The 55,359-nt window shown below is 71.5% G+C and carries 57 protein-coding genes and 2 pseudogenes (2 of these 59 cut by a window edge); 37 read left to right on the top strand and 22 right to left on the bottom strand.

Features of this window, described 5'->3' with window-relative positions:
- From PUR26_RS05120 to PUR26_RS05110, 3 genes are all read right to left on the bottom strand, one after another.
- Positions 1-440 carry the 5' portion of a Mut7-C RNAse domain-containing protein gene (locus PUR26_RS05120; RefSeq protein WP_329869601.1) on the bottom strand. 295 nt of this gene lie to the left of the window's left edge, so only the first 440 of its 735 coding nucleotides appear in the window; it begins with the start codon at positions 438-440; its stop codon lies off the left edge, out of view.
- Positions 441-645: 205 nt separating this feature from the next.
- Positions 646-1,392 (bottom strand): metallophosphoesterase, encoded by a 747-nt coding sequence (locus tag PUR26_RS05115; RefSeq protein ID WP_329869598.1) that lies wholly within the window; start codon positions 1,390-1,392, stop codon positions 646-648.
- 83 nt (positions 1,393-1,475) lie between these two features.
- Positions 1,476-2,018 carry a GNAT family N-acetyltransferase gene (locus PUR26_RS05110; RefSeq protein WP_329869596.1) on the bottom strand — a complete coding sequence of 181 codons (543 nt, stop codon included), beginning with the start codon at positions 2,016-2,018 and terminating at the stop codon, positions 1,476-1,478.
- A 132-nt stretch (positions 2,019-2,150) separates the two neighbouring features.
- On the opposite strand from PUR26_RS05110, the gene PUR26_RS05105 reads away from it, so the two are divergent.
- Complete coding sequence (locus PUR26_RS05105; RefSeq protein ID WP_329869594.1) at positions 2,151-3,089, top strand: ABC transporter substrate-binding protein; 939 nt, start codon at positions 2,151-2,153, stop codon at positions 3,087-3,089.
- A gap of 125 nt (positions 3,090-3,214) precedes the next feature.
- On the opposite strand, the gene PUR26_RS05100 is transcribed toward PUR26_RS05105, so the two are convergent.
- Positions 3,215-3,772, bottom strand: coding sequence for a hypothetical protein (locus tag PUR26_RS05100; protein ID WP_329869592.1), 558 nt, complete (start codon positions 3,770-3,772; stop codon positions 3,215-3,217).
- 316 nt (positions 3,773-4,088) lie between these two features.
- Here PUR26_RS05100 and hemL point away from each other — a divergent pair, with 316 nt between their 5' ends.
- From hemL to ccsB, 7 genes are all read left to right on the top strand, one after another.
- On the top strand, positions 4,089-5,396 hold the full coding sequence (hemL, locus tag PUR26_RS05095; protein ID WP_329869590.1) for a glutamate-1-semialdehyde 2,1-aminomutase: 1,308 nt from the start codon (positions 4,089-4,091) through the stop codon (positions 5,394-5,396).
- A gap of 95 nt (positions 5,397-5,491) precedes the next feature.
- Positions 5,492-6,217: a histidine phosphatase family protein gene (locus tag PUR26_RS05090; RefSeq protein ID WP_329869649.1), complete on the top strand. Its 726-nt coding sequence runs from the start codon at positions 5,492-5,494 to the stop codon at positions 6,215-6,217.
- 313 nt (positions 6,218-6,530) lie between these two features.
- Positions 6,531-7,772: a hypothetical protein gene (locus PUR26_RS05085; protein ID WP_329869588.1), complete on the top strand. Its 1,242-nt coding sequence runs from the start codon at positions 6,531-6,533 to the stop codon at positions 7,770-7,772.
- An 86-nt stretch (positions 7,773-7,858) separates the two neighbouring features.
- Positions 7,859-8,464 (top strand): TlpA family protein disulfide reductase, encoded by a 606-nt coding sequence (locus PUR26_RS05080; protein ID WP_329869586.1) that lies wholly within the window; start codon positions 7,859-7,861, stop codon positions 8,462-8,464.
- Positions 8,465-9,205, top strand: a complete 741-nt coding sequence (locus PUR26_RS05075) for a cytochrome c biogenesis CcdA family protein (protein WP_329869585.1) — start codon at positions 8,465-8,467, stop codon at positions 9,203-9,205.
- Positions 9,206-9,210: 5 nt separating this feature from the next.
- On the top strand, positions 9,211-10,965 hold the full coding sequence (resB, locus tag PUR26_RS05070) for a cytochrome c biogenesis protein ResB (RefSeq protein WP_329869583.1): 1,755 nt from the start codon (positions 9,211-9,213) through the stop codon (positions 10,963-10,965).
- Positions 10,962-12,053, top strand: a complete 1,092-nt coding sequence (ccsB, locus tag PUR26_RS05065) for a c-type cytochrome biogenesis protein CcsB (protein ID WP_329869582.1) — start codon at positions 10,962-10,964, stop codon at positions 12,051-12,053. The genes resB and ccsB overlap by 4 nt, the downstream gene beginning before the upstream one ends.
- Before the next feature lie 124 nt (positions 12,054-12,177).
- Here the strand turns inward: ccsB and PUR26_RS05060 are convergent, their stop codons facing one another.
- The 3 genes from PUR26_RS05060 to PUR26_RS05050 form a co-directional block, all read right to left on the bottom strand.
- Complete coding sequence (locus tag PUR26_RS05060) at positions 12,178-13,728, bottom strand: hypothetical protein (RefSeq protein ID WP_329869580.1); 1,551 nt, start codon at positions 13,726-13,728, stop codon at positions 12,178-12,180.
- A gap of 6 nt (positions 13,729-13,734) precedes the next feature.
- Positions 13,735-15,804, bottom strand: coding sequence for a hypothetical protein (locus PUR26_RS05055; RefSeq protein ID WP_329869578.1), 2,070 nt, complete (start codon positions 15,802-15,804; stop codon positions 13,735-13,737).
- Positions 15,805-15,948: 144 nt separating this feature from the next.
- Complete coding sequence (locus tag PUR26_RS05050; RefSeq protein ID WP_329869576.1) at positions 15,949-16,401, bottom strand: nucleoside deaminase; 453 nt, start codon at positions 16,399-16,401, stop codon at positions 15,949-15,951.
- A 119-nt stretch (positions 16,402-16,520) separates the two neighbouring features.
- On the opposite strand from PUR26_RS05050, the gene PUR26_RS05045 reads away from it, so the two are divergent.
- Complete coding sequence (locus PUR26_RS05045) at positions 16,521-17,444, top strand: DMT family transporter (protein WP_329869574.1); 924 nt, start codon at positions 16,521-16,523, stop codon at positions 17,442-17,444.
- On the opposite strand, the gene PUR26_RS05040 is transcribed toward PUR26_RS05045, so the two are convergent.
- Positions 17,353-18,294: a LysR family transcriptional regulator gene (locus tag PUR26_RS05040; RefSeq protein WP_329869647.1), complete on the bottom strand. Its 942-nt coding sequence runs from the start codon at positions 18,292-18,294 to the stop codon at positions 17,353-17,355. The two genes, PUR26_RS05045 and PUR26_RS05040, sit on opposite strands and share 92 nt — an antisense overlap.
- A 4-nt stretch (positions 18,295-18,298) precedes the next feature.
- Positions 18,299-18,766 (bottom strand): PLD nuclease N-terminal domain-containing protein, encoded by a 468-nt coding sequence (locus tag PUR26_RS05035; protein ID WP_443076972.1) that lies wholly within the window; start codon positions 18,764-18,766, stop codon positions 18,299-18,301.
- On the opposite strand from PUR26_RS05035, the gene PUR26_RS05030 reads away from it, so the two are divergent.
- From PUR26_RS05030 to PUR26_RS05010, 5 genes are read left to right on the top strand one after another with little or no spacing between them, the layout of a single operon-like run.
- The gene (locus PUR26_RS05030) at positions 18,765-20,216 is read left to right on the top strand and encodes a menaquinone biosynthesis decarboxylase (protein ID WP_329869572.1); all 1,452 of its coding nucleotides are present in this window, start codon (positions 18,765-18,767) and stop codon (positions 20,214-20,216) included. The genes PUR26_RS05035 and PUR26_RS05030 overlap by 2 nt on opposite strands.
- On the top strand, positions 20,213-20,704 hold the full coding sequence (locus PUR26_RS05025) for a hypothetical protein (protein ID WP_329869570.1): 492 nt from the start codon (positions 20,213-20,215) through the stop codon (positions 20,702-20,704). Before PUR26_RS05030 ends, PUR26_RS05025 begins: the two co-directional genes overlap by 4 nt.
- Complete coding sequence (gene mqnP / locus PUR26_RS05020) at positions 20,701-21,624, top strand: menaquinone biosynthesis prenyltransferase MqnP (RefSeq protein ID WP_443076971.1); 924 nt, start codon at positions 20,701-20,703, stop codon at positions 21,622-21,624. The genes PUR26_RS05025 and mqnP overlap by 4 nt, the downstream gene beginning before the upstream one ends.
- A 43-nt stretch (positions 21,625-21,667) precedes the next feature.
- Complete coding sequence (locus tag PUR26_RS05015; RefSeq protein ID WP_329869568.1) at positions 21,668-22,231, top strand: Uma2 family endonuclease; 564 nt, start codon at positions 21,668-21,670, stop codon at positions 22,229-22,231.
- A 38-nt stretch (positions 22,232-22,269) separates the two neighbouring features.
- Positions 22,270-22,950 carry a UbiX family flavin prenyltransferase gene (locus PUR26_RS05010; RefSeq protein ID WP_329869567.1) on the top strand — a complete coding sequence of 227 codons (681 nt, stop codon included), beginning with the start codon at positions 22,270-22,272 and terminating at the stop codon, positions 22,948-22,950.
- A gap of 31 nt (positions 22,951-22,981) precedes the next feature.
- Here PUR26_RS05010 and PUR26_RS05005 read toward each other — a convergent pair whose 3' ends face one another.
- The gene (locus tag PUR26_RS05005) at positions 22,982-23,125 is read right to left on the bottom strand and encodes a hypothetical protein (protein ID WP_329869566.1); all 144 of its coding nucleotides are present in this window, start codon (positions 23,123-23,125) and stop codon (positions 22,982-22,984) included.
- A 125-nt stretch (positions 23,126-23,250) separates the two neighbouring features.
- Here PUR26_RS05005 and PUR26_RS05000 point away from each other — a divergent pair, with 125 nt between their 5' ends.
- The 6 genes from PUR26_RS05000 to PUR26_RS04975 all read left to right on the top strand — a co-directional run bounded on the left by PUR26_RS05000 (position 23,251) and on the right by PUR26_RS04975 (position 28,718).
- Positions 23,251-23,706, top strand: a complete 456-nt coding sequence (locus PUR26_RS05000) for an Lrp/AsnC family transcriptional regulator (protein ID WP_329869565.1) — start codon at positions 23,251-23,253, stop codon at positions 23,704-23,706.
- A gap of 93 nt (positions 23,707-23,799) precedes the next feature.
- A complete protein-coding gene (gene mqnE, locus PUR26_RS04995; RefSeq protein WP_329869563.1) occupies positions 23,800-24,963 on the top strand; it encodes an aminofutalosine synthase MqnE in 1,164 nt (387 codons plus the stop codon).
- 209 nt (positions 24,964-25,172) lie between these two features.
- On the top strand, positions 25,173-25,703 hold the full coding sequence (locus PUR26_RS04990; RefSeq protein WP_329869562.1) for a GNAT family N-acetyltransferase: 531 nt from the start codon (positions 25,173-25,175) through the stop codon (positions 25,701-25,703).
- Positions 25,704-25,856: 153 nt separating this feature from the next.
- Positions 25,857-26,111 (top strand): DUF4229 domain-containing protein, encoded by a 255-nt coding sequence (locus tag PUR26_RS04985; RefSeq protein WP_443076977.1) that lies wholly within the window; start codon positions 25,857-25,859, stop codon positions 26,109-26,111.
- Positions 26,112-26,501: 390 nt separating this feature from the next.
- A complete protein-coding gene (locus tag PUR26_RS04980) occupies positions 26,502-27,839 on the top strand; it encodes a dicarboxylate/amino acid:cation symporter (protein ID WP_329869558.1) in 1,338 nt (445 codons plus the stop codon).
- A 261-nt stretch (positions 27,840-28,100) separates the two neighbouring features.
- Positions 28,101-28,718 (top strand): TetR/AcrR family transcriptional regulator, encoded by a 618-nt coding sequence (locus PUR26_RS04975; protein WP_329869641.1) that lies wholly within the window; start codon positions 28,101-28,103, stop codon positions 28,716-28,718.
- On the opposite strand, the gene PUR26_RS04970 is transcribed toward PUR26_RS04975, so the two are convergent.
- Positions 28,704-29,666, bottom strand: coding sequence for a MaoC/PaaZ C-terminal domain-containing protein (locus tag PUR26_RS04970; RefSeq protein WP_329869556.1), 963 nt, complete (start codon positions 29,664-29,666; stop codon positions 28,704-28,706). The two genes, PUR26_RS04975 and PUR26_RS04970, sit on opposite strands and share 15 nt — an antisense overlap.
- A 149-nt stretch (positions 29,667-29,815) precedes the next feature.
- On the opposite strand from PUR26_RS04970, the gene PUR26_RS04965 reads away from it, so the two are divergent.
- Entirely contained in the window at positions 29,816-31,693 is a 1,878-nt protein-coding gene (locus PUR26_RS04965) for an AMP-dependent synthetase/ligase (protein WP_329869554.1), read from the top strand.
- 207 nt (positions 31,694-31,900) lie between these two features.
- On the opposite strand, the pseudogene PUR26_RS04960 reads toward PUR26_RS04965, so the two are convergent.
- Positions 31,901-32,194: pseudogene (locus PUR26_RS04960) on the bottom strand (FAD-dependent oxidoreductase); the annotation flags it as partial.
- A 74-nt stretch (positions 32,195-32,268) separates the two neighbouring features.
- Between PUR26_RS04960 and PUR26_RS04955 the strand changes: the two are divergent.
- Entirely contained in the window at positions 32,269-33,108 is an 840-nt protein-coding gene (locus PUR26_RS04955; RefSeq protein ID WP_329869552.1) for a GNAT family N-acetyltransferase, read from the top strand.
- A gap of 21 nt (positions 33,109-33,129) precedes the next feature.
- On the opposite strand, the gene PUR26_RS04950 is transcribed toward PUR26_RS04955, so the two are convergent.
- Complete coding sequence (locus tag PUR26_RS04950) at positions 33,130-33,567, bottom strand: Uma2 family endonuclease (RefSeq protein ID WP_329869639.1); 438 nt, start codon at positions 33,565-33,567, stop codon at positions 33,130-33,132.
- 192 nt (positions 33,568-33,759) lie between these two features.
- Here PUR26_RS04950 and PUR26_RS04945 point away from each other — a divergent pair, with 192 nt between their 5' ends.
- Positions 33,760-34,311: an EF-hand domain-containing protein gene (locus PUR26_RS04945; RefSeq protein WP_329869550.1), complete on the top strand. Its 552-nt coding sequence runs from the start codon at positions 33,760-33,762 to the stop codon at positions 34,309-34,311.
- A gap of 114 nt (positions 34,312-34,425) precedes the next feature.
- Here the strand turns inward: PUR26_RS04945 and PUR26_RS04940 are convergent, their stop codons facing one another.
- Positions 34,426-34,668 (bottom strand): DUF397 domain-containing protein, encoded by a 243-nt coding sequence (locus PUR26_RS04940; protein ID WP_329869548.1) that lies wholly within the window; start codon positions 34,666-34,668, stop codon positions 34,426-34,428.
- On the bottom strand, positions 34,665-35,495 hold the full coding sequence (locus PUR26_RS04935; protein WP_329869547.1) for a helix-turn-helix domain-containing protein: 831 nt from the start codon (positions 35,493-35,495) through the stop codon (positions 34,665-34,667). Before PUR26_RS04935 ends, PUR26_RS04940 begins: the two co-directional genes overlap by 4 nt.
- 134 nt (positions 35,496-35,629) lie before the next feature.
- Here PUR26_RS04935 and PUR26_RS04930 point away from each other — a divergent pair, with 134 nt between their 5' ends.
- From PUR26_RS04930 to PUR26_RS04905, 6 genes are all read left to right on the top strand, one after another.
- Positions 35,630-36,034, top strand: a complete 405-nt coding sequence (locus PUR26_RS04930) for an ATP-binding protein (protein WP_329869545.1) — start codon at positions 35,630-35,632, stop codon at positions 36,032-36,034.
- Positions 36,035-36,354: 320 nt separating this feature from the next.
- Positions 36,355-37,176, top strand: a complete 822-nt coding sequence (locus tag PUR26_RS04925; protein WP_329869544.1) for a helix-turn-helix domain-containing protein — start codon at positions 36,355-36,357, stop codon at positions 37,174-37,176.
- Between the two features lie 66 nt (positions 37,177-37,242).
- On the top strand, positions 37,243-37,827 hold the full coding sequence (locus PUR26_RS04920; RefSeq protein ID WP_329869543.1) for a Uma2 family endonuclease: 585 nt from the start codon (positions 37,243-37,245) through the stop codon (positions 37,825-37,827).
- A gap of 902 nt (positions 37,828-38,729) precedes the next feature.
- Complete coding sequence (locus PUR26_RS04915; RefSeq protein WP_329869542.1) at positions 38,730-39,506, top strand: ABC transporter ATP-binding protein; 777 nt, start codon at positions 38,730-38,732, stop codon at positions 39,504-39,506.
- Complete coding sequence (locus PUR26_RS04910) at positions 39,500-40,801, top strand: ABC transporter permease (RefSeq protein ID WP_329869541.1); 1,302 nt, start codon at positions 39,500-39,502, stop codon at positions 40,799-40,801. The genes PUR26_RS04915 and PUR26_RS04910 overlap by 7 nt, the downstream gene beginning before the upstream one ends.
- The gene (locus tag PUR26_RS04905) at positions 40,788-41,405 is read left to right on the top strand and encodes a hypothetical protein (protein WP_329869540.1); all 618 of its coding nucleotides are present in this window, start codon (positions 40,788-40,790) and stop codon (positions 41,403-41,405) included. Before PUR26_RS04910 ends, PUR26_RS04905 begins: the two co-directional genes overlap by 14 nt.
- 28 nt (positions 41,406-41,433) lie before the next feature.
- Here PUR26_RS04905 and PUR26_RS04900 read toward each other — a convergent pair whose 3' ends face one another.
- From PUR26_RS04900 to PUR26_RS04885, 4 genes are all read right to left on the bottom strand, one after another.
- Positions 41,434-41,757, bottom strand: a complete 324-nt coding sequence (locus PUR26_RS04900) for a hypothetical protein (protein WP_329869539.1) — start codon at positions 41,755-41,757, stop codon at positions 41,434-41,436.
- Between the two features lie 4 nt (positions 41,758-41,761).
- Positions 41,762-42,208 (bottom strand): J-domain-containing protein, encoded by a 447-nt coding sequence (locus tag PUR26_RS04895; RefSeq protein WP_329869538.1) that lies wholly within the window; start codon positions 42,206-42,208, stop codon positions 41,762-41,764.
- Positions 42,209-42,224: 16 nt separating this feature from the next.
- Positions 42,225-43,370: a lipase family protein gene (locus PUR26_RS04890; protein ID WP_329869537.1), complete on the bottom strand. Its 1,146-nt coding sequence runs from the start codon at positions 43,368-43,370 to the stop codon at positions 42,225-42,227.
- 300 nt (positions 43,371-43,670) lie between these two features.
- Positions 43,671-43,874 carry a cold-shock protein gene (locus PUR26_RS04885; protein WP_003967102.1) on the bottom strand — a complete coding sequence of 68 codons (204 nt, stop codon included), beginning with the start codon at positions 43,872-43,874 and terminating at the stop codon, positions 43,671-43,673.
- Between the two features lie 374 nt (positions 43,875-44,248).
- Here PUR26_RS04885 and PUR26_RS04880 point away from each other — a divergent pair, with 374 nt between their 5' ends.
- Positions 44,249-45,043 (top strand): menaquinone biosynthetic enzyme MqnA/MqnD family protein, encoded by a 795-nt coding sequence (locus PUR26_RS04880; RefSeq protein ID WP_443076976.1) that lies wholly within the window; start codon positions 44,249-44,251, stop codon positions 45,041-45,043.
- Positions 45,044-45,110: 67 nt separating this feature from the next.
- On the opposite strand, the gene PUR26_RS04875 is transcribed toward PUR26_RS04880, so the two are convergent.
- Positions 45,111-46,175: an alpha/beta hydrolase gene (locus PUR26_RS04875; protein ID WP_329869535.1), complete on the bottom strand. Its 1,065-nt coding sequence runs from the start codon at positions 46,173-46,175 to the stop codon at positions 45,111-45,113.
- 179 nt (positions 46,176-46,354) lie between these two features.
- On the opposite strand from PUR26_RS04875, the gene PUR26_RS04870 reads away from it, so the two are divergent.
- The 6 genes and pseudogenes from PUR26_RS04870 (at position 46,355) to PUR26_RS04850 (ending at position 53,094) form a co-directional block, all read left to right on the top strand.
- Complete coding sequence (locus tag PUR26_RS04870; protein WP_329869534.1) at positions 46,355-48,082, top strand: serine/threonine-protein kinase; 1,728 nt, start codon at positions 46,355-46,357, stop codon at positions 48,080-48,082.
- 63 nt (positions 48,083-48,145) lie between these two features.
- Positions 48,146-49,345: a cyclic dehypoxanthinyl futalosine synthase gene (gene mqnC, locus PUR26_RS04865; protein ID WP_329869533.1), complete on the top strand. Its 1,200-nt coding sequence runs from the start codon at positions 48,146-48,148 to the stop codon at positions 49,343-49,345.
- Positions 49,346-49,352: 7 nt separating this feature from the next.
- Positions 49,353-49,952 (top strand): imidazolonepropionase-like domain-containing protein, encoded by a 600-nt coding sequence (locus PUR26_RS04860; RefSeq protein WP_329869532.1) that lies wholly within the window; start codon positions 49,353-49,355, stop codon positions 49,950-49,952.
- A gap of 106 nt (positions 49,953-50,058) precedes the next feature.
- Positions 50,059-50,754 carry a demethylmenaquinone methyltransferase gene (locus PUR26_RS04855; RefSeq protein WP_329869531.1) on the top strand — a complete coding sequence of 232 codons (696 nt, stop codon included), beginning with the start codon at positions 50,059-50,061 and terminating at the stop codon, positions 50,752-50,754.
- Between the two features lie 75 nt (positions 50,755-50,829).
- Positions 50,830-50,907: pseudogene (locus tag PUR26_RS34595) on the top strand (zinc-ribbon domain-containing protein); the annotation flags it as partial.
- Between the two features lie 48 nt (positions 50,908-50,955).
- The gene (locus PUR26_RS04850) at positions 50,956-53,094 is read left to right on the top strand and encodes a hypothetical protein (protein ID WP_329869530.1); all 2,139 of its coding nucleotides are present in this window, start codon (positions 50,956-50,958) and stop codon (positions 53,092-53,094) included.
- Here PUR26_RS04850 and PUR26_RS04845 read toward each other — a convergent pair.
- Entirely contained in the window at positions 53,078-53,611 is a 534-nt protein-coding gene (locus PUR26_RS04845; protein WP_329869529.1) for a GNAT family N-acetyltransferase, read from the bottom strand. The genes PUR26_RS04850 and PUR26_RS04845 overlap by 17 nt on opposite strands.
- Before the next feature lie 98 nt (positions 53,612-53,709).
- Between PUR26_RS04845 and PUR26_RS04840 the strand changes: the two genes are divergently transcribed.
- Complete coding sequence (locus PUR26_RS04840; protein ID WP_329869528.1) at positions 53,710-55,005, top strand: geranylgeranyl reductase family protein; 1,296 nt, start codon at positions 53,710-53,712, stop codon at positions 55,003-55,005.
- Here the strand turns inward: PUR26_RS04840 and PUR26_RS04835 are convergent.
- On the bottom strand, positions 54,971-55,359 hold the 3' end of the coding sequence (locus PUR26_RS04835) for a helix-turn-helix domain-containing protein (RefSeq protein WP_329869527.1). It continues 613 nt past the right edge of the window; the window shows 389 of its 1,002 coding nt (coding positions 614-1,002); its start codon lies off the right edge, out of view — the gene reads right to left on this strand; its stop codon occupies positions 54,971-54,973. The genes PUR26_RS04840 and PUR26_RS04835 overlap by 35 nt on opposite strands.

Genomic DNA, 55,359 nt, shown 5'->3' with positions numbered 1-55,359 from the left:
AACTCCCGCCGCCGCAGCAGCCCCCGGTCGCGGGAGAGCATCACCCGCCGTTCCCTGGCCGACAGCGCGGCCAGCGCCGGGTCGCCGATGTCCTCGCTCTCGTACGCCGCGTCGACGCCCAGTAGTCGCAGTCGGCGGGCCAGCGTGCCCAGGTGCACATCGAGCAGGAACCGCAAGGGGGCGCCCGGGACCGGCTGCGGACGTTCGACGCCGAGCACCTCGACGTGTTCACCGGCGGCCGGGATGTGCGAGGTCGTGACCGGGCGGCCGTCCACCAGGAGCCGGCCCGCCTCCGTGAGCGGGACGCCGAGCGACTCGACGACGTGTCCGAGCGTCGAGGCCCCGTCGGTGACCAGGCTGGTGCGGCCGTCCCGGCGGGGCGCCGCGACGAAGAGGCCCAGGCCGGTGGCGAAACTGATGTGGATCTCCGGTCCGTTCACGCCGTCAGCATGCCACCGGGCCCATGGGGCCAGCCAGGCCATTTCCCCCGCCGCCTGCCTCCGGCGCACGACCCGAAGCCCAGGCGCGCGGTCCGAGGCCCCGTCACCCGATCCGGAGCCTCTGCGCCACGATCCGAAGCCTCTGCGCCACGATCCGAAGCCCCTGCGCCACGATCCGAAGCCTCTGCGCCACGATCCGGAATCCCTACGGCACGACCCTGAAGTGTGTGGTGACGCGGCCGCCCTCCTCGTCCACCACGTGGAACGCCACCCCGGGCGGCGCCACCCGGTCCGTCAGGCCCTCGCCGCTCTCCCAGGGCAGGCGGAGGGTCGACACCACCCCGGGCGCCACCAGCAGCGGGCGGCCCGCGAAGGTGGTGGCCGCCGGGGTGTGGGCGTGGCCGGTGAGGACCGCCGGAACGTTGCTCCGCCCCGCCAGCGCCTCCGCCAGCCGGTCGGCGTTCGTCAGGCCCATCGAGTCGATGTAGGGGTGGTGGAGCAGGGCCGGAGGGTGGTGGAACGCCGGCAGCGCCGGGGTGTCGCCCAGCTCGTCGAGCGTGCGCGTCAGCCACCGGAGCGTCTCGTCGTCGAACCGTCCCGGGTCCTCGCCCGGGATCGTCGAGTCGCAGAGCAGCAACGCGTGGCCCGCCACCTCGTGCACCCGGTTGACCGGACCCGTACCGCCGTCCTCCTCGCCGAGCAGGACCTTGCGGTAGGCGGCGCGGTCGTCATGGTTGCCCGGGCAGCTGAACGCGGGTGCCTTCAGCTCCGCCAGCAGCTCCGCCGCCTCGGCGTACTCGGCGGGGGTGCCGTGATCCGCTATGTCGCCGGTGACCAGTACCGCGTCCGGCCGTCCGGCCAGGGAGTTGAGATATCCGACCACCCGCCGGGCGCGTCCGGTGGCGCGCTCCGTGCCGTCGAGATGCAGATCGCTGATGTGGGCAAGCAGCAAGGGAGCCCCCCGGTCGCAGGCGCGGGGAGCGGGCGCCCTGGCCACGCCCCCGGCAGCTCTAATGGTTGAGTGAGCTTAAAGCATTAAGGTCCGACAGGGAGGGCCCCGGGCGTGAGATCCAGCCGCCAGTCGTTGCTGCGGATCGGATGCCCCGGCGGGTACTCGAAGGCGCGCGCGCCGCGCAGCTCGAAGCCCGCCTTGCGGCACACGGCGTTGGACGCGCCGTTGTCCACGGAGGGGAAGGCGTGCAGATAGCGGTGCTTACGAGCCGCCCTCGCCCGCTCGACGACCGCCGCCGTGGCCGCCGTGGCCACGCCGCGCCCCTGGAAGCCGGGCAGGACGGCCCACCCCGTCTCGTACACGCGCTCCCCGTCCCAGGTCTGCTCCCAGAAGCCGATGGTGCCCGCCGGCACCTCCTCCGGCAGCAGCACGATCCGGAACATGCACCCGGCGCCCGTGCGGTTCGCGCTCAGGTCGACATAGCGATGGTGCCGCTTGACCAGTTGCTCGTCCGTCTCGGGTCCGCCGAGGTGGCCCATCAGCTCGGGTGCGTTGGCCGCGCGGAGCAGCTCGAAGTCCGTTTCGGCCCATGCGTCGAGCCGGACGGGTGATGCGGTTGTCTCCATACGGCGCACCCTAGGGCCGCACTCCGACAAGCGGCGCTTCCCGACGACCGCCCGGGGGCGGTCTTGTGCCGCCGCGCGACCGCCGTCATGGTGGGGCGGCGAGGACGGGTTCCGGCCAGGGAGGGAGCGGCTGTGTGGGAGTTCGCGAACGGCACCGGGCAGACGGTACGGGCGGCACACCTCCCGGAACGGGTGGTCGCGTACGTACGGGCCGGAGCGGCCCTGCACGACCTGGGCGTCTGCCCCGTGGCCGTGTACGGATCGGCCCATGACGCCGACGGCCTCGATCCCGCCAAAGCGGGCGCCCTGCCCGCGTCGGCCGTCCGTTACCTCGGGCCGGGACGGGAGCTGACCGAGAGGGAACTGCGGTCCGTACGGCCGGATCTGATCGTCGACGTGACGTACGACGACGAGAACGCCTACGCCCTCGACGACGCCCTGGCGCGGCGGCTGGGGGTGCCCCTGCTGGCTCTGCCGGTGGGTGGCGGCCCGCTCACGGCGATCGTGGAGCGCTTCGGCGCCCTCGCGACGGCGCTACGACCGGGGCGGGCGGATGACGGCGGTGGCGGCGAGCCGGCGTCGCGGGCCGGGCGGGCGCCGGGGTCCGGACCGGTGGCAGGAGCCGGACCGGCGGCGGGAACCGGGCTGGTGGAGGCCGAGCGGGCGCTGCGAGCCGTGACGGCCGGTGATCCCGCGCCGCCACGGGTGCTCGCCCTGTCCGGAGCGGGGCCCGATCAGGTCCACCTGGCCCGCCCGGAGGCATGGCCGGAGCTGCGCAGGCTGGCCGAGCTGGGGGTCGGGCTGGCGGATCCGGGTCCGGGTGGCGGCATCAGCTGGCTCACCACGGACTGGGAGACCGTCGCGCGGCTGCGCCCGGACCTGCTCCTCGTGGACAACCGGACGAACGCGGTCGGGCCGGGTGACCTGGAGACCGGTCCGGCCTGGCGGGCCCTGGCCCCCGACGCGCCCGCCGAGCCCTGGAACCCGGAGACCCCGCCGAGCCCTCGGGCGTACGGGGACTTCTTCCGCGCGGTGGCCGGCGCCCTGGAGGCGCTCCGCGCCAAACGCTGAACCGCTGCCCCTCGGCGTACCGGACGCGGTCACCGCCCGGGCGTCCGCCGCCGGCTCGACCCCGCCCCGTCGACGCGGGGCGGGCCGATGCGCCCGCCCTCGAAAGGGCCCCGTAGTCGGCCCGGTCAGGGCCAGACCAGGCAGTACGGCTGGTGCCCCGCCTCGTGGAGCCGTACCGAGAAGTCCTGCCACTCGTGCAGCAGCTGGTAGACGTTGAAGGCGTCCCGGGGGCCGCCGCGGTCCGGAACGGTGGACCAGATGAAGGCGGCCGCGCCCACCGACTCCTCACCGATGCCCCGCAGCGGGTCGACCACGGTCATCGGCAGCTTCACCACCGCGTAGTCGGGGTGCAGGACCACGAGCTCCAGCGGCGGGACCTTGTGCAGCGGCATGCCCTGGATGCCGGTCAGCACCATGGCCGCTATGGTCTCCGGCTTGATCTTGGTGAACATGCCGCCCATGCCGAGCTCGTCGCCGCCCAGCTCTTCCGGTCGCATGGAGATCGGCACGCGGGCCGCGGTGGCGCCGTTGGGCGCGCCGAAGTACTTGTAGGTCACCCCCATCCGGCCGCCCCCGCTCCCGCTCGCGATGGGTTTGTCCCGCTCGCGCCGGTGTTTCCCCCGCCGGGCAGGCTCAGGACCCAGGTCGTCGGTCCCCTCGCCCAGTCCGCCACCGCGATGCATATCTCCACCCGACTGCTTTTTAGGCAACACAGCCCCCGCCGCGCAACCCGATCATCGTGACAGTGACCTCCCCCACGCGCGTGCGGTGAAACACCTGTCCGCAAGAACGTCCGGCCCCTCTGACACCATGGATTCCGTGAGCTTTCCCTATGACGCCCCAGTTTCGCAGACGCGGACGCCTGACGCCCCGTCGTAAACAAGGTCGTGCACCGCTGTATACGTGGCGGTGAGCCAAGATGCTCACATCGTCGCCACCCGGCGGCCATATGTGCCCACTGCCCCGCCCGCCAACTCGTTCCCGCAGGTCAGGACCAAAGTGCCGTATTCATACGAAGCCCCAGTCTCACAGACGCTTTTCGACCGCGCGTCCCTTGTGACGCCCGGCGGCGTGAACTCTCCCGTACGTGCCTTCCGGGCCGTGGGCGGTACGCCCCGGTTCATGGTGTCCGGTACCGGTCCGTACCTCACGGACGCGGACGGTCGTGAATATGTGGACCTCGTCTGCTCGTGGGGACCGATGATCCTCGGCCATTCCCACCCCGAGGTGATCGCCGCCGTCCAGGAGGCGGTCGCCCGTGGCACCTCCTTCGGTACGCCGGGTGAGGGCGAGGTCGCGCTCGCCGAGGAGATCGTGGCCCGCGTCGAGCCGGTCGAGCAGGTGCGTCTCGTCTCCAGCGGTACCGAGGCGACGATGTCGGCGATCCGGCTCGCCCGCGGGTTCACCGGCCGTGCCAAGGTGATCAAGTTCGCCGGCTGCTACCACGGCCACGTGGACGCGCTGCTGGCCGCGGCCGGGTCGGGCGTCGCCACCTTCGGGCTCCCCGACACCCCCGGTGTCACGGGTGCCCAGGCCGGGGACACGATCGTCCTCCCGTACAACGACCTGGAGGCGGTGCAGGAGGCGTTCCACCGGTACCCCGGCGAGATCGCCTGCGTGATCACCGAGGCGTCGCCCGGCAACATGGGCGTGGTGCCGCCGCGCCCCGGCTTCAACGAGGGCCTCAAGTCGGCCTGTGCGAAGAACGGCGCGCTGTACATCTCCGACGAGGTGATGACCGGTTTCCGGACGTCGAAGGCCGGCTGGTACGGCATCGACGGTGTGAAGCCCGACCTGCTGACCTTCGGCAAGGTCATGGGCGGCGGCTTCCCGGCCGCGGCGTTCGGCGGCCGTGCCGATGTCATGGCGCATCTCGCGCCGGCCGGCCCGGTCTACCAGGCGGGCACCCTCTCCGGCAACCCGATCGCGACCGCCGCCGGACTCGCGCAGCTGCGGCTCCTGGACGACGCGGCGTACGAGAAGGTGAACGCGGTCTCCCGGGAGATCCAGGGCCTGGTGACCGAGGCGCTGACGAAGGAGGGCGTCGCGCACCGGCTCCAGACGGCGAGCAACATGTTCTCGGTGTTCTTCACCTCCCAGGAGGTCCGGGACTACGAGGACGCGAAGAAGCAGGAGGCGTTCCGCTTCACCGGGTTCTTCCACTCGATGCTGTCCCAGGGTGTCTACCTGCCGCCGTCGGCGTACGAGTCGTGGTTCGTCTCCACGGCTCACGACGAGCGTGCGATCGAGCGGATCGCCGCCGCACTGCCGGCCGCCGCCCGGGCCGCGGCGGAGGCGACCGCATGAGCGGCCGGCACCCCGGGAGCGCCGAGCACCCCGAGCACCCCGAGAGCGCTGAGAGCGCCGAGAGCGCGGCAGAGCGGGCGGAACAGGAGGAGCTGATGGAGCGGGCGGAGGCGGCCGTGAACGCCGACGGGCGGGAGGGCGGCGACGACGGTGACATCACCGTCGTCCACGTGGTGCGCCACGGCGAGGTGCACAACCCGGACGGCGTGCTCTACGGCCGCCGGGCCGGGTACCACCTCTCCGACCTCGGCCGGCAGATGGCCGACCGGGTCGCCGAGTACCTCGCGGGCCGTGACATCACCCACGTGGTGTCCTCACCGCTGGAGCGGGCCCAGGAGACGGCCACGCCGATCGCCAAGGCGCACGGCCTCGACCTGGCCACGGACGAGCGGCTGATCGAGGCGGGCAACGTCTTCGAGGGCAAGACCTTCGGAGTGGGCGACGGCGCCCTGCGCCGGCCGGCCAACTGGCGCCATCTGACCAACCCGTTCCGCCCGTCGTGGGGCGAGCCGTACGTCGACCAGGTGGTCCGGATGATGGGCGCGCTGAGTGCGGCGCGTGACGCGGCGCGCGGGCACGAGGCGGTCTGCGTCAGCCACCAGCTGCCGATCTGGATCGTGCGCAGCTTCGTGGAGCGGCGCAGGCTGTGGCACGACCCGCGCCGGCGCCAGTGCACGCTCGCGTCGCTGACCACGTTCACCTACCGGGGCGACCGGATCGTCTCGGTGGGCTACAGCGAACCCGCCCGTGATCTGGTGCCCGCTCATCTCCTGTCCGGCGCCAAGCCGGTGAAGGGGCAGTCGAAGGCGTTCGGCGCGTAGCCGGACGCGGTGACGCCGTCACGCCGTGACAGGAGCCCCGTCGCGCCGTGACATGGTGCGACGCCGTCGCGCCGTGACAGGCGGCGCCGGAGCATACGCGCGAGCGGTGGCGCACGAAGGTCCTGTGCGTCACCGCTCGCGCGTCCTTCAATCCGCATACGCGGCTTCCGCGACACACATGTCTTCGCGTAACCACCGTGTCACGCAAAGGATTATCTGCTAATCGCTGGAACCCGAGTGTTCTTGCCCGCATCTCACTGACTGCCGGTTCACAGGATTCTGCCGGCAAAAGCGAGCGCGGATGGGGACGAAAATGCGCGGGATCAGCCGAAGGGGATTGCTCGGAGCCGGAGTTGGGGCCGCAGCCGCGATCGGGATCGCCGGCTGCGGGCCGGACGGCAAAGGCGGTACGGGACAGCAGCCCGGCAAGGGCGGCACCGCCGGATCGGGAAGTCCGGCCCCCGGCAAGCAGGAGGGGCGGCTGATCGGCGACGGTTCCACCGCCGATACCGGAAAGCAGCCGAACCAGCCCGACAGGCCCGTCCCGCTGGAACCCGGCCAGACCCCGCCGCAGTTCGTGATCTTTTCCTGGGACGGGGCGGGAGAGGTCGGCAACGGCCTCTTCCCCCGATTCCTGGAACTGGCCAAGAACCATGACGCCGCGATGACGTTCTTCCTTTCCGGGCTCTATCTGCTGCCGGAATCGAAGAAGACGCTCTACCGCCCGCCGAACAACGGCATCGGCGCCTCCGACATCGGCTACCTCACCGACCCGCACATCAAGGAGACGCTGAAGTACGTCCGCCAGGCGTGGCTCGACGGGCATGAGATAGGCACCCACTTCAACGGCCATTTCTGCGCCGGCTCCGGATCGGTCGGGAAGTGGACGCCGGCCCAGTGGCAGAGCGAGATCGACCAGGCGGTCAAGTTCGTCACCGAATGGAAGACGAACAGCGGCTGGACCGACCTCGACCCGCTGCCCTTCGACTACCGCAAGGAGCTCGTCGGCAGCCGTACGCCCTGCCTGCTCGGCCAGGACAACCTCCTGCCCACCGCCAAGAAGCTCGGCTGGCGCTACGACGCCAGCTCGCCCGGCGGCCGGCAGATGTGGCCGGTCAAGCGCCAGGGCATATGGGACCTGCCGCTCCAGCAGGTGCCGTTCCCGGGGCATTCCTTCGAGGTTCTCTCGATGGACTACAACATCCTCGCCAATCAGTCACAGAATTCGACCAAGGGCATGCCGTCGCGTTACCCGGGCTGGCGCAAGCAGGCCACCGACGCGTATATCGCGGGATTCAAGCGGGCCTATGAGTCCAACCGTGCCCCCTTCTACATAGGCAATCACTTCGAGCAGTGGAACGGCGGCATATACATGGACGCCGTCGAGGAAGCGCTCAAGAGCATGGCCGGCAAGAAGGACGTACGGCTGGTCTCCTTCAAGCAGTTCGTCGACTGGCTCGACGTACAGGACCCCAAGATCCTCGCCAGGCTGCGCACACTGGAGGTCGGTCAATCGCCGACCGGGGGCTGGAACACCTTCCTCAAGGCGGCTTAGTCCCTTTAGGCGGGCCTGACAAGGGGTTATTCGGGCACGGAGGGGGGTGCGGAAGATCCCCGGAACGGTCATGCGAAACTTTTCACATGAGCCTTAGCCGCACCCCCCGAGGCATCCTCCTCACCGTCGGCGCCCTGGCGGCCGCGCTCACGCTCTCGGCGTGCGGCGGTGACTCCAACGGCAAGTCCGGTGGTGGCGGTGACACCAACTTCGTCACCAACACCGGCGGTATCTCCACCGTCGCCAAGGGTGAGCGCAAGGCCCCGAAGTCCCTCGCGGGCGAGACCCTCGAAGGCGAGCGGCTGGACGTCGCCGACCTCAGGGGCAAGGTCGTCGTCCTGAACGTATGGGGATCCTGGTGCCCGCCCTGCCGGGCCGAGGCACCGCACTTCGCCAAGGTCGCCGAGGCCATGAAGGCCGACGGCGTGGAGTTCGTCGGGATCAACACCCGGGACGCCAACAAGCAGCCCGCTCTCGCCTTCGAGAAGGACTACTCCGTCGACTACCCGAGCCTGTACGACCCGGCGGGCAAGCTGATCCTCAACGGCTTCCCCAAGGGCACGCTCAACCCCCAGGCCATCCCCTCCACCATCGTGCTCGACCGTGAGGGGAACATCGCCGCCCGCTCGCTGATGGCGCTCAACGAGCAGAAGCTGCGCTCGATGATCGACCCGCTGGTCGCGGAGAAGTAGATGCTGAACGAGACGGTCTTCAGCGGGGCCCTCCTGCTGGCCCTGCCCCTCGCCGTGCTCGGCGGACTGGTGTCCTTCTTCTCGCCCTGCGTGCTCCCGCTGGTGCCGGGCTACCTCTCGTACGTCACCGGGGTCACCGGTACCGACCTCGCCGAGGCCAGGCGGGGCCGCATGGCCGCCGGTGCCTCGCTGTTCGTGCTCGGGTTCTCCGCGGTCTTCGTCTCCAGCGGGGCGCTCTTCGGCTTCTTCGGCTGGACCCTGGCCGCGCACCGGGAGATCCTCACCCGGATCCTCGGCGTGCTGATGATCGCCATGGGAATCTTCTTCATGGGCCTGATGCCCTGGTTCACCCAGCGGGAGTTCCGCTTCCACAAGCGGCCGGCGACCGGCCTGGTGGGGGCGCCGGTGCTGGGCGCGCTGTTCGGCATCGGCTGGGCCCCGTGCGTCGGCCCCACGCTCGCCGCCGTCAACGCCCTCGCGGCCCAGGAGGCCAGCGCCGGCCGCGGTGCCCTGCTGACCGTCGCGTACTGCCTCGGTCTCGGCGTGCCGTTCATCGTCGCCGCGGTCGCCTTCCGCAAGGCGCTCGGGGCGTTCGGGTGGGTCAAGCGGCACTACGCGTGGGTGATGCGGATCGGCGGCGGCATGATGATCGCGACGGGTCTGCTGCTGCTCACAGGTGTGTGGGACAGCCTGGTCCAGGAGATGCAGGGCTGGACCGACGGCTTCCAGGTGGGGATCTGAGTTCCATGAGCAAGGCAGAGACGACCGACCAGCGGCACGAGAACGACCACCAGCAGGCCCGGCAGGACCAGCGGTCCGAGAACGACCGGCAGGACCAGCAGCACGAGAACGACCGGCAGGACCTGGGCGAGGCCGCTGCCCAGCTCTCCACCGCCCCCCGGGAGGAGCTCGTCGCCGGGCCGGCCCTGGGCGTGATCGGCTGGATCCGCTGGTTCTGGCGGCAGCTGACCTCCATGCGGGTGGCGCTGATCCTGCTGTTCCTGCTCTCCCTCGGCGCGATCCCCGGCTCGCTCATCCCGCAGACCGACGCGGACGAGCTGAAGGTCGAGTCCTTCAAGAAGGCCCACGAGACGCTCGCGCCGGTCTACGACAGGCTCCAGCTCTTCGACGTGTACAGCTCGGTGTGGTTCTCCGCGATCTACATCCTGCTGTTCGTCTCCCTCATCGGCTGCATCGTGCCCCGTACCTGGCAGTTCGTGGGCCAGCTGCGCGGCCGCCCGCCCGGTGCGCCCAAGCGGCTGACCCGGCTGCCCGTGTACACCACCTGGCGCACCGGGGCCCGGCCCGAGGAGGTCCGCGAGGCCGCGCTCGTGATGCTGCGCAAGCGGCGCTTCCGCGCGCACACGGCGGGTGACGCCGTCGCCGCCGAGAAGGGCTACCTGCGCGAGGTCGGCAATCTCGTCTTCCACATCGCGCTGATCGTGATGCTGGTGGCGTTCGCCGCCGGACAGCTCTTCAAGTCCGAGGGCGGCAAGCTGGTCGTCGAGGGCGACGGCTTCTCGAACACGCTCACCCAGTACGACGACTTCAAGTCCGGCTCCCTGTTCAGCACGGACGAGCTGGCGCCGTTCAGCTTCTTCCTGGACGAGTTCACCGGTACGTACGAGCGCACCGGCCCCCAGCGCGGCACCCCCCGCACCTTCGAGGCCCACGTCACGTACTCCAAGGCGGGCGGCAAGGACACCAAGGGCGTCATCAGGGTCAACGAGCCGCTGGAGATGGACGGCTCGAAGGTCTACCTGATCTCCCACGGGTACGCCCCGGTCGTCACCGTCAAGGACGGCAGGGGCCAGGTCGTCTTCCACGGCGCCGTGCCGCTGCTGCCGATCGACAACAACATCTCGTCCACGGGCGTCATCAAGGTGATGGACGGCTACCGGGACAAGAACGGCAAGAAGCAGCAGCTGGGCTTCCCGGCCTTCTTCGTGCCGACGTACGGCGGCAAGGGGAGCGGCCAGATGTTCTCCCAGTACCCGGGGCTCGACTTCCCGGTGCTGAACGTCGGCTCCTACCACGGCAGCCTGGGCGTGGACTCCGGTCTTCCGCAGAACGTGTACCAGCTGGACACCAGCAAGATGACACCGTTCAAGGACGCGCAGGGCAACGTGCTCAAGCAGACGCTGAGGCCCGGTGAGAGCATGACGCTGCCGGACGGGGCGGGCACGGTCACCTTCGAGAAGGAGATCAAGGAGTGGGCCAGCTTCCAGGTCTCCCAGCAGCCCGGCAACGGTCTCGCCCTCACCGGCGCGGTCCTCGCCATCGCCGGACTGGTCGGTTCGCTGTTCATCCAGCGCCGCAGGGTCTGGGTGCGGGCCGTCGAGGGTGCGGACGGTGTGACCGTGGTGGAGATGGCGGGGCTGGGCCGCAGCGAGTCCGCCCGACTCCCCGAAGAGCTGACGGACCTCGCCGTCACCCTGAATGCGCAGGCGCCGACCGCGCCTGATCCTGAAGAAGTTCCTGCCGAAGGGGCTGAGAAGTGAATCTCGCCGCCGCGACCAACGAGAGCCTGGCGCACACCAGCAATGTGCTCATCTACTCGGCGATGGCCGTCTACACGCTGGCGTTCCTCGCCCACATCGCCGAATGGGTGCTGGGCAGCCGCAGCAAGGTCGGCCGCACGGCCGCCGCGCTGACCCCCTCCGGCGCGCGGACCGCCGCGGCATCCGCCGTCAAGGTCCAGGTCAAGCAGCAGGGCGGCGGTACCGCCGTCCTGGACAAGCCGAAGGTCATCACCCGCAGCGCCGTGGGCGCCCGCGATGTGCCCGACGGGCCCGGCGCGGCCGGCGGGGACGTCCAGGGCGACCTGTACGGCCGCATCGCCGTCTCGCTGACCACGCTGGCCTTCCTCGTGGAGGCCGCCGGCGTCGTCGCCCGCGCCCTGTCCGTGCAGCGCGCCCCCTGGGGCAACATGTACGAGTTCTCCATCACCTTCTCCACGGTGGCGGTCGGCGCGTACCTCGGCTTCCTGGTCGCCAGGAAGAACATCCGCTGGCTGGGTCTGCCCCTGGTCACCACCGTCCTGCTGGACCTGGGCATCGCCACTACCTGGCTGTACACGGACAGTGACCAGCTCGTCCCGGCGCTGCACTCGTACTGGCTGTGGATCCATGTCTCGACCGCCATCTTCTGCGGCGCGGTCTTCTACATCGGCGCCGTCGGCACGCTGCTCTACCTCTTCCGCGACGCGTACGAGAGCAAGCTGGCGCGCGGCGAGCAGCCCGGTGCGTTCGCCCGCTCCGTCCTGGAGCGGCTGCCGGCCGCCGCGAGCCTCGACAAGCTGTCGTACCGGGTCAACGCCGCGGTCTTCCCGCTGTGGACGTTCACGATCATCGCGGGCGCGATCTGGGCCGGCGACGCGTGGGGCCGCTACTGGGGCTGGGACGCCAAGGAGGTCTGGTCGTTCATCACGTGGGTGGCGTACGCCGCCTACCTGCACGCCCGTGCCACGGCCGGCTGGAAGGGCCGCAAGGCCGCCTACATCGCCCTGGTGGCGTTCGGCTGCTGGCTCTTCAACTACTACGGCGTGAACATCTTCGTCAGCAGCAAGCACTCGTACGCGGGCGTCTAGGTCCCTGGGCCCTCTGCGGCCGGCTTTCGCCTCGGGGGCCGCTCCCCAAGATCCTTCGGGATCCGGGGAGCGGCCCCCGAGGCGTTGCCGGGGTCTTCCGCGGCCCCCGAGGCGTGCCGGGCCCCTACGGCCGCCGCGGCGGCAGGCACTCGGCGGTCGGCGGCTTCCCCTCCGGCCAGGCGATCTGCACGAACGCGGGGGTGGAGCGCGTCAGCTGCACCACCGCCACCGCCTTGTTGTACGGGTTGCCGTGGTTGTCCAGGCAGATCCACCCGCTCGCGCCCTCCACCCGCAGTGACCCCGTCACCTGCGGCCACTGGAGCCCCACGTCCCGTGCGGCAGGGAGCCGCCGGCCCTCCACCGTGGCCTGCCGGATCGCGTGCACCGCCGTCGCCATCGCGTCGTACGCGATGATCGACTGGCCGTCGCCGAGCTCCACCGGCCCCATCGGCCCGACCGGGTTCCTGGTCGCCGTCTGCATCATCCGGACGAAAAGGTCGTACGCGGCGGAAGCCCCGCCCGTCGCCGGAGGCGTCCGGCCTCCGGCCGTCCGCTTCCACGCGTCGGGGTGGGCCAGGGCGGCGTAGCGGACCGTCAGCCCCGAGTCCAGGGCCTTCCTGTCGAGCCGGCCGTCGGCGCCCAGGTACGAGCCCTCGTCGCCGGTCAGCACGGTGAACTTCCGGTGGGTGCAGCCCCGTGCCCCCAGGGCGTTGATGAACTGCCGCAGCTGCGTGTGGCGCCCGGCGAAGAAGACCGTCTCGGCGCGGGTGGCGCACAGCAGATAGGCGATCTGCCGGAACGTGTTGGCCGTGGTGCCCTCGGCGGTCGGGTCGTCGGGCGAGGTGAACAGCTGCGACTGGTACGGCGACTTCGCCAGCAGCTCCGAGAAGGCGTCCTTGAGGGTGTCCGTGTAGTGGTCGCCGGTGCGGGCGTCGTGGACCATGAGGGCCTTCGCCGCGTCCACCTTGCCGAAGTTCGCCAGGGCGCGGGCCTCGTCGCGGTTGGTGGGCGCGACCCGGGCGAGACCGGGGAAGGGCGTCCTGCCGGGCCCGTTGGTGAGGTCGTCGGCGGTGATGGTGGTGCCGACGACGGCGATGCCCGCCCCCGTCAGCTCCGTCACCGCCCCTCGGACGGGGGTGCTGCTGGTGGCTATGCCGGAGACCGCGCGCAGATGGTCCGGTGCGCCGGTCATCCGCTTCAGCCGGTCGACCGTGGGCCGCCAGTGGGCGTTGCCGTTGCCGGTGTTGGCGAGGACCAGCCGGATGCGGGGCGTCTCCTCGTTCGATTCGTGGTTGGCCCGGTACTGCTGGGCGAAGGCGCCCTGCACCTCGTGCAGTATCTTCGTCCGCATTCCCGAGCTGGTCGAGGTCAGCGGGAGCAGCAGGGCGACCGTCGCGTACTCGCCGGCCTTCAGCCTGTCGTTCTCCCGGTCGATGGCGGTGGCGACCTCCTTGAGGGCGACGACCCCGAAGTCATGCCCGTCGCCGGACACCCCGACGCACTCGGCACTGCCCTGCGGGCGTTCGACGCCCGGGGCGCAGGAGCGGTCCTCGGGGGTGGTGACCCGGTCGACGACGGTGATCACGCCCCAGGCGAGCAGGGCGAGCACCACCGCGCTCGTGATGACCTTCTGCCGGATCGTGTAGAAGACGCGGTAGCGCAGCGGGTTGGGCATCGCTCGTCAGACTCCGTCCTCCCGCCCCGGCGGTACGGACAGGCCCCGCCAGGCACGGATGTCCCTCGGCCAGTGGGTGGCCGCGTCCCACAGCGGGCTGTTGCCGGTCAGGTGGCGTCCGGAGAGCTGCCGCAGCTCGTGCGCCATCTTGTCGGTCACGTCGTCGTCGGGCAGGGCGAGCGGGTCGGTCAGCAGCCACACGGCGTGCAGCAACCGCCGTACGCACAGGTGCAGCCCGGCCGCCTCGCCGTCGAGTCCCGCCGGGAGCGGACCGCCGGGATCCTGCCCGAGCGCGACCCGCCGGCGCGGGTCGGGGCCCGTGCCGTGCCGGTCGCGGGGGTGGGGTGCGGAGGCGATGAAACGCAGCCGGTCCAGCCAGCCCACCACATCCGGTTCGTGGAAGGAGAGCCGCAGCCGTGTCACGGCCTCCTCGGTGCGGCCGAGGGCCAGGTCCTGCTGGAGGTGGTGCGGGGTGGGGGCGGGGCCGTAGTGGCGGTGCAGCGTCTCGTACACCGCCCGCCAGGCCGTGTACGAGGGGTGGTCGTCGTCGTGGAACCGCAGCCGGTGCAGCAGCAGCGCCCGCAGCAGGGGGTCCGCCACGAAGTGCTCGGGCCCGTCCGGCCAGCCGTCCGCCCGCAGCGCGTCCCGCACCCGCAGCGCCATGTCGCCGTCCAGCGACGCCCCGCGCAGCCGGGTGCGGGCCAGCACCCGGGCGGACTCCTCGTCGTGGGCGGCGGCCAGCACGGCGGGCGCGTCGGGCCCGAGCTCCGGCATCAGCTCGGCCAGCAGCGTGGCCGCCACGGGGACGGCCGGGGCGTCCTCGCGCAGCTCCACGGTGAGGTCCAGCAGCCCGCCCGGGGTCAGCGAGGCGCGCAGCGCGGCGGGCGCCTCGCCGGCCGCGCGGCCGAGCAGCGCCACACCGAGCGGACGGCCGCCGGTCAGCCGGTGGATGCCGTTGGGCAGTTCCGCCGGGGTGCGCCCGGCGGGGTCGTACCGGTCGAAGACCCCGCGGGTCTGGGCGGCGCTGAGCGCGGTGAGCTCCACGGCGAGGATGCCGGAGGTGATGTCGGAGCCGCGCGGACAGGGCGCCCGGTGCGCGACCTCCGGCAGCCGCAGCCGGGCGGCGTGGCGCATCCCCTCGTGGTCGCGGTCCCGGGAGGAGGCGAGGAACACCACCTGGTCGCGGCGGCCGGAGCTGCGCTGCCGCAGGACCGGTTCGACCAGGCGGCGGCCGAGGGGCAGATGGGCGTTGTCGAGGAGGACGAGCGGCCGGCCCCGGCGGGTGCCGCGCCGGGTCAGGCCCACATAGGCCCGGCCCAGGTCCTCGATGAGCGCGCCGACCAGGAAGTCCTCGGCCTCCTGTCCGCGGCGGCCGCTCCGTTCGAAGTCGACGGCCAGCTGGTGGAGGCCGATCTTGCCGTTGCCGCCCGCGTTGCGGTACGAGCCGTACCAGGACTCGGACTTGCGCTGGTAGCGGCCGAACACCTCCTCCAGGAGGGTCTCGACGGTCGCCTCGGCGACCAGTCCGGCGAGCGGCGCCGTGGTCTCCGCCGCGCTCGCGGCCAGCTTGGCGAGCACCTTGGACACCCAGGTGGTCGCCGCGCCCTTGGTCTCGTCGACGGTGGCCAGCACCGGGCCGAGCCGTTGCAGGTCGCGCCGGGCCCGCTCGTCGTCCTCACGCGACCAGCTGATGCTCGCCACCGCGGCCAGTCCGAGCGCCAGCCGGGGGAACTGCACCGCCCTGGCCGCGTGCACGCGCGTCGACAGCTGGACGGCCAGTTCGGCCAGGGCACCGGTGAGCGGGTTCCAGCCGGGCCCGTGGTCGAGGGGCGGCTCGATGCGCGCGCAGTCGATCAGGGCGAGCGGTGTGCCGCCTCGGTAGGCGTTGCGCACCTGTTTGAGCAGCGCCGTCTTGCCCATGCCCCGGCCGCCGGTGAAGACGGTGACGGGCGGGTCGTCCCCGTGCTCGTAGTCCACCCGGGCGAAGCTGTACGGAGTGAGACCGGTGAGGCGCGCGGCCAGACCGCTCGGGTCGAAGATCGCCTCGCGGCCGTACAGCTCTCTGTCCACCGCCACCCCCCAGCGCCATAAGACAGGTCCTGCCACACCCTCAAGTCCAGGGTACTGAGGATCCGTTGGGGCGGAGAGGGGTTGGCGCGACCGGGCCGTGTCCGCGAGCGGGGCGGGGGCCGCCGCCGGTCCCGGGACGCCCGCCACGGTTCATTCGTCGCCGATGTCCTCGTTCCAGAGGGCCGGACGGTCCTCGATGAACGCGCGCATCATCGCGACGCACCCGGGGTCGTCGAGCACGACGACCTCCACGCCGTGCCCGGCCAGCCACTCGTGCCCGCCGTGGAAGGTCCGCGCCTCGCCGACGAGCACCCGGGAGATGCCGAACTGCCGCACGAGACCGCTGCAGTACCAGCAGGGCGAGAGGGTGGTGACCATGGTCGTCCCCCGGTACGAGCGCTGCCGTCCGGCCGCCCGGAAGGCGGCCGTCTCGGCGTGCGTGGACGGATCGTCGTCCTGGACGCGGCGGTTGCGGCCGCGTCCCAGCAGCGTGCCGTCCGGGCCGTACAGGGCGGCGCCGACGGGGATGCCGCCCTCGGCGAGTCCGGCGCGCGCCTCCGCGACGGCCGTGTCCAGCCACCGCCGTGCCAGTTCCTGGTCCATGCCCCCACTCTTTCCGATGAGGGGCGGGCCCCGCCCATCGGACGCGCCGATGGGCCCATCGGCAGGACGCCCCACCGGCTCGTGGACCGGCCGCCGCCCCGGTTCGTAGCGTCGCCGTCATGAGAAACGAGACCAAGGGCACCATCGAGCTGACTCTCGCCATGGTGCTCTCCGGCACCATAGGGATCTTCGTGGTGGAGTCGGGGGCGTCCCCCTTCAACGTCGTGTTCTTCCGGTGCCTCTTCGGGGCGCTCGCCCTCGCCGGGTACTCCCTGGCACGCGGGTACCTCACCGGTCACGGCTTCACCCCGAGGAAGCTCGGGCTCGCCGCGCTCGGCGGGGTGTTCACCGTCTTCAACTGGGTGTTCCTCTTCGAGGCGTACGAGGCCACCTCGATCTCCTTCGCCACGGTCGTCTACCACACGCAGCCCTTCCACGTGGTGCTGCTCGGCGCGGTGCTGCTGCGGGAGCGGCTCACGGCCGCGAGGCTCGGCTGGCTCGTCGTGGCGTTCGCCGGACTGGTCCTGGTCTCCGGGATCCGGCCGGGCGACACGGGTTCGCTCACGGGGCTGGGGCTCGCCCTGACGGCCGCGGTCCTCTACGCGGCGGCGACCGTCGTCACCAAGCGGGTCACCGGTGTGCGCCCGCATCTGGTCGCGCTGGTGCAGGTGCTGGTCGGCATCCCGCTGCTGCTGCCGTTCGCGGACCTGTCGGCGATGGGCGGCGCGGGCGCCGGCTGGGCGTGGCTGGCCGGGCTCGGTCTGATCCACACCGGTCTCATGTACGTGCTGATGTACTCGTCGTACCAGAAGCTGGCCACCGCCAGGATCGCGGTGCTGGCCTTCACCTACCCGGCCGTCGCGATGGTCGCCGACTGGGCGGTGTACGGCCACCACGTCGGCCTGGTCCAGACGCTGGGCGTCCCGCTGATCGTGCTGGCGAGCCTGCGCGTCAACCGCGCGGGGACACCGGGTCCGGTGGTGCGTGCCGCGGCTCCCGCTCCCGCTCCTGCTCCCGCACCAGCCGCTGCGCTTCGTCGATGAACAGCCGCACGTGCGCCGGCAGCCGCTTGCCCTCCCGCCAGGCCACCTGGGTGTACAGCCGGAACGGCGGCTCCCAGGGCAGGGCCACAAGGACGCCGGACGCCAGCTCCTGCCGGACGGTCACCAGCGGCAGCAGCGCCACGCCGAGGCCCGCGGCGACGCCGCGCTTGGTCGCCTCGACGGTCCCGAACTCCCTGAAGGGCGGCGGAGCCCCGGTGCTCCCGCGCAGCTCCTCCTCGAACAGGTCCCGGTAGGGGCAGCCCGGCTCGGTGCCCACCAGCTGCACCCCGGCCAGCGCGGAGGTGGTCAGCCCGGCCCCGCCGGCCAGGGGGTGGGCGGGGGCGGCCACCAGCACCAGCGGCTCGGTGACGAGCACCTCGCTCGTCAGTCCCGGATGGACGGTCTCCGGCTCCATCAGGAACCCGATGTCGTACATGCCCTGGCGCAGGGCCCGGCGGGTCTCGTCGCCGAGGGTGGGCCGCAGCGACAGGCGCACCTTCGGATAGCGGTGGTGGAACAGCTCCAGCAGCGCGGGCAGGCGGTAGGAGGTCAGCGACTCCATGGTGCCGACGTTGATCGGGCCGGCGGGTTCGCCGGTCCCGGTGACGGCGGACCGGGCCTCCTCGGCGAGGTCCAGCATCCGGCGGGCGTAGGGCAGCAGCCGTTCGCCCGCCTCCGTCAGCCGGATGCGGCTGCCGAGCCGTTCGAACAGCTCGGTGCCCAGCGAGGACTCCAGGGCGCGGATCTGGCCGGTGACGCTGGACTGGGCGTACTTCAGTTCAGCGGCCGCCCGGGTGAAGCTGAGCACGGTGGCGACCTTCTCGAAGGTGGTCAGCAGTCGCAGCTCCAGCACGTCAGGGCCTGGGCTTGTCGGGGTCGTCCCCGTCGACGGCGTCCCCGGCGGAGTCGCGGCCGCCGTCCCGCCCGGGGTCGTCGGCGGTGTTCCCGCCCGGCCCGGTGTCCTTGCCGGTCTCCTCGCGCAGGGACCGCAGGAACTCGGGGTTGTCGTCCGGGGCGACCCAGCCGCCGCGGCGGGAGGCGCCGCCGGACAGCGCGGCGCGCTCCTTGCCGACGATCAGCCAGGAGACGGAACCGACCAGGGGGAAGAGCAGGACGAGGATCGCCCACAGCGGCTTCGGGATGTAGCGGACGTCCTTCTCGTCGGTGGTGATGCAGTCGATGAAGGCGTAGACGCTGAGCGCCAGCGGCACCAGGAACAGCAGTACCCGCAGCATGGCGACCCCCTGCACGAAGAGCTCGGGGCCGGCGTCGCGGCCCCCGTGACAGGTCCAGCGTAGTGCGTACCGGATACTGGACCCCATGGCTTACGACGATCTCCGCTCGCTGCTCAGGGCGCTGGAGCGCGAAGGCGACCTCAAGCGCATCAAGGCCGAAGTCGACCCGTATCTGGAGGTCGGGGAGATCGTCGACCGGGTCCAGAAATCGGGCGGCCCCGCGCTCCTCTTCGAGAACGTCAAGGGCGCGTCGATGCCCCTGGCGATGAACGTCTTCGGGACGGACCGGCGGCTGCTGAAGGCGCTGGGGCTGAAGTCGTACGACGAGATCAGCGGGAAGATCGGCGGGCTGCTCAAGCCCGAGCTGCCCAGCAGCTTCATCGGGGTGCGCGAGGCGTTCGGGAAGCTCGGCGCCATGACCCACGTGCCGCCGAGGAAGGTCAAGGACGCACCCGTGCAGGAGGTCGTGCTCACCGGCGACGACGTCGACCTGGAGCGGCTGCCCGCGCTGTTCACCTGGCCGAAGGACGGCGGCTCCTTCTTCAACCTGGGCCTCACCCACACGAAGCACCCCGAGAACGGCATCCGCAACCTGGGCCTGTACCGGCTCCAGCGGCACGACAAGCGGACCATCGGCATGCACTGGCAGATCCACAAGGACAGCCGCAACCACTACCAGGTGGCCGCCCGGCGCGGTGAGCGGCTTCCCGTCGCGATCGCCTTCGGCGCCCCGCCGGCCGTGACGTACGCCTCGACGGCGCCGCTGCCCGAGGACATCGACGAGTACCTGTTCGCCGGCTTCCTCCAGGGCAAGCGCATCGAGATGGTCGACTGCAAGACGGTCCCGCTCCAGGTGCCGGCCAACGCCGAGGTGGTCCTGGAGGGCTGGCTGGAGCCCGGCGAGATGCTGCCGGAGGGGCCGTTCGGCGACCACACCGGCTTCTACACGCCCCAGGAGCCGTTCCCGGCGCTCACCATCGACTGCGTGACGATGCGCAGGCGCCCGCTGCTCCAGTCGATCGTGGTCGGCCGCCCGCCGACGGAGGACGGCCCGCTCGGCCGCGCGACGGAACGCTTCTTCCTGCCGCTGCTCAAGATCATCGTGCCGGACATCGTGGACTACCACCTGCCGGAGTCCGGCGGCTTCCACAACTGCGCGATCGTCTCGATCGACAAGAAGTACCCGAAGCACGCCCAGAAGGTCATGCACGCCATCTGGGGCGCGCACATGATGTCGCTGACCAAGCTGATCGTGATCGTCGACGCCGACTGCGACGTCCGCAACCTCCACGAGGTCTCCTGGCGGGCGCTCGGCAACACCGACTACGCCCGTGACCTCACGGTCGTCGAGGGCCCGGTCGACCATCTGGACCACGCCTCCTACCAGCAGTTCTGGGGTGGCAAGGCGGGTATCGACGCCACGAGGAAGTGGCCCGAGGAGGGCTACACCCGGGACGGCGGCTGGCCGGACATGGTCGAGTCGGACCCCTCGACGGCCGCGCTGGTCGACCGCCGCTGGAAGGAGTACGGGCTGTGAGCGCCACCGGGGCGGGAGGCCCCGCGCTGTTCCTCGGCACCGGCACGGACTACGTGGCCCTGGTCCGCCCGGAGCTCGACCCGACGCAGCCCGACATCGTGCGGGCGGCCGCCGACGCCGGTGTGACGCCGGAGGAGTTCGCGGGCTCCGGGGACGTCTGGGCGGTCCTCGTCGAGCACGAGGGCGGCGGCGACGGCTTCGAACTGCCCGGGGTGCGCGACAGCGAGCCCGCCGGCTTCGCGGAGCGGCTGCGCGCCGAGCTCGCCGCGGCCTCGGCGCCCGGCGCCGAACCCCGGCCCTTCACCGTCGACGGCGGCGCCGTGCTGCGCCTGGACGCCCGCCCCGCGGGTGCCGGCGCCTTCGGCTTCGAGATCCACGTCATCCCGCCCGACGGCGGTGAGGGGGACGCGCTGACCGTGCGGACGGGGCCGCTGCCCGTGGCGGGACTGCTGGCCGACCTCGACGCGTTCCTCGGGAGCCTCGCATGATGACCACCGCCGACGGCGTCGTCGGGTCCGGCCCGGCGTCGCGGCCCACCGGCAAGGTGAAGGCGTTCCTGCGGCTCGTGATGATCGAGCACTCGGTCTTCGCGCTGCCCTTCGCGTACATCGCCGCGCTCACCGCGATGTTCCGCACCGACAGGTCGGTGCACTGGATCGAGCTGCTGCTGGTCACCGTCGCGATGGTGGGCCTGCGGACGTTCGCGATGGCCTGCAACCGGATCATCGACCGGGAGATCGACGCGCGGAACCCGCGCACCGCCGGCCGGGAGCTGGTCACCGGCGCCGTGTCCGTGCGGTCCGCGTGGACCGGCGCGTTGGTGGCCCTGGTGGTGTTCCTGGGAGCGGCGGCGCTGCTCAACCCGCTCTGTCTGATGCTGGCGCCGCTGGCCGTTGTGCCGATGGTGGTCTACCCGTACGGGAAGCGGTTCACGAACTTCCCGCACGCCATCCTGGGTCTGGCCCAGGCCATCGGCCCGGTCGGCGCCTGGCTCGCGGTCACCGGCGCGTGGTCGTGGGACGCGGTGATACTGGGGCTGGCCGTCGGCGTCTGGATCGGCGGCTTCGACCTGATCTTCGCCTGCCAGGACGTCCAGGCGGACCGGGCGCACGGCGTGAAGTCCGTACCGGCCCGCTTCGGCATCCCGGCGGCGCTGTACGGGGCGCGCGGGTGCCATGTCGTCACGACCGCCCTCCTGGTCTGGTACGCCCTGGCGACGGACGCGGGCGTCTTCTTCTGGGCGGGCCTGGTCGTCGTGGCGGCGGCCTTCCTCTACGAGCACACCATCGTCAAGCCCCACGACCTGTCCCGCCTGAACCGGGCGTTCTTCACGGTCAACGGCTTCATCGGCATTGCTCTGTTCGTGTGCGCCCTGCTGGATCTCGCCGTGCGGGGCCTGACGTTGTAGGTACGGTGCGGCCTACCATCGGGTGCAGGGAAGGGAGGCCGACGTGACCATCTCGGAGAGCGACCGCCTGCACTCGCAGCTCAGCCGGTTCGAGGACATGTTCCCCGGTTACCGGACGGAGATCGTCGAGGGCGCCATCGTGATGAGTCCGGTCAAGCCGCACCACGCGCAGACGATCCGGCGTGTGTGGAACGCGCTGGAATCCCAAGCCTCGCAGGAGTGGGGGTTCATCAGTGATGTCGCAGTCCCCTTCGACGCCGACAACGAGTTCTGTCCCGACCTCGCCGTGATCCCGAAGGCGGAGGAGCGCAAGAACCTCAGCGCCTACCCGCCGGACCTCGTCGAGCTGGCCGTCGAGGTCGTCTCGCCGAGCAGTGTGCGCAACGACTACGAGGTGAAGGACCGGGCGTACGCGCGCCGGGGCATCGCGCACTACCTCATTTTCGACCCCTACAAGGCGCACTGTGTGACCCTCTGGAACCCGGGTCCGGACGGTTACCGCGGTCGCGATGTCATCCCGTACGGCGGGGAGATCGTCGTGGAGACGGGGATCGGCAAGTTCACCATCGGCACCGCGGACCTGCCGGTGGACCCGAGCGCCACCTGACCGGGACCCCGGGGTGCCGCGCCGGATAGGCTCATCGTGTGGAGCCGGTAACTGCGCAGCGTCGTCCGTGGGTCGTCGGGGTGTCCGGGGCGTCCGGGACCCCCTATGCCGCCGCGGTGCTGCGCGGGCTGCTCGCGGCGGGTGAGAGCGTCGATCTGGTGGTGTCCCGGGCGTCCCGGCTGACGCTGCTCGACGAGACCGGGATCGCGTACCGGGACGCGCACTGGCGCGAGGACCTGCGCACCTGGCTGGCCAGGGGAGCGGACGGCAAGCCCGGGACGTTCGACGTGGCCGCCGCGGACCTGGACGGCGTGCGCCACTGGGCGGCGGGCGATCTGGCGGCGGGGCCGTCATCCGGGTCGTATCCCGTCAAGGGGATGCTCATCGTGCCCGCGTCCACGGCGTGTGTGGCCGGTGTGGCGCTCGGGCTGTCGAAGGACCTGTTGCAGCGGACGGCGAGCGTGACGCTCAAGGAGCGCCGCAGGCTGGTGGTCGCGGTGCGGGAGACGCCGCTGAACGGGCAGACCCTCAGGCATCTGGTGACGCTGGACGAGGCGGGCGCCGTGGTGCTGCCCGCCTCACCGGCGTTCTACGCGGGAGCGACGCACATCCAGGACCTGGTGGACTTCGTCGCGGGGCGGGTGCTGGACGCGGCGGAGGTGCCGCACCAGTTGTACCGCCGCTGGAAGGGAGAGCTCGGTGGCTCCCGGGGGGACTAGCGCCGGTGGACGACCGGCGCTCGTGGGGCGACTAGCGCTTGCGGGCGCGACGGGCGGTCGCGCGGGCGGTGGCCCGGTCGGCGCGCAGTGCGGCGGCGGGCTGGTGGGCACGCGAGCGGTTGGCCAGCTCCTGCAGCGAGCGCATGTGGGCGTAGGCCATCTCGATCGTGTACACGGTGAGGTCATCTCCTGAAGGATCGTCGTTGATCATCTGAAAGATTCGCAGGGCTTCAGCCCTGTGTGCCTTAGATTCTACACTCAAACGCGCGGTATCGCTGGACAATGGAAGGCTTCAGGCATATGGACGCCGTGGATAGGCAGCTCATCCAGGCCCTGCGGGAGAACGGCAGGGCCTCGTACGCCGAGCTGGGCCGGCTGGTGGGGCTCTCGGGCCCCTCCGTGACCGACCGCATCAACCGCCTGGAGGCGGCGGGCGTCATCACCGGCTATCGCGCCACGGTGGACTCCCCCTCGCTCGGCCTCGGCGTCACGGCGCTGATCGGCATCTCGCTCTCCGACGCCGCCGACCACGAGGACGTGGCGCGCCGGCTCAAGGACCTCGCCGAGATCGAGGACTGCTGGTTCATCGCGGGGGACGACTCGTTCATGCTCAAGGTGCGGGCGAGCGACGTGGACGGGCTGGAGAAGACCATCCGCAGGCTCTCCGGGACGAAGGGCGTGTCCCGTACGCGTACGACGATCGTGCTGTCCACGAAGTGGGAGAACCGGGTCGGCGACCTGCCCGAGGAGGGCTGACGCGCGGCGCCGGTGGGGGTCCCCCCGCCCGAAAAGAGCGGGGGAGTACGGTGGGTGGAGCTCGATCGACAGACGTATGGGAGGCGGCCGCAGATGGACGCGGGACTCAAGCGCGACCTGGAGGAGAAGGTCCGGTCCGGGGAGCGACTGACCCGCGAGGACGGCATCGCCCTCTACGAGTCGGACGACCTGGCCTGGCTCGGTGGCCTGGCGCACGAGGTGCGGACGCGCAAGAACGGTGACGTCGTCCACTTCAACGTCAACCGCCACCTCAACATGACGAATGTGTGCACCGCCTCGTGCGCCTACTGCTCGTTCCAGCGCAAGCCGGGCGAGAAGGACGCGTACACGATGCGCATCGAGGAGGCCGTCCGCCTCGCCAAGGCGATGGAGAACGAGAGCCTCACCGAGCTCCACATCGTCAACGGGCTCCACCCCAACCTGCCGTGGCGCTACTACCCGCGCTCGCTCAGCGAGCTGAAGAAGGCGCTGCCGAACGTCTCGCTGAAGGCGTTCACCGCGACGGAGATCCACCACTTCGAGACCATCTCCGGGATGTCCGCCTCCGACATCCTCGACGAGCTGATCGAGGCGGGTCTGGAGTCGCTGACCGGTGGCGGCGCGGAGATCTTCGACTGGGAGATCCGCCAGCACATCGTCGACCACCGCACCCACTGGGAGGACTGGTCGCGCATCCACCGCCTGGCGCACTCGAAGGGTCTCAAGACCCCGAGCACGATGCTGTACGGGCACATCGAGGAGCCCCGGCACCGCGTCGACCACGTGCTGCGGCTGCGTGAGCTCCAGGACGAGACCGGCGGGTTCCAGGTCTTCATCCCGCTGCGCTACCAGCACGACTTCGTCGACATGAAGGACGGCAAGATCCGCAACCGGATCCAGGCGCAGACCACCATGGCGACCGGCGCCGAGGCGCTGAAGACCTTCGCCGTCTCGCGGCTGCTCTTCGACAACGTCCCGCACGTCAAGGTCTTCTGGGTGATGCACGGCGTGCAGACCGCCCAGCTGGCGCTCCAGCACGGCGCGGACGACATGGACGGCTCGGTCGTCGAGTACAAGATCACGCACGACGCCGACAACTACGGCACGCCCAGCAAGCTGGGCCGTGAGGACCTGCTGGAGCTGATCCGGGACGCCGGGTTCCGCCCGGTCGAGCGCAACACGCGCTACGAGATCATCCGCGAGTACCCGGGCCCGGACGCGGAGCGTCGCGAGTCGCCGCAGCCCATGCGGGTCTGACGCGGCGGAGCCGTCCGCCCGACCGACTCGTGCGACCGGCCAGGTGCCCCGGGTGTCCGGGCGCCTGGCCGTCGTCATGCGGCGGCCAGGCGCGCCGGGCAGGCGTGCGCGGGCCCGCGCGGAGCGGGTTTCCGGCGGACGTCGAGAAGGGCGTCCGGTCCTCGGACGGGGCCCGGGGACCCGTGGCGGGGGCGTTTATCGTCATACGCATGCCGTTGAACTTCGAACTGGACCCGCACATCGACCCGGCCCTGCGCGACGGCGTCCTCAGCCTGTGGACGGACGTCTCCAACGCGGACGGCGCGGTCGGCTTCGTACCGCCGGTGACCGTCGACGACGTCCGGCCCGAGTGGGTCAAGCACCTCACGGCCATCAGCGAGGGCCGTACCCGGCTGCTCGTCGGGCGCGAGGCCGACGGGACCGTCGCGGCCACGGTCTTCATCGCCCACAACGCGCACCGGCTGATGCGGCACTGGGTCTGGCTCTACACGGTGATGGTCCACCCCCGCCACCAGGGCAAGGGGTACGGACGCGCCCTCATGGCGGCGACCGAGGACGCGGTACGCGGCATGGCCGGTGTCGAGGCCGTCCGCCTCACCTGCCGGGGCGGCACCGGCGTCGACCGGTTCTACGCCTCGTGCGGCTACAAGGAAGTGGGCCGGGTTCCGGACGCGATCCGCGTCGCCGACGGTGACGACCGCGACGACATCATCATGCTGCTCCAGCTGCACCGCCCCTGACCCCGCCGTCACCCCCGGACCGCGCCCTCACCCCCTGAACTGATCGAATCGGCACGTGCTTCACTGGTCGTGCAGGAATCGCCGTACGGAGAAGGAAGAAGGCCCGCCGTGCCCGCTGCCACCAGAACGAGCGCCACGATCCGGTACACGCTGATGCGGTTCGGCATCTTCGCCGCGTGCTTCTTCGCCCTGTGGGGACTGGTGTACGTCGGCGCGCTGCCGCGAGGGCTCGGCGACTCGAACCTGCTGTGGGTGCTGCTGCTCTCTATCGTGATCTCCGCGCCGCTCAGCTTCGTGCTGCTGCGCGGCCAGCGCGACGCCATGTCGGCGCAGATCGTGGAGAAGGTCGACAAGGCGAAGACCCGGCTGGAGGCCAACCGGACCCAGGAGGACAGCACGGCGCTGTAGCGGCGGCCTGCGGCCTTGTAGACGTTTCTCACATTCGTCCCGGACACCCCGGGCGGAAGCGACCCCTTCCGCCCGGGGTGTCCCGCGTTTCCGGGCACCCGCGAGGGCCGGGCGGAAGCCGGCCCGGCTCCGGGCGCCTTATACCCCCAAAGGACAGCTTTGAGGTTCTCAAAGTTCAAGTGTTAACGTGTTCGACATGAAGACAGCAGTGCGCCCCCACGAAGCCGTGAGCATCCCGCTCGTGGCGCGCCTGCACGTCGATCTCTGCCGCTGTATGTCCGCGGTCTGTTGCCGCGCTGTCTGACCCGGCATCATGCAGCGGCGCCGTCTGAGCGCATGGGCGCCGCACCCGTCCCCGTATGTCCCGATACGCACTTCTGGAGTGTGTCCGTGTCCGCGAATGCCGCGAACCCCGTGACCAAGCGCGCGAATCCCCTGTCGAAGTTCCCGTTCTGGGCCCAGATCGTCACCGGGCTCGTGCTCGGCGTCCTGCTGGGCTGGCTCGCCCGTGACCAGGAGATCGGCTGGCTCAAGACGACCCTGGAGCAGATCGGCGACATCTTCGTCCAGCTGCTGAAGCTGGCCGTCGCCCCGCTCGTGTTCTTCGCCATCCTGGTGTCGATCACCAACCTGCGGAAGGTCAACAACGCCGCCCGGCTGGCGACCCAGACCCTGATCTGGTTCATGATCACCTCACTGATCGCGGTCGCCATCGGCCTCGCCATCGGCCTGATCACCAACCCGGGCGCCGGCACCGGCCTCACCCCGCAGGACGGCCAGCTCCCGAAGAAGGAGGGCAGCTGGCTGGACTTCCTGACGGGGATCATCCCGGAGAACGTCATCACGCCGTTCACCGAGCTGAACGTCCTCCAGATCGTCTTCATGGCCGCCGTCGCCGGCATAGCCGCCCTGAAGCTCGGCGAGAAGGCCCGGCCGATCCTCACCCTCAGCGAGTCCGTCCTGGAGCTGCTCCAGAAGGCCCTGTGGTGGGTCATCCGCCTCGCGCCGATCGGCACCGTCGGCCTGATCGGCTACGCGATCGCCGACTACGGCTGGAACCTGATCGGCAAGTACGCCACCTTCACCGCCGACGTCTACATCGGCTGCGCCCTGGTCCTGTTCGGTGTGTACCCGCTGCTGCTGGCCACCGTCGCCAAGGTCAACCCGGTCCAGTTCTTCAAGGGCGCCTGGCCCGCCATCCAGCTGGCCTTCGTCTCCCGCTCGTCGGTCGGCGCCATGCCGGTCACCCAGAAGGTCACCGAGCGCCTCGGCGTCCCGAAGGAGTACACCTCCTTCGCCGTGCCGTTCGGCGCGACCACGAAGATGGACGGCTGCGCCGCGATCTACCCGGCGCTCGCCGCGATCTTCATCGCGCAGATCTTCGACGTCCAGCTGGGCGTCAGCGACTACCTGCTGATCGCCTTCGTCTCGGTCGTCGGCTCGGCGGCCACCGCCGGTCTGACCGGTGCGACGGTCATGCTGACCCTGACCCTCTCCACGCTGGGCCTCCCGCTGGAGGGTGTGGGCCTGCTGATGGCGATCGACCCGATCCTGGACATGATGCGGACCGCCACGAACGTGGCCGGCCAGGCCCTGGTCCCGGTCATCGTCGCCGCCCGGGAGAAGATCCTCGACCACGACGCGTACAACTCCGCCTCGTCCTCCCCGGTCGACGAGTACGACGTGCGTGAGGCCGAGCAGAAGGTGCTGGCGCCCGCCGCCGCCTGAGCCAATTCACGCTCCGCCCACGACGGTGCCCCCGGTCCCCGGACCGGGGGCACCGTCGTCGGCGCGTGCGTACATATGCCCCGGTCGGATGCCTGCGGCCACCCATGGAGCCGGGTGCTTCCCGGCGCGGCGGGGACCGCTCCTTTCCGGAAGCCCGGCATAAGCGGTGGGCACATGCGTTCGTGGTGGGCCTTAGGCTTGTCGGCTGTCGAAGGGTGGGTGGCGGTAGCCGTGAAGAGTACGGGTGCGAAGGCGAAGCGGATGCCGCGGGCGGTGCGCGAGCAGCAGATGATGGACGCGGCCGTGCGGACCTTCGGGCAGCTCGGCTACCGGGCCGCCTCGATGGACGGGATCGCCGAACTGGCCGGCGTGTCGAAACCGCTGGTGTACCTGTATCTGAACTCCAAGGAAGACCTCTTCACGGCCTGCATCCGGCGCGAGGCGGCGGCTTTGATCGCCGCCGTGCGGGACGGGGCGGAGCCGGGGCTGCCGGCCGATCGTCAGCTGTGGGCGGGTCTCACCGCGTTCTTCACCCACACCGGCGGCAACCCCGACGCCTGGTCGGTGCTGCACCGGCAGGCGCGCACGCACGGGGAGCCGTTCGCCGCCGAGGTGGCCGCCATGCGCGACGAGATCGTGGCGTTCGTGACGGGTCTGATCGGGGCGGCGGCGCGGGAGGCGCACCAGCAGCCGTCGTTCGGCGACCGCGATGTCGCGGGCCTCGCGCGGGCGTTGGTGGGTGCGGCGGAATCGCTCGCGGACTGGGCCAACGAGACCCCGGGCGTCTCCGCGAAGGAGGCGGCCGCGACCCTCATGAACTTCGCCTGGGCCGGGCTCGGCAACCTCATGGACGGGCGGCGCTGGTCACCGGCCCCCTGAGGACGCCGCTTCCGCCGCCGCGGTGATGCCTCTCACCGTGCCCGTGACGTGGATCCGGCCGTCGTCGCCGCGCAGCTGGAAGGCTTCCCCCTCGGCGGCGTGGACGACCGTGCCCGGCAGCGGCACGGGCGCCCGGAAGTCGGCCCGCACGTGCACCCGCGCCGGCGGCTCCTGCTCGGCCAGGCAGCGGGCCAGCGTCCACATGCCGTGCGCGACGGGCCTCGGGAAGCCGAACAGCCGGGCGGTCAGCGGGTGCAGATGGATCGGGTTGCGGTCCCCCGAGACGCCGCCGTACCGCCGCCCCAGGTCGTGGGGCAGCCGCCACTGGGCGCGGGCGGGCAGGAGCGGCACGTCCGGCCGCGTTCCGTCCGGCCGGGCCGTCGCGGCGGCCCGCCCCGCCGTCTCCCGCGTGGCGTGCCGGGCCAGATAGCCGCTGGCCGACTCCCACACCCGCTCACCGGCCACCCGGGCCTCGGTGACGACGGTCGCCTCCGTGCCGCGGCGGTGGGGGGCCAGCCCGGCGACCCGGACGGTCAGCTCCGTCCGCTCGCCCGGCGGCAGCGGGCGGTGCCGGGTGATCTCGATCCAGGTGTGCACCAGCCCCAGGAGCGGCAGCGGGAACGCGCGGGCCGCCATCAGCCGCATGGCGAGGGGGAACGCCAGGACGTGCGGGTACGGCAGGGGCAGCGGGCCCGTCCCGGAGAAGCCGCAGACGCGGGCGTACGCGGCGAGCCGGGCCGGGTCGACGCGGACGTCGGGCCGCACGAGCCGGGACGGGGGCGCGGTGACGCCCGCCGCGGGTCGCTTGAAGGGGGAGCGGAGGGCGCCGAGCGCCAGCGTGCGGGCGAGTGCGGCGGGGTGCCCGGGGTCCTCGCGGTCCGGGCCGCCGGGGCGGGGGAGGGACCGGCCGGAGGGTGTAGGGGCGAGGTGCGGATCGTGGTCGGCCATTGTCCTGACTCCCTGCCCGGTCGTAGATTTACTCCCCAGTAAGGTTACTCGGAAGTCAGGACCTGGTCGAGACGATCCCGCGCCGCACGGGGCCCACTTCCCGTACGGGGCGGGGGAGTTCGCCGGAACCCCAACTCAAGGAGCCGCACGTGACAGTCGAACTGGTCCGGCCGCAGCGCGTCCTCACCGATGGCGCCGTGCGGGAGGTGTCCGTACCGGCTCTCGTCCCGCCCGCGACGAGGGGGTCCCTCGCGGACATCCCCTTCGACAACGCGCGCGAGGCGCCCGACGAGCCGGTGCTGAGCCGCAGAGGCCCGGACGGAGAGTGGGCGGACGTGACGGCGGCCGTCTTCGCGGACGAGGTGCTGGCCGTCGCGAAGGGCCTGGTCGCCGAAGGTCTGCGGCCCGGCGACCGGCTGGCCATCATGGCCCGTACGACCTACGAATGGACGTTGCTCGACTTCGCGGCCTGGGCGGCCGGGCTCGTCACCGTCCCCGTCTACCCCACCTCCTCCGCCTTCCAGGCCCGCTGGATCCTCCAGGACTCGGGCGCCGCCGCCTGCGTGGTGGAGAACAAGGACCAGGCCAGGATCGTCAGCAACGAGCGCAAGCAGATCCCGGGCCTCACCCACCTGTGGGAGTTCGACACGGGCGCCGTCGACACGCTGCGCAGGGCCGGGGCGGCCGTCCCCGACGAGGTGGTCCTCGCGCGCCGGGCGGGGCTCGACCCCGAGGCGACCGCCACCCTCATCTACACCTCGGGCACCACCGGGCGCCCCAAGGGTTGCGTCCTGACCCACGGCAACTTCTTCGCCGAGGTCGACAACGCGGTCGAACTCCTGCACCCCGTCTTCAGGTCGAAGAGCAAGGACCCCGCCTCCACGCTGCTCTTCCTGCCCCTGTCGCACGTCTTCGGCCGCATGGTCGCCATCGGCTGTCTGCGGGCCCGGGTACGGCTGGGCCACGCGCCCTCGATCCGCACCGAGGACCTGCTCGCCGACCTGGCCGGGTTCCGGCCGACGTTCCTGCTGGCCATCCCGTACGTCCTGGAGAAGGTGTTCAACACCGGCCGCGCCACCGCCGAGAAGCTGGGCCGCGCGTCCTCCTTCGACCGGGCGGCCCGCGTCGCGCAGCGCTTCGGCGAGGCCGTCGAGGCCGCCGGACACGGCACCGGGCCCGGCCCCTCGATGGGGCTGCGGGCGGCCCGCTCCCTGTACGACCCGCTGGTCTACCGGCGGATACGGGCCGCCCTGGGCGGCCGGGTACGGTACGTGATCTGCGGCGGCTCCCCGCTCGGGCGGCGCCTCGCGTCCTTCTACGCGGGTGCCGGCATCGAGATCTTCGAGGGCTACGGACTGACCGAGACCACCGCGGCCTCGACGGTCACGCCACCGCTCAGGCCCCGGCTCGGCACGGTCGGCTGGCCGCTGCCCGGCACGGCGGTACGGATCGCCGCCGACGGCGAGGTGCTGCTGCGCGGCGGCCACGTCTTCACCGGCTACTGGGACGCGGAGTCGGGCAGGGCGGTGGCCGGCCCCGCCGACGGGTGGTTCGCGACGGGTGACCTGGGCGCGCTCGACGAGGACGGCTACCTCACCATCACCGGCCGCAAGAAGGACATCATCATCACCTCGGGCGGGAAGAACGTCACTCCCGCGCCGCTGGAGGACTGGCTGCGGTCCCACCCCCTGGTGGGCCAGTGCATGGTCGTGGGCGACAACCGCCCGTACGTCACCGCCCTGATCACCCTGGAGCCGGACGGTCTCGCGCACTGGCGGCGGATGACGAAGAAGGACCGGCTGCCGCTGCGCGAACTGATCCACGACGAGGACCTGCTGGCCGCCCTGCAGCGGGCCGTCGACGACGCGAACCGCCTGGTCTCACGCGCAGAGTCGATCCGCCGCTTCCGGGTGCTGACCGCCGACTTCACCGAGGAGAGCGGCCACCTGACGCCCTCGCTGAAGCTCAGGCGAGCGGCCATAGCGCGGGACTTCGCGTCGGAGATCGAGGCGCTGTACGCGCGGTAGGCCGGCGGCCCGCCCTTCCTCCACCCCTGCCGGCCGGCCCCGCCGCACCTGGTACCGGACCCGTCCGGGGGCCACGCCCGCGCCCCGCCGGGTCGCCGCCGACGCCCCGGACTCGCCGTCCACCAGCGGGTGCCCTTCCGCACCGCCGCGCCGTAGGCGGTTCCGCGGAACACGTGCTCACCGGGCGTCCGGTGCCGGGCCAGGCGCTCAGCCCGGGATGAGGGCGTCCCACTGATCCCGGGTCGGACCGTCGTACCGCGGCGCGAAGTCCGGGCGGGCGGCCAGCCAGGCGGTGACGTGCCGGTCCACTTCGTCGGTGCCGTAGGCGTCGTGGGCCGGCCGCAGGAGGTGGCGCACCTGGGCCCGGGCTCTCATGACGACGGGATCGTCGAGGGCGCAGGCGGCCAGGGCGGCGGCCCGACGGTCCGAGGGGGGTGCGCCTTCGGCGAGGCGTCGCTCGTTGGCGCGGTCGGCCGTCGCCTGTGCGTCGAACCACGGGCGTGTATGAACCCAACCCCCCTCGGCCGGTGCGCAATTCGGTGGCGGCGGCGTCCGCGGCGTTGTTGGATGACGCGGTGACTTCCGTAGAACGTGACGCCCATGGCGAGCTGCTGGACCTGCTTGAGCGGTACTACGACGCGGTCCCGCGCTCAGGCGCCCGCGCCGAGGACTTCGGGCCCCTGACCCTGTTCGTACGGGAGGGGGAGGGGTGGCCGTTCTACGCCCGCCCCGCGCTGGGGGCGTCCGAGGCGGTGACGGCCGCGGATGTGCTGCGCGTGCGGGAGCGGCAGCGAGAGCTGGGTCTCCCGGAGAGCTTCGAGTGGGTCGCGGAGAGCGCGCCCGCCCTCAGGGGCGCGGTCGAGGGGGCCGGGCTCACGGTCCACGAGCACCCGCTGATGGCGCTGGGCGCCGGGGAACCGACGTCCCGGCCCGGGACGGCGGAGGGCGTGGTGGTCCGGGTCGTCGGGCCGGGCGACCCCGTGCTGCCGAGCGCGCTCGCCCTTCCCCACGTGGCGTTCGCCGCCCCCGGGACCGTGGTCGGCACGGCGGGTGCGGCGGAGCTGCGGCAGGCCGTGGCGGACCACGCGGGTGCGGGAGCGGTGGAGAACCTGGCGGAGCGCATCAAGGCCGGCCTGACCCTCGTGGCCGTGGCCGAGTCCGACGGCGAGGTCCTGTGCGTCGGCCAGCACCAGCCCGTCGGCCCGGTCAGCGAGATCGTCGGAGTGGGTACGCTCCCCAGCGCCCGCCGCCGCGGCCTCGGCCAGGCCGTGACCGCGGCCCTGGTGGCCGACGCCCGGGCGCGGGGCGTCGAGACCCTCTTCCTCTCGGCGGGCGACGAGGACGTCGCCCGGGTCTACGCCCGCATCGGCTTCCGCCCCGTGGGCACGGCACTGATCGCCGAGCCCGCCGAGTGAATCCGCCGGGGCGGGGCGGTCCTACGGCTCCAGAGCGCTGGTGTCCAGGTCGAGGTCGAACGGCGCGGGCAGACGGACCTTCGTTCCGTAGGGGTGTGGACCGTCGGCACGTGTGTACCCGAGCCGTCCGGGCTCGGAGTACAGCGTGACGCTTCGTTCCTGACGGTCCACCAGCAGGTGGAGAGGAGCGCCGTACTCGGCGTAGCGCTTGCGCTTCACGACCCGGTCGGTCTCGGCGTCGGTCTCCGAGGTCACTTCGACGATCAGCAGCGTCTGGTCGGGCAGCAACGCACCGGCGCCTTTGGCCGCCGCGGTCGGGACGACCGCGATGTCGGGCACGTACCAGTTGGACGATCCCGGCAGGTCCAGGTTCCCCGACCCCGTGAGGCAGTCCAGTTCGCGGGCCCGCCGACGGACTTGATCACGAATCGCCTCGGCGGCCGCCTCGCAGGAGTGAATCCGCCGGGCGGGGCCGGCCCCGCTGCCGAGCCTGCCGAATGACGACGGCAATTCCCTGATCGGGGCCGCTGATTCCTGTCGGGGCGGGTGATCACCACATCGAGTGCCATGAAGAGGTGTTCGGTGTTCCGTTCCGGGGCTCTGCACCATGCTGAGGTCGCCGCGAGACAAGATCACGGAAGGACTCGGCCCATGACCACGGCTGCGCAGGACGTCATCACCGCCAAGCTCGAACGCACATTCGACACCCTGGATGCCGACCGCAACGGCTATCTGGACTGGACGGACTACCGGAAGCTCGCCGAGCGCTACGTCGAGGCCTACCGCCTCGACAGGGACGACCGCAGGGCCAGGGGGCTCCACACCTTCTGCCAGATCTACTGGCTGGAGCTGCTGCGCCACGCGGGCGTGGACGGGGACCGGCTCACGAAGGACCAGTTCGTCACGGCCAACCGCGTCGCCGTCATCGACACCAGTCGGCTCAACGTGACCGAGGGGGCAGGCCACGCGATCTTCGACGTCATCGACGTCAACGGCGACAACGAGGTCTCCAAGGACGAGTTCGCCCGCGCTCTCAGGGACGTGTGGAGGACCGACGCGCCCGACGCGATGGACTCGTTCACCAAGCTGGACACCGACGGGGACGGCGTGATCTCACGCCAGGAGTTCATCCGCGCGGTGCGTGAGCACTTCCTCTCCAACGACCCGGACGCGCCGGGCAGCCTGTTCTTCGGGCACGTCTGAGCCACCCGCTCACAGACGGCCGCTCCTGGAGTCCGACTCCGGTGGGCGGCCGCCGCCGTGTTCGCGCCCTTTGGCCGAGCCGTCAGGGGATGGCCGCCGACCGGCGCCGAGGGCTTACGCCAGCTTCAGGAACGCCGTCCACGCGGCGGGGGTGAGCGCGAGCTGCGGGCCCGTGGGGTTCTTGGAGTCGCGGACCCGGATGGTGCCGGAGGTGGCGGCGACCTCGACGCAGTCAGGGCCGTCGTTGGTGCTGTAACTGCTCTTGGTCCAGGCGACTTCGACGCATGCGGGGCCGTCGTTGGTGCTGTGACTGCTCTTGACCCACTGTGCTGTGCTCGTGGGGTGCTTGAGGCTCATGTCTCTCCCCGAATCTTCTCGATGAAGGCCAGAGACTCCCGAGGGGTGAGAGCCTGGGCCCGGATCATGCCATAGCGCATGTCGAGGATCTGCACCTCCTTGGGGTTGGAGATCAAACGGCTTGTGAGCTGTACCTCGTCGTGCCCCACGGCGGTGCCATCCTTGAGTTTGAGTACACGGAGCGAGCCCGCCAAGCCCGCGTGCTCCTCAGCCTCCGTCGGCATGACCTGGATCTCGACATGCCGCAACTGGGCAAGTTCGAGTACGTGGTCGAGCTGTCGCCGCAGGATCATTCTGCCTCCGACAGGGCGACGAAGTGTTGCCTCTTCCTGGACGAATGTCAGCAGCGGACCGGGGTGTTGGCGAAAGACTTCCTGCCTAGCCATTCGCGCGGCCACCAGCCGCTCGACCTCGTCCTCGCCGTACGCGGGCCGCCTCAATCCGAACAGGGCGCGCGCGTACTCCTCGGTCTGCAGCAGGCCATGCACAACTGTGTTGGTGTAGGCGCCGAGCTCGACGGCTTCCGCTTCCAGTTTCTTCAGGTCCCGGACCTTCTTCGGGTACCTGGCCTCCGCCACGTCCCGTTTCATGGCGGCGATCTTGCCGCCCGCGCCCAGGACCTCGTCCGCCCGGTCCAGGTACTCCGGTCGCGGGATGCGCTTGCCGGCCTCGACCTTGTAGACCAGGTTCTCGCCGTAGCCGATGGCCGTGCCGAACTCGGCCGGTTTCAGGCCCGCCGCCTCGCGCCACAGCTTGAGCTGGCGGCCCACCGCCGCGATGACGGCCTGGGAGTCGTCGTCCTCCAGGCCCAGTTCCTCTTCGCTCATCCGCGCCCCGCCTTCCGCGCCCGCGTACCTGCCTGGACGGGGCCGGACAGCAGCAGGACAGTCACCGCCCGTACAGGAGAGATCACTGGTCAGCGTAGGCGCCCCCGGCCACTCTGAGTGACGTGAACCACGAAATGACTATCACTCGCCAGTTCGGCGTTCAGCTGTCCTCCACGCGTCGGGGCGCGCGTCTGGCGAGGCTGCTCGTACGGGAGCAACTGCGTGCCTGGGGACTGGCGTTCGAGGAAGCGGCCCTGGTGGTCGCCGAGCTCGCGGCCAACGCGGTGTCGCACGGGCAGGTGCCCGGCCGGGACTTCCGGCTGGCGGTCTCCGTGTCCGGCGAGACCCTCCGCATCGAGGTGACCGACACCCAAGGTGACCTCCTGCCCGTCGTCCGCCGGCCGTCCGACGCCGAGTCGGGGCGCGGACTGCTGCTGGTCGAGGCGCTGGCCGACCGGTGGGGCACGACCGTCGGTCCGGTGCCGTGCAAGACGGTCTGGGCGGAGCTCACCGTGTCGTGGATCTCCGCGACGCGGTGAGCCGCGACGCGGTGTCCCACGACGCATAAGAAGCAAGCCTTGAGAGGGAAAAACACCCTTCCCCACCCCACCCGCCTCCCGTCACTCACACGGGTGGATTGTGGCAACTCAGCTGGATATCGGCCGGGTTGACCGGCATATGCTCACCGCGACAACCCCAGACATACGTCGGCCCCCGGCCGGGACTGGCATCCCGATCGAGGGCCTGACCACCAAGGAAGAAGCGCTTCCCGATGGATGTTCAGCACCCTAGCGCGCCCTCGCGCGCGAAGTCTCCCGTTGCCCGGACGGCCGCCCGATCCGGTGTCACCCACGTCAACGTGCGGCACGACAGCCAGTACACGGTCGTCGGCAACCACCTCGCCCAGCACCGCGAGCTGAGCCTCGTCGCGATCGGGCTCGCCGTCCACATCCAGTCCCTGCGCCCCGGGGCGAAGATCGGCATCAAGTGCTTCGCGAACCGCTTCCCGGAGAGCGAGCAGCGCATCGCCGCCGCCATGCTGGAGCTGGAGGAGGCCGGGTACCTGGAGCGCTTCCGGGAGCGGCTGCCGAACGGGCGGATCGTTCCGCGCGCCATCTCGTACAACAGGCCGGGCGCGTGCGCCGACCAGCGGGTGCGGCTCGAACCCGCCGCCCCGGAGTCCTTCGAGCCGCCCGAGCCGGAGAAGCCTCCCGTCCGGGAGCAGCCGCCCCCACCGCCGCAACCGGAACCGGCGGATACACCGGAGCCCGCGCCCGCCCCCGTACCGGCGCCCGTGTCCGCGCCCGCGTCACCGCTGCCCGAGCCGACCGTCCAGGATCCGGAACGCCACCGCGCGGCCACCGCGCTCCTCGCCGGACTGCGACGGGACGAGCCCCGTCTCCTCCTCGCCGAGGCGGACGTGCGGCGGCTGGCCCCCGGTGTGGCGGCCTGGCTGGAGCGGGGCGCCGCACCCGACGCCGTACGCCGCACCCTGACCGCGAGCCTGCCCGACGAGCTCAGGCGCCCGGCGGGCCTCCTGGCCTACCGTCTGACCGCCATGCTCCCGCCGCCCCTGCCCGCCGTACCGGGACCGAAGGACCCCTTCCAGACCTGCGAGGACTGCGAACGCGCCTTCCGCGCCCCGGGACCGGGCCGCTGCCGCGACTGCCGCCCGGCCTGAGGGGGGCGGCCCAGTATGAGAGCGACGACCCTTCCTCCCGGGTCCGGACGACGAGGAGCGCGCGCGGTGACCATCGCCCCGGGCGACGCACGACGTGACGCTCACCTCTACGAGACGATGCGCGGCGTCGTGGAGCGGATGCGCCACGACGTCCCCGGCAAACTGGAGATCACCAAGGAAGGAATCGTGCACGACTTGCCGGCGCCCGGGGGCCGGCACGAGCTGACCGCACTGCGCGTCCGGAGGCGTCTGGAGAAGGTGATGCCGGACGAGATCGTGGCCCACACCGGAGCGCCCGACGTCGAGGACGAGCCCGAGCGTGTGATGCGGCACCCCGACATCATGGTCATCGCCGAGGCGGACATGGACATCGAGGGATCCTTCGACCCCCGCACCCTCATCGCCGCCATCGAGATCGTGTCGCGTTCCAACCCCGACAACGACTGGGTGGGCAAGATGCGCGACTACCCGCTGCTCGGCATTCCCGTGTACGCGATCTTCGATCCTCGTACCGCCTCGGGTGCCGTCTTCTCCGACATCCATTCCACCCCCGAGGGTCCGCGCTACGCCACGCGGAAGGACTTCCTGTACGGCGAGGACGTCACCATCGCGGACTGGACCATCGCGACCGAGCAGCTGCCCCGGTACTGACGGACCTACGAGGAGCGAGCGGCCCGTCCTGCTGGGAGGCGGCACACCTTTCTTCAAGGAGCCCAAGCGTGCCCCTGTCGAACTGGAGGGCCCTCTCGGCCGCCGAGGGCAAGGGCGTCACGCATCTGCGCTACCAGTGCGGTACGCCTGAAGAACACGCCCTGAGCGGTGAGGCGGACGGAACGTCAGGGGGGCCTTGCGGGCGCCGACCCGTGGTCCGGCGGTCTCTCGCAATCCATGCGGAACGATCCGACTTCATGCGCCTAACCCATGTCAATGCCGACCGCGCCGAGCCATGCTGAGGCCGATCTGAGTTACCAAACCGGCCCGCCCTTTCCATGCACCCGATAGTTTTGAGTATGGCTCCCTGCGCTTTCGGCCAAGTTCTGCCTGGCGGTGCGGTTCCTATGCTTCATGTTTGCGGCTCTGCTAGTGTCGCAATCAACAGGGGAGAGGTGGAGATGTTGCGCCTCTAGTTATTATTCCCAGGGGGGGAAATGGGTGCTATCGCCACGCGAATAATGGGTGCTAAGGCAGCGAAGGGTGCTGTTGTTGCGGCTATGGCGGCGGCCGCTATCGGCCTTGCGGCTCCGACGTCGAGCGCGCACAACGAGAGCACTTGGCAGATGGGTTGCCGGGGGTACTGGTACACCACGTCCGGTCACGGGTACTGCTACGACGCGAACACCTACTTATACAGTGGGTGGTACACGAACTACGACTGCAACGCTCAGATCGATACGCAGAATTACGACAGGCTGTCCAACGGCTATGTGGGTAAGTACGACTCCCACGAGTGCAGGTTCAAGATCAACGGCACTCGGGTCCACCAGTAACTTGCCAGCTCTGCGATGGGCTCGCCGTCCCGGCGGGCCCATCGCGTATTTCGGGGAATTTCACTTATGACGACTGTTCCCATTGCCCGATTGACGGCCCTTACTCAGGGGTATGGCGGCCGACGCGTTATTGAGGATCTCGACCTGTCCATCCGGCCGGGTGTCACCGGACTGTTGGGCCCTAACGGGGCGGGCAAAACCACGCTGTTCCGTACCCTCGCCACGATCTCGCCACCGCAGAGCGGGGAGCTGGAGCTGTTCGGCAAACCCGTCACCGCAGAACGGGACGTCCGGCAGGTCCGTCGTCGCATCGGCTATCTGCCGCAGGAATTCGGCTACTACCCGGCGTTCTCCATCACCGATTTCGTACGGTATTGCGCCTGGCTGCGTGAGGTCCCGTCCAAGGAGGCCGGACCGGCGGTCGAGGAGGCGCTGGCGGCCGTAGGGCTGAACGACCGGGCCCGCGACCGCATGAAGTCGCTTTCCGGCGGCATGCTCCGTCGGGCCGGGATCGCCGCGGCCATCGTCGGTTCTCCTTCCCTGCTCCTGCTCGATGAGCCGACCGTCGGTCTCGACCCCGCGCAGCGCCTCGATTTCCGCAGCCTGATTCGCTCCCTCGCCCGCTCGGGGGTGGCCGTGGTGCTGAGTACACACCTGGTGGAGGACGTGGGTGCTGCCTGTGACACCGTCCTCGTGCTGAGTGAGGGACAGGTGGTCCACAGCGGGACGCCACAGCAGCTGGCGGAACGGTCCACGCCCACCGCCCCGGGAGACAGCCCGCTGGAGCGCGGCTACATGACCGTTCTGGGCAGCAGCCGGCCGACTGAGGAAGCGGCATGCTGAACACGTACCGCATCGAGCTGCGACGCTCCCCTCTCCTCACCGCCTTCCCCGTGATGATCGCGGTCGATCTGGCGGTGCTCTTCGGGCGGTCCCAGTACTGGATCGGCGTCTGGCCCGAGGCGAGCGTGGCGGCACAGATCGTCACGCTCTTCCTGGGCCCCATGCTTGCCGGCGTCTCCGCCTGGCAGGCCGGACGCTCCTCCCGGGCGGGGATGCCCGATTTCCTCCTCGCGGCCGCCCGACCCGGCTGGCGGATCGAGGCCGTGAGGCTCGGGGCCACCCTCACCCTCGGATTCCTCGCCTACGGGATCGGCTGCCTCACCGCGGCGGCCGTCTCGCTGGGCGACGCGGGACCGGGGTTCTTGTGGCCGTCCTACCTGCTGCTGGGCGCCGCGACCCTCGTCATCTTCGCGTCGGTGGGTCACCTGGCCGGCCGCTGGTGGCCCTCGCCTGGATTCACACCCGTTGTCTGCGCACTGGGCTGTTTCATCAGCATGCTGTCCCTGCCGTTCGAGTTCGATGTCCTCGCGGGACCGCCGGACACCCACCTTCGTCCGCTCCCCGTCGCTGTCCGTCTGCTCTTGGCTCTCGCCCTCGCCGTGCTGGCAGTCACGGCACCGCCATTGCCACAGAAGGCCGGGCGTCAGATGCCTCGTCGGAAGTTCCCACGACACACGAGCGCGGTCGCCATCGTCTCGGCGGTCAGCTCCTTCGTCGCACTGGCCGCAGTCCCGGCCGCCGGCGAGCTGCGCGGGGAACGCCCGGCCTCGGCGACCGAGCCGCTGTGCGACCGCGCCGACGAACATGCCCCACGGGTGTGTGTCTGGCCTGAGCACCGCAAATACCTGCCGGAGCTGACCAGGATGGCCCAGCGCCTGGACGGGCCTGCTCTGCCCCGGGCCATGGGCCCCTACGAGTTCTACGAATTCGGACTGCGGCGTACCGCATGGGGAGACCGGGGATTCGACATCACCGAGGGGCACGTACGCACCGCGGCGATCGCCATGGCCGACCAGGTGTTCACGACGGCGTTCGGCCGCTGCCGCCCGCCTCAGGACGAGCGTCGGGCATGGCATGCCATCGACAACATTCACCTATGGCTCGAATACCAGGCCATGGGCCAGGACCCGGCCGCCGCCGACAAGGGGCTCCACATCGAAGGGGTCTCCGCCGCCCAGCGCGAAGCGACCGAGGCGGCGCGTATGACGCCGGCCGAGCAGCAGAAGTGGATCGCGCAGGAGCGTGGCCACCTTCTCCGCGATCCCTCCTGGTGCAGGCCCGATGAACGGCGGTGACCTGCTGCGCTACGCAAGGGTCCACCGGGCCGCATCGATCCTCGCCGGAACCGCGGCCGTCGCCCTCCTGTCGGCATACTTCGGCGGCACCCGGATCGCGCTCCCGTCCATCGGCAGCGCGAGTCTCTCCACCGGCGTGCCCTACCGACAGGAGCTTCCCCTCCTGTCAGCCGTCTTCCTCACGGCCGCCTTCGGCGGAACGATGTCGGCGCACGAGGAGACCGGCGCCCGCACCATGCACCGCCTCCGCAATGCGTACTGCACTGGACTGACGCTCACGGCCTGCGTTCTCTCCTTCGGCACCGAGGCGCTCGCCGTCGGACCGGAGCACGGGGCCGTCTTCGTCCGCTCCCTCTTGATCTGGCTCGGCCTCGCCCTCCTGGCGGTGAGGTTGCTGGGGCAGCAACTGGGTTGGGCCATCCCACTGGCTTCGGCCTTCCTGCTGATCTGGTACCCCCGCAACTGGTGGGACTGGACGGCCAACCCGGCGACGGACCTCTTCAGCTGGGCCGTCGCCGCATGCGCCCTGACGATGGGGATCGCTGCGACTGCGGCAACTCCCTGGCGGAGGCGACTCCTCCTGCTGGGGCGAAGGCTGGGATAGCGGCATTCGGCGAGCGGCCGCTGTCCGCTCAGTGGCTCACGGCCCGGTCGACCAGGTACCAGAGCCACATCAGGCCCACCCACCCCAGCGTCCCCAGTGCGCCGAAGGTGATCCCGGTGACCGCCGCCGCCCGGCCGGACGTCCCGGTGACGCCCTGTCGCAGGGCGCGGACACCGGAGACGACGGCGGCGATGCCCAGGGGCAGGGCGAGAAGGACCAGGTACGGCAGGACCGGCAGGCAGCCGAGGACCAGGAAGGCGCCGACGCCCAGCGTCAGGGCCGGCATCCCGGTCCGGGGCTCGCCGTCGGGCAGGGGCGCGAGGCGGGCGGCGGGGGGCTGATCAGGGCTCATGGCCTCACGGTAGGCCGGGCGCCGGGGGCTCCGTATGGGGTCGGCTACTCGGCCGGCCCTGAGTACCGCGCCACCTCGCGACCAGCGCGTCCGCGTCGAACGGTTCGAGGTTCAGCGGCGGACCCGCCGGGGGACGGCGCACCGCCTCCGCGATCTTCTCGTTGATCTCCGCGACGATCCGGCGCACCCGCTCCTCCGTCGCCGCCCGGTCCACCGCCTCCCGGGCGTCCTCGGCCTCCTTGCGCAGGGCGAGAGCGGGCGGCAGGACGGAGTGGCCCTCGCGCTGCATCTTGCCCTTGATCCACCACAGTTCGTCGTACGGCGCGGTGTCGTCGGGCAGGGGTTTTCCGAAGCCGGGGAGCCGCTCGAACTCGCCGCGCTCCGTCGCCTCGCGGATCTGCCGGTCGACCCATGACTCGAAGCCGACACCGGGCGGTTCGCGTTCGGTCATGCCTCCGATCGTACGTTCAGCAGTTTCCGGCCGTCCGCCGTCCGGCGAACCGCTCGGCCAGCCAGGCGGTCGCGCTCGCGGACTCCGTGACCACGCCCGAGGCGTGCCCGCCGAGGAGGACCGCCCGCCAGTGCACGTTGCCGCCCCTGGCACACCAGCTCCGGCGAAGCCCCGTCCCCTGGTCGTACGGCACGAGCTCGTCGCCGGTCGCGTGGTACAGGTACACGGGGCTGCCGGGGGCGCGCGTACCGAGGTCCGACTCGTGCAGGCGGTTGCGCCAGGCGGGCGTGGAGAGCGGGTTCTTCACCGTCAGGTCGGACATCTTCTTGTAGGCGCCGACCGTCGTGTCGATGGCGAGGCAGTTGCTCCTGACGGCCTGGACGAGGGTCCTGCCGTCCGCGTTCAGGTACGAGTCCAGCTTCAGTTCCGGGAACGCGGCGTCCTGGCCGGCCGCCATCATCAGGAGCAGGCCCGCCCCGGACGAGCCGTCGTGGATCTCGGGCAGCTCCTCCAGCCGGGCGGGCACGCCGCCGGTCGCCGTCCCCTTCACCCTCAGTTCGGGGGCGTACGAGGAGTGCAGCTCGGCCGCCCAGCCCGCGGCCTGGCCGCCCTGCGAGTAGCCCACGATCCCGACCGGCGACTCCGCCGACAGGCCCGCCTGGGGGAGTCGGATCGCCGCGCGGGCGGCGTCGAGCACCGCCCGGCCCGCCGACCGGCCGACGGTGTAGGTGTGCTCGCCGGGGGTGCCCAGGCCCTCGTAGTCGGTGACGACCACGGCCCAGCCCCGGCGGAGGAGCCTGTCGACGAGACCGCCCTCCGCGAGCCCGCCCTTCGGGAGGTTGGCGCTGGGCGCGCACGGGTCGGCGAGCCCGAGCGTGCCGAACGCGTAGCTGATCAGCGGGCGCGGGCCGGTGCGCCCGTCCTCGGGGACGATGACCGTGCCGGAGACGACGTTCGGCTCGCCGGTCGCCGAGGTGGAGCGGTAGTGGATCTTCCAGGCCGCGCTCGCGGACGGCCGGCCGGGCAGGGGGTGGAAGGCCGACGGCTCGGCGCTCACGAGGTCACCGGGGGCGGTGTCGCGGGCGGAGGCGTCCACCGCCGGTGACACCGCCGAGAGGGTGAGCGATGCCGAGGCGGCCAGCATCCCGATGCGTACGCGCATGTGCGGCTCTCCAACGTCCGGTGGGGGGAGGGAGGGACGATGGTGCAGACCGTACTGATCCGGGCGGGAAGAGGAAGCCGACGCTCCGGCGGACCGCCGACCGGCCGGGGTGCGCCCGGCGCGCGCGGCCCGCTCCGGCCGCGCTGCCGCGCTGCGGCGGGCGACGGGGTCGGCGGCGCCGGCGGGAGGGGAGGGGCGGCGGCGCGGGGCAAAAGGCAGGAGCCCCGTTCCGTACGGAGAGTACGGAGCAGGGCTCCTTGGGTACTGCTTTAGCCGTGCGCGATCGCCGGCCCGGGCAACTTAGGCCGGGGTGACGTTCTCCGCCTGCGGGCCCTTCGGGCCCTGAGTGACGTCGAAGTTCACGACCTGGTTCTCCTCGAGGGAGCGGAACCCGGACGCGTTGATCGCGGAGTAGTGGACGAAGACATCCGGGCCGCCGCCGTCCTGGGCGATGAAGCCGAAGCCCTTTTCAGCGTTGAACCACTTGACGGTTCCGGTAGCCATAAGCCCTCCTTGGGCCAAAGGGTTGCCCTGCTCCAGAACCTGCAAACAAGTCTGAAAACTACAAAAGCCTGCGGGTTACATGCTCCGCAGGCTCTGTACTGCAAGGGAAACCAAACTGCAACTTGCGACGAGCCTAGCACGCAGCATGTGTGCAGCGGTAGAGGGAAAGATCACGTCACCCGCACGTTTGATGAGGGCTTCCGACGCTGACGGCGGGACCCGGCGCGAGGCCCCCTCCGGACCGGGTCTAGCCTCGCGTTGTGGACAAATCTTTCGTGGCTGGCGACGCGGCACTCACCCCTGGGGATAACACGGCGACCGACTTCCGCCGGCGGACCCGGCCACGCGTCGGACACATCCAGTTCCTGAACTGCATGCCGCTCTACTGGGGGCTCGCGCGCACCGGAACGCTCCTGGACCTGGAGCTGTCGAAGGACACCCCCGAGAAGCTCAGCGAGCAGCTGGTGGCCGGCGATCTGGACATCGGCCCCATCACGCTCGTCGAGTACCTGCGCAACGCCGACCGGCTCGTCGCCTTCCCCGACCTCGCGGTCGGCTGCGACGGACCCGTCATGTCCTGCGTGATCGTGTCGCAGCGGCCGCTGGAGCAGCTGGACGGCGCCCGGGTCGCGCTCGGTTCCACCTCCCGTACGTCCGTGCGGCTGGCGCAGCTGCTGCTCGCCGAGCGGTACGGCGTGGAGCCCGACTACTACACCTGCCCGCCCGACCTGGGCGTGATGATGCAGGAGGCGGACGCGGCGGTGCTGATCGGCGACGCCGCGCTGCGCGCCTCCCTGCACGACGCCCCGAGGCTGGGCCTCCAGGTCCATGACCTGGGGCTCATGTGGAAGGAGTGGACGGGGTTGCCGTTCGTCTTCGCGGTGTGGGCGGTGCGCAGGGACTACCTGGCCCGTGAGCCGCGTCTGACGAGCCAGGTGCACGAGGCGTTCCTGGCCTCGCGCGACCTGTCGCTCGAAGAGGTCCCGAAGGTGGCCGAGCAGGCCGCCCGCTGGGAGGCGTTCGACGCGGAGCTGCTGGAGAAGTACTTCACGACGCTCGACTTCCGCTTCGGCGCCGAGCAGCTCGCGGGGGTGCGGGAGTTCGCCCGCCGGACCGGGCCGACGACCGGCTTCCCGGCGGACGTGACGGTCGAGCTGCTCGCCCCGTAGCCGGGGCGGCGGCAAGACCCTGGCCGGGGCGGGAAGGCCCTGGCCGGGGCGGCCGACGGGCCTCCGGTCAGGAGGAGGAGGGGACCGGGGCCTGCATGTGCGCGCTGATCCACTGGATCGAGCCGTCCCCCATCCCCGCCACATAGGTCCTGGCGTTGTGCTCGCCGTTCGGGATGACCTGGAGGCGGGTCCTGATGGGGCCCTTGGTGTGGTTCCGGACGAACGACCTCACGTTCGCCAGGCCGGACTCCCTGCTGCCGGCCTGGAACGCCAGGTAGACGTCCCGGCCCTTGGTGTCCGGCTCGGCCCCGAGGGCGGCGGCCAGCTTCTCCGGGTCGTTCGCCGCCCGCTCGGCCTCGTGCCCGGCCCACAGCGGTGAGTCCGGCACGGTGTCGGGGCCGGAGGCGATGACGGCCTTGAACTTGTCGGGATGCTTCAGCACCGACTTGAGCCCCACGAACCCTCCGGACGACGAACCCATGAAGGCCCAGCCGTCCCGCGAGGTGAATGTACGGAAATTCGCCCTGACGAAATCGGGAACGTCTTCTGTCATCCAGGTGCCCATTCTGGGCCGGCCCGGTATATCGCTGCCGTCGTAGTAGTACTTCTTGTCGGGGTTGAGCACCGGCATCACCACGATGAAGGGGAGGCTCTTCCCTTCCCGTGACCACTTGCTGATGCTGCTCTGCAGCTTCAGGTCGGTGCCCATCCAATAATTATTGGGATAACCATTCCCGCCCGGCAGGGCGATCAGGACGGGGAAGCCGCTGCGCGCGTACGCGGGGTCGAAGTACTGCTTCGGCGCCCAGACCCATACCTTGCCCGTGAAACCGGACTTCTCGCCGTGCAGGGTCGTCACGCCGATCCTGGTGCCGTCGTCGATGGTGTTCTGGGTGGTGAACTCGGCCTTGGGGCCCGTGGGCATCAGGGTCTTGGCGGCGGCCTCGGCGGCCTTGCCGTCCCTGCCCCCGCCGCCCTTGCCCGGCCCCGCTCCCGTACCGGAGGGCGGCGCGGGCGCCGGGGCGCCCGGTCCGTCGAAGGAGAGCGGCTCGCCCTCGTCGGAGCACCCCGAGGACAGGACCACGCCGGCGAGGGCGACGGCGGTCACGAGCGCTCCGCGCAGACGTTCCATGGGTGCGCTCCGGGGCTGTCGGGCAAGGCGGTCACTGTGGATCACGGCCAGGTAGATGTCCGTACGCTGCCGCGGGTTGGCCCGGCCGCCGCCCGATCCCCGTGATCCGGCCCACGCGGCGCTCTACGCTGCTCCCGGCGACGACGCGCGCGACGGCGTGCGGGGATCGGGGGAAGCGCATGCAGCCGCTGGAAGCGGGCGAGCCGCGGGCCATCGGTCCGTACCGGCTGCTCGGCAGGCTCGGGGCGGGCGGTATGGGCCGGGTGTACCTGGCCCGCAGCGCGGGCGGCCGCACGGTGGCCGTCAAGGTCGTCCACCCGCACTTCGCGCTGGACGAGGAGTTCCGCGCCCGGTTCCGCCGTGAGGTCGACGCGGCGCGGCGGGTCGGCGGCCGGTGGACGGCGCCGGTCCTGGACGCCGACCCGGAGGCCCCCATCCCGTGGGTGGCGACCGGTTACGTGGCCGGGCCCGCGCTCGCCCGGGCGGTGACGGACCACGGGCCGCTGCCCGGGCAGGCGGTGCGCGTCCTGGGCGCCGGGCTCGCCGAGGCCCTGGCGGCCGTGCACGCCCTCGGGCTCGTCCACCGCGACGTCAAGCCGTCCAACGTCCTGCTGGCCCTGGACGGCCCCCGCCTCATCGACTTCGGGATCGCCCGCGCCGGCGACAGCACCGCCTCCCTCACCTCCACCGGCGTCTCGGTCGGCTCTCCCGGCTACATGGCGCCGGAGCAGATCCTGGGCAAGGGCGTCACCGGCGCGGCGGACGTCTTCTCACTGGGCGCGGTCCTCGCGTACGCGGCCACCGGCACCTCGCCGTTCCCCGGCGACTCGTCGGCGGCCCTCCTCTACAAGGTCGTCCACGAGGAGCCCGAGCTGGGCGGCGCGCTCACCGGCGAGGTGCGCGGTCTGGTCGCCGCCTGCCTGGACAAGGACCCGGCGGGCCGCCCCTCGCCCGGCGAGGTCGCCCGCGGGCTCGCCCCGGGCGGGGCGGCCCCTGCGGCGTCGGCCGGCTGGCTGCCGCCCCCGCTGGTGGAGCAGGTCAGCCGGGCGGCGGTCCGGCTGCTCGACCTGGAGCCGGCGGACCCGGAGCCGGCCGGCTCGGGTCCGGTGCCCTTCAGCAGCCCGGCGGTCGGGGTGTTCGGGCCGCCCCTCGACGCGCCCCTCCCGGCCGGCGCGGACGGCTTCCCCACCCCGGACCCGGTCCTGGCGGCACGCCCGCCGGCCGGCCCCGGCACGGTGCCCCCGGCGGCCTGGGGGCCCGGCCCCGGGCCCACGGCCGGTGCCGATCCCGTGCCCGGCCCCCGTACCCCCCTCTCCCTGTCGGTGAGCACCACGGCGGAGACCACCGCCGCCCGCGGCCGCAGGCTCAGCTGCACGGTCGCCCTCGCGGTCGCGGGCGCCCTGGCGGCCGTGACGGCCGGCGGCGCGGTCCTGCTCGACCTGGTCCCGGGCGGCGGCGCGGACGGGCGGAAGAGCGGCGGCGTGGCCGCCCAGCCGCCCGGGAGATCGACGGGTCCGTCGGGCCCGTCGGACACCGCGCCCCTGTCCGCCGTGCCCGAGGAGTTCACCGGCACCTGGAAGGGCCCCTTCAAGGTCCGCCTCGCCGGGAGCGAGATCGCCGCCGGGACCTTCACGGTGGTCGTCACCGGAGGCGGGCCGGGCTCCGCGATCGGCACGGTCGTCCAGTACGACGCCCTGGGGGCCTTCACCTGCGAGGACCGGCTCGTCCTGCGCAGCGCCACCAAGGGCGTGCTGGTCGCCGATGGCTCGGCGAGCGACAGGCCCGGCAACCACTGCACCGGCGACGCCCACAGGGTGACGCTGAAGCTCAAGGGGGCACAGCTGACGTACGCCTCCGACGAGGCGCGGGCGGGCAACCCGTACGCGACGCTGGACCGCGCCGGATGAGGCCGCACCCGCCTGGCGTAGGCTGGGCCGGTCCGTCCAGAACCCTGCCGAAAGGGACACCCGGTGACCGAGAAGGCCGACCTCCAGTCCGTCCTCGACCGTGCCGCGGAAGGTGGGCGGATCACTCCCGAAGAGGCACTCGACCTCTACCGGTCGGCCCCGCTGCACGCGCTGGGCGCCGCCGCGGACGCCGTGCGCAAGCGGCGGTACGCGGGTACGGAGCACATCGCGACGTACATCATCGAGCGCAACATCAACTACACGAACGTGTGCGTCACGGCGTGCAAGTTCTGCGCCTTCTACGCGCCGCCCAAGGACACCGACAAGGGCTGGACGCGGGACCTCGACGACATCCTGCGCCGCTGCGCCGAGACCGTCGAGCTCGGCGGCACGCAGATCATGTTCCAGGGCGGGCACCACCCGGACTACGGCGTCGAGTACTACGAGAAGCACTTCGCCGCCATCAAGCGGGACTTCCCCCAGCTGGTCATCCACTCCCTCGGCGCGTCCGAGGTCGAGCACATGGCCCGCATCTCCAAGGTGTCGGTGGAGGAGGCGATCCAGCGCATCCACGCCGCCGGTCTCGACTCCTTCGCGGGCGCCGGCGCCGAACTGCTGCCCGCGCGTCCGCGCAAGGCCATCGCGCCGCTCAAGGAGAGCGGCGAGCGCTGGCTGGAGATCATGGAGATCGCGCACAACCTGGGCGTCGAGTCGACCTCCACCATGCTGATGGGCACGGGCGAGACGAACGCCGAGCGCATCGAGCACCTGCGCATGATCCGTGACGTGCAGGACCGCACGGGCGGCTTCCGGGCCTTCATCCCGTACACCTACCAGCCCGAGAACAACCACCTGAAGGGCCGCACGCAGGCCACGATCTTCGAGTACCTGCGGATGATCGCGATCTCCCGGCTCTTCATGGACAACATCGCCCACATCCAGGGCTCCTGGCTGACCACCGGCAAGGAGGTCGGCCAGCTGTCGCTGCACTACGGCGCGGACGACCTCGGCTCGATCATGCTGGAGGAGAACGTCGTCTCCTCGGCGGGGGCCAGGCACCGGTCCAACCGCCAGGAGATCATCGACCTGATCCGCACGTCGGGCCGCGTCCCGGCCCAGCGGACCACGACGTACGAGCACATCGTCGTCCACGACGACCCGGCGAACGACCCGGTCGACGAGCGGGTGGCCTCGCACATCTCCTCGACGGCCATCGAGGGCGGCACGGCTCACCCCGAGCTGAAGCTGCTGAACGCCAACTGACGCCACCGTGCTGACGATCCACGTCGCCGAAGCCTCGCCCGGGTCCGCGGTCCTGGTCGACGGGGCGCGCCTCGCCGCCGTCGGCCCCTACGAGGAACTGGCCGCCGCCCATCCGCGGGCACGGGTGCGGCGGTGGCCCGGCATCCTCACCCCGGGGCTCCTCAACCCCTACGGGCCCGAGCTGCTCGAAGGCGCTTACCACCCGGACCCCCGGGAGGCCGACGAGTTCGGCACCGAGCCGATCACCGGCGAGCGGGCGCGGGCCCTCTTCCGCGCGGACGAGTCCCGGCGGGGCGCCAGCGTCCGGCGCGGCATCCAGCGGATGCTCGCGCACGGCACGGTAGCCATCGCCGGTGAACTGCGGAGCCGGGCCGCCCTGGACGCGGTGCGCAGGGCCGGGCTCGCGGTGGGGCGGCGCCCGCAGGTCCCGCCGGGGCCCGCGTCCTTCTCGCCGGTGCCGCTCATCCTGCTGCCGGGGCTCACCGCGGGCGGACCCGCCCGGTTCGCCGTGTTCGACGTGCCCGACCGGGCCGCGCTCGTCCGGCGGGGCGCCTCGACCTGTGTGGCCACCGTCATCGCCGGGCGCCTGGTGCACCGGCGCCGGTGACGGTGACGGTGACGGGGCGGGATGCCGTGGAAGAGGCAGCGGCGACTGAGACAATGGCGGGCGCACCGCACCGCCCCGTATCCGAGACAAGCGAGGCCGAACGCCAGTGACCCGCGCAACCCTGGACAAGCAGCCGCACGAAGTCGCCACCATGTTCGACGACGTCGCCGCGAACTACGACCTCACCAATGACGTGCTCTCGCTCGGCCAGGACCGGCGGTGGCGCAAGGAGGTCGCCAAGGCGGTCGACGCCAGGCCGGGACAGAAGGTCCTCGACCTGGCGGCCGGCACCGGTACGTCCTCCATGCCGTTCGCGCGGGCCGGTGCCTACGTCGTGCCCTGCGACTTCTCCATCGGCATGCTGCGGGAGGGCAAGCGGCGCCACCCCTGGCTGCCGCTGACGGCGGGCGACGCGACGAAGCTGCCCTTCCGGGACGACGCCTTCGACGCGGTGACGATCTCCTTCGGGCTGCGCAACGTCCAGGACACCGACGCGGCGCTGCGCGAGCTGTACCGGGTGACCAAGCCGGGCGGACGGGTCGTGATCTGCGAGTTCTCGCACCCGACCTGGGCGCCGTTCCGGACGGTGTACGAGGAGTACCTGATCCGCGCGCTGCCGCCCATCGCGCGGGCCGTCTCGTCCAACCCCGACGCCTACGTCTACCTCGCCGAGTCCATCCAGAGCTGGCCCGACCAGCCCGCGCTGGCGGAGCTCCTGAAGAAGGCCGGCTGGTCGAAGGTCGCCTGGCGCAACCTGACGGGCGGCATCGTGGCGATGCACCGGGGCACCAAAGCGGAGTGATCCGTACCGAGTTGACGGGGACCGGCCAACGGGCAAGATGGGCTGGTCGATCACTCCCCCTCGCTCGGAGCACCCATGGCACCCAGGGCCGCGTACTGCCCGCACTGCGGAACCCCGTCACCCGACGAGGCGCGCTTCTGCATGACATGCGGGCGGGAACGGGTGGCCGCGCCCCCGGCCCCTGCAGGGACGCCACCTGCCGTGCCGCCCGTCGCCCCGGGGGTCGCGCCGCCGCCCCCGGGGTACGCCCCCGGGCCCGCGCGCCCCTCGGCCGCCGGGCTGTTCCTCGGCCGGGTGGTGCGCGGCGACTGGGCGGCGGCGGCGAAGGCCGCGCTCTGGCCGGTCCTGCTGCTGCCCGCCCTCGCGGCGGCGCTGGCCATCCCCTCCTACGGCCAGGAGGACGAGGTCGTGGTCGGGTGGGCGGACCGGCTGCGCATCGCGCTCGCCCTGCTCCTCCAGGCGGTCGGCGGCGACTTCGGGATCGCGGCCTCCGGCAGCCCCTTCGGCGGGTCGTACGGGTCGTACGGGCCGAACCAGGACGCGGGCTCCGGCTTCGGCCCGGGCTACGGCCCGGGGTACGGCGCGGGCGACGCGATCGCGGGGGGAGGCGCCGAACTCTCCCTCGTCCCCCTGACCGTCACGCTGCTGTGGCTCGGGGCCCTCTGCCTCGGCGCGCGGATGCTGCGCGCGCGGGGTGCCGGTGTGGACGCGGCGGTACGGGTCGCGGTGCTGGTCGCCGGATCCGTCCTGGTCCTGGGCCTGTTCGCCCAGCCCGCGATCCTGGGCATCGAGGTGTCCTCCGGGCCGCTGTCCGCGGCCCTCGGCGCCCTGGTCCTCTCGTTCGCGGTCGGCGCGGGGGTGCTCCGGCGTGACGGCCTCGCGCGCTGGACGGAGGCCCGCCCGGCGGCGCACTCCGCCGTGAGGGCCCTGGGGACGGCCGTGCGGGCGTTCGCCGTGGTGCTCGCCCTGGCCACGCCGGCCGGCTTCGCCACATACGCCGGCGCCGACGGGGTGGACGGCCAGGCCCTGCTGATCGTGCTGCCGATCCTGCCGAACATCGGCCTCACGGTGCTGGGGCTGGGCTGGGGCGCGCCGGTGGAGTACGAACTCAGGGGCCGGCTGGGGTTCTTCGGCTCCGGCGCGGAGCGTGGCAGCTTCGGGCTCCCGGAGCTGGGTGAGGAGTTCGGCGGCTGGGCGGTCACCGGGGCGGTCGCCCTGGGCGTGATCGCCGCGCTGACGGTGGGCCTGTGGGCGGCGCGGCGCTCGGCCGACCGCCGTGGGCAGCTGCTGACCGGCGGGTTCTTCCTCGCGCTGTACCTGGTGGCGGCCGGCGTGAGCGGGGTCTCGGCCCGACTGGCCGGCTCGATCGACGACTTCGGCGGCGACGGCGACGTCGAGGCGGCCACGGACATGGCGCAGGCGCTGCTGTTCGGACTGCTGTGGGTGGGTGCGGCGGTCCTCCTGGCGCCGTACGCGCTGAAGGCGCTGGGACGGAATCCGGGAGCCCCTGCCCCCGCCTCCGCCGCTTTCCCGGCGGCTCCCGGGGCCCCGGCGGCCCCCGCCGTGCCCGTGCCGCCGCCCGGGGCCGCTGCCGCCGTCCCCGGACCCGGGGCCGGAAAGCGGAAGGTCCTCTTCTGGGCCGGCACGCTGGCCGCCGCGTTCGTCATCGGCGGCGGCGCCACCGCCGGCGTCCTGCTGCTGAAGGACAGGGGAGCGAACGGCCCGGCGCCGGACGACCGCCCGGCCGTCGCCGCGTCGCGCACACCGTCCGGGCCGGCCGACGGCCCCGCCGCGACCCCCGTGACCGGCCGGAGCCCCAGCGCGGAGCCCGGCCCGACCGCCGGCACCGGCCCGACCGCGAGCGCGGCACCGGGCGGCGGGCCGGCCGTGCCCGACGGCTACCGGATGGTGGCCGACGTGGCCGGGTTCTCCTTCGCCGTTCCCGAGGTCTGGGACCGCGTCAAGGAGGAGCCGCAGGGACAGGTCACCTACGCGGGTTCCACCGGTATGGCCCACTTCCTGGTCGGCGTCGTCCCCGACGCCCCGTACACCTCGCTGGAGAACCTCACCACGCTGGAGTCCAACTCCCGCAAGAAGAACGTCGGCTACCAGCGGCTGCGCCTGGAGGCGAACACCTTCCAGGGCCGCCCCGGCGCCATCTGGGAGTACACGTACAAGGACGGGAGCGGCCGGACGATCCACGGCATCGACCAGTCGTACATCGCGGAGGACGGCACCGAGTACGCCATCTACTTCACCGCGCAGGAGGACGGCTGGGAGGACGCCGGCGAGACCTTCGACGTCGCCGTGTCGACCTGGACGCTCAACGACGTGGACTGACCAGATCCAGGCGGAAGCAGTGCGCCTCCCGGTCCGTGCCCGGCACCGCGTACGTCTCGGCGACCTCCATGCCCAGCCGCCGCGCCACCGCGGCCGACCGGTCGTTGCGCGTGTTCACCATCGCGACCACCCGCTCGACGCCCGCCGCCCGCAGCCGCTCCAGAGTGGCGCGGGCGGCGCCCGTCGCGTACCCCTTGCCCCAGGCGGACCGCGTCAGCCGCCAGCCGATCTCGATCTCACCGGCCGGACCCCACTCCAGGGGCCACGGCTGGGCGCCGGTGAAGCCGATGACCTCGTCCCGCTCGTCGAGCAGCGTCCACAGACAGAAGCCGTGCTCGGCGTCGTGACGGCGCTGGCGTGCGGTGATCTCCTGGTAGACGGAGAGCTCGGCGGACGCCCCGCCGACGAACTCCATCACCTCCGGGTCGTCGAACACCTGATGCCAGGCGTACGCGTCCTCGTCGGTCGGCACTCGCAGCCGGGTGGCGGGCTGGACGACGGGGAGCAGCTCGGTCATCGGGGTGGCCCTTCGGTTCGGTGATCAGTACGCCCCCATAGACTGCACATGTCCTGTGCCCTCCGGTACGCAATTTCGAGTCTTCGGGAGACCCGACCGTGACCGAGCCGCTCGCAAAGAACACGGCACACACCGCGGATGTGATCGTCGTCGGGGCAGGCCCGGCCGGTTCCACCACGGCGTACTACCTCGCCAAGGCGGGCCTCGACGTCCTGCTCCTGGAGAAGACCGCGTTCCCGCGTGAGAAGGTCTGCGGCGACGGTCTCACCCCGCGCGCCACCAAGCAGCTGGTCGCCATGGGCATCGACATCTCCGAAGAGGCGGGCTGGCTGCGCAACAAGGGCCTGCGGATCATCGGCGGCGGCGTCCGCCTCCAGCTGGACTGGCCGGATCTCGCCAGTTACCCGGACTACGGACTGGTCCGCAAGCGCGACGACTTCGACGAGCAGCTCGCCCGCCAGGCCCAGAAGGCCGGTGCCCGCCTGTACGAGCGGTGCAACGTGGGCGCTCCCCTCATCGACGACCGCACCGGCCGCATCACCGGCGTCGAGGCCAGGCTCGGCGAGGAGAAGACCCCGGTCACCTTCCACGCCCCGCTCGTCGTCGCCGCCGACGGCAACTCCACCCGCCTGTCCCTCGCCATGGGCCTGCACCGGCGCGAGGACCGGCCGATGGGCGTGGCCGTCCGTACGTACTTCACCAGCCCCCGGCACGACGACGACTACCTGGAGTCCTGGCTGGAGCTGTGGGACCGGCGCGGCCCCGGCGAGGACCGGCTGCTGCCCGGCTACGGCTGGATCTTCGGCATGGGCGACGGCACGTCCAACGTCGGCCTCGGCATCCTCAACTCCTCCAAGGCGTTCAAGGAGCTCGACTGGCGCGAGGTCCTCAAGGCGTGGTGCGCCTCGATGCCGGAGGAGTGGGGCTACACCCCGGAGAACATGACCACGCCGATCCGGGGCGCCGCGCTCCCGATGGCCTTCAACCGGCAGCCGCACTACACCAAGGGCCTGCTGCTGGTCGGCGACGCGGGCGGCCTGGTCAACCCGTTCAACGGCGAGGGCATCGCGTACGCCATGGAGTCCGGGCAGATCGCCGCCGACGTCATCGTGCAGGCACACGCCCGCGCGACCCCGGCCCAGCGCGAACTGGCCCTCCAGAACTATTCGAAGATCCTCAAGGACACCTACGGCGGCTATTACACGCTGGGCCGCGCCTTCGTGAAGCTGATCGGCAACCCGAAGGTCATGAAGATCGCCACGCAGCGCGGTCTGACCCACCCGGTGCTGATGAGGTTCACGCTGAAGATGCTGGCCAACCTCACCGACCCGACGGGCGGTGACGCGATGGACCGCATCATCAACGGGCTCTCGAAGGTGGCCCCGAAGGCCTGAACGCCTTCCGGTAGTCGGTGGGGGAGATCCCCACCGAGCGGCTGAAGTGGCGGCGCAGGTTGGCTGCCGTGCCGAGCCCGCTGTTCTCGCCGATCCGCTCGACGGGCAGATCGGTCGATTCCAGCAGCAGCTGGGCGTGGGCGATGCGCTGCTGGAGCAGCCATCTCAGCGGTGTCGTCCCGGTGGTCTCCAGCAGACGCCGGTGGAAGTGGCGCGGGCTCATCCGGGCACGGCGCGCCAGGTCGTCGACGGTCAGCGGCTCGGCGAGGTGTTCGGTGGCCCACTGCAGGACGGGCCCGAGGCCCTCGGCGTCGGTGGTCGGCAGCGGGGTGTCGATGAACTGTGCCTGGCCGC

The sequence above is a fragment of the Streptomyces sp. SP18CS02 genome, from assembly GCF_036322365.1.
GTDB lineage: Bacteria > Actinomycetota > Actinomycetes > Streptomycetales > Streptomycetaceae > Streptomyces.
Note: the sequence above shows the minus strand (reverse complement) of the source record. Positions and strands in the feature narration are given on the sequence as shown.

What these genes read in the sequence shown, in the direction of transcription:
- PUR26_RS05110 (WP_329869596.1), bottom strand. Translation starts at nt 2,018, where the DNA reads ATGGAGACAACCGCATCACCCGTCCGGCTCGACGCATGGGCCGAAACG.
- PUR26_RS05100 (WP_329869592.1), bottom strand. Translation starts at nt 3,772, where the DNA reads ATGCATCGCGGTGGCGGACTGGGCGAGGGGACCGACGACCTGGGTCCT.
- PUR26_RS05090 (WP_329869649.1), top strand. Translation starts at nt 5,492, where the DNA reads ATGGAGCGGGCGGAGGCGGCCGTGAACGCCGACGGGCGGGAGGGCGGC.
- PUR26_RS05085 (WP_329869588.1), top strand. Translation starts at nt 6,531, where the DNA reads ATGCGCGGGATCAGCCGAAGGGGATTGCTCGGAGCCGGAGTTGGGGCC.
- PUR26_RS05080 (WP_329869586.1), top strand. Translation starts at nt 7,859, where the DNA reads ATGAGCCTTAGCCGCACCCCCCGAGGCATCCTCCTCACCGTCGGCGCC.
- PUR26_RS05075 (WP_329869585.1), top strand. Translation starts at nt 8,465, where the DNA reads ATGCTGAACGAGACGGTCTTCAGCGGGGCCCTCCTGCTGGCCCTGCCC.
- resB (WP_329869583.1), top strand. Translation starts at nt 9,211, where the DNA reads ATGAGCAAGGCAGAGACGACCGACCAGCGGCACGAGAACGACCACCAG.
- PUR26_RS05060 (WP_329869580.1), bottom strand. Translation starts at nt 13,728, where the DNA reads ATGCCCAACCCGCTGCGCTACCGCGTCTTCTACACGATCCGGCAGAAG.
- PUR26_RS05050 (WP_329869576.1), bottom strand. Translation starts at nt 16,401, where the DNA reads ATGGACCAGGAACTGGCACGGCGGTGGCTGGACACGGCCGTCGCGGAG.
- PUR26_RS05045 (WP_329869574.1), top strand. Translation starts at nt 16,521, where the DNA reads ATGAGAAACGAGACCAAGGGCACCATCGAGCTGACTCTCGCCATGGTG.
- PUR26_RS05030 (WP_329869572.1), top strand. Translation starts at nt 18,765, where the DNA reads ATGGCTTACGACGATCTCCGCTCGCTGCTCAGGGCGCTGGAGCGCGAA.
- PUR26_RS05035 (WP_443076972.1), bottom strand. Translation starts at nt 18,766, where the DNA reads ATGGGGTCCAGTATCCGGTACGCACTACGCTGGACCTGTCACGGGGGC.
- mqnP (WP_443076971.1), top strand. Translation starts at nt 20,701, where the DNA reads ATGATGACCACCGCCGACGGCGTCGTCGGGTCCGGCCCGGCGTCGCGG.
- PUR26_RS05000 (WP_329869565.1), top strand. Translation starts at nt 23,251, where the DNA reads ATGGACGCCGTGGATAGGCAGCTCATCCAGGCCCTGCGGGAGAACGGC.
- mqnE (WP_329869563.1), top strand. Translation starts at nt 23,800, where the DNA reads ATGGACGCGGGACTCAAGCGCGACCTGGAGGAGAAGGTCCGGTCCGGG.
- PUR26_RS04990 (WP_329869562.1), top strand. Translation starts at nt 25,173, where the DNA reads ATGCCGTTGAACTTCGAACTGGACCCGCACATCGACCCGGCCCTGCGC.
- PUR26_RS04985 (WP_443076977.1), top strand. Translation starts at nt 25,857, where the DNA reads ATGCGGTTCGGCATCTTCGCCGCGTGCTTCTTCGCCCTGTGGGGACTG.
- PUR26_RS04975 (WP_329869641.1), top strand. Translation starts at nt 28,101, where the DNA reads ATGCCGCGGGCGGTGCGCGAGCAGCAGATGATGGACGCGGCCGTGCGG.
- PUR26_RS04970 (WP_329869556.1), bottom strand. Translation starts at nt 29,666, where the DNA reads ATGGCCGACCACGATCCGCACCTCGCCCCTACACCCTCCGGCCGGTCC.
- PUR26_RS04945 (WP_329869550.1), top strand. Translation starts at nt 33,760, where the DNA reads ATGACCACGGCTGCGCAGGACGTCATCACCGCCAAGCTCGAACGCACA.
- PUR26_RS04940 (WP_329869548.1), bottom strand. Translation starts at nt 34,668, where the DNA reads ATGAGCCTCAAGCACCCCACGAGCACAGCACAGTGGGTCAAGAGCAGT.
- PUR26_RS04935 (WP_329869547.1), bottom strand. Translation starts at nt 35,495, where the DNA reads ATGAGCGAAGAGGAACTGGGCCTGGAGGACGACGACTCCCAGGCCGTC.
- PUR26_RS04930 (WP_329869545.1), top strand. Translation starts at nt 35,630, where the DNA reads ATGACTATCACTCGCCAGTTCGGCGTTCAGCTGTCCTCCACGCGTCGG.
- PUR26_RS04915 (WP_329869542.1), top strand. Translation starts at nt 38,730, where the DNA reads ATGACGACTGTTCCCATTGCCCGATTGACGGCCCTTACTCAGGGGTAT.
- PUR26_RS04910 (WP_329869541.1), top strand. Translation starts at nt 39,500, where the DNA reads ATGCTGAACACGTACCGCATCGAGCTGCGACGCTCCCCTCTCCTCACC.
- PUR26_RS04905 (WP_329869540.1), top strand. Translation starts at nt 40,788, where the DNA reads ATGAACGGCGGTGACCTGCTGCGCTACGCAAGGGTCCACCGGGCCGCA.
- PUR26_RS04900 (WP_329869539.1), bottom strand. Translation starts at nt 41,757, where the DNA reads ATGAGCCCTGATCAGCCCCCCGCCGCCCGCCTCGCGCCCCTGCCCGAC.
- PUR26_RS04895 (WP_329869538.1), bottom strand. Translation starts at nt 42,208, where the DNA reads ATGACCGAACGCGAACCGCCCGGTGTCGGCTTCGAGTCATGGGTCGAC.
- PUR26_RS04890 (WP_329869537.1), bottom strand. Translation starts at nt 43,370, where the DNA reads ATGCGCGTACGCATCGGGATGCTGGCCGCCTCGGCATCGCTCACCCTC.
- PUR26_RS04885 (WP_003967102.1), bottom strand. Translation starts at nt 43,874, where the DNA reads ATGGCTACCGGAACCGTCAAGTGGTTCAACGCTGAAAAGGGCTTCGGC.
- PUR26_RS04880 (WP_443076976.1), top strand. Translation starts at nt 44,249, where the DNA reads ATGCCGCTCTACTGGGGGCTCGCGCGCACCGGAACGCTCCTGGACCTG.
- PUR26_RS04875 (WP_329869535.1), bottom strand. Translation starts at nt 46,175, where the DNA reads ATGGAACGTCTGCGCGGAGCGCTCGTGACCGCCGTCGCCCTCGCCGGC.
- PUR26_RS04870 (WP_329869534.1), top strand. Translation starts at nt 46,355, where the DNA reads ATGCAGCCGCTGGAAGCGGGCGAGCCGCGGGCCATCGGTCCGTACCGG.
- PUR26_RS04845 (WP_329869529.1), bottom strand. Translation starts at nt 53,611, where the DNA reads ATGACCGAGCTGCTCCCCGTCGTCCAGCCCGCCACCCGGCTGCGAGTG.